The sequence below is a fragment of the Collimonas fungivorans genome (assembly GCF_001584145.1).
GTDB classification, from domain to species: domain Bacteria; phylum Pseudomonadota; class Gammaproteobacteria; order Burkholderiales; family Burkholderiaceae_D; genus Collimonas; species Collimonas fungivorans.
Genome location: NZ_CP013232.1, coordinates 2,689,584 through 2,746,251 on the forward strand (window position 1 = coordinate 2,689,584; position 56,668 = coordinate 2,746,251).

Annotated in this window: 51 protein-coding genes (2 of these 51 only partly in view); 26 read left to right on the forward strand and 25 right to left on the reverse strand. The window is 61.0% G+C overall.

The features are described from left to right. From CFter6_RS26425 to CFter6_RS11685, 8 genes are all read left to right on the forward strand, one after another. A protein-coding gene (locus CFter6_RS26425) for a hypothetical protein (protein ID WP_236904648.1) crosses the window boundary here: on the forward strand, positions 1 to 1,406 show its 3' portion. It extends 2,236 nt beyond the left edge of the window; the window shows 1,406 of its 3,642 coding nt (coding positions 2,237–3,642); the start codon falls outside the window, past its left edge; it ends in the stop codon at positions 1,404 to 1,406. Positions 1,407 to 1,493: 87 nt separating this feature from the next. Beyond that, positions 1,494 to 2,459, forward strand: a complete 966-nt coding sequence (locus CFter6_RS11655) for a hypothetical protein (protein ID WP_236904649.1) — start codon at positions 1,494 to 1,496, stop codon at positions 2,457 to 2,459. Further along, positions 2,428 to 3,153 (forward strand): hypothetical protein, encoded by a 726-nt coding sequence (locus CFter6_RS11660; protein WP_236904650.1) that lies wholly within the window; start codon positions 2,428 to 2,430, stop codon positions 3,151 to 3,153. The genes CFter6_RS11655 and CFter6_RS11660 overlap by 32 nt, the downstream gene beginning before the upstream one ends. Continuing rightward, positions 3,113 to 3,934, forward strand: coding sequence for a hypothetical protein (locus CFter6_RS11665; RefSeq protein WP_236904651.1), 822 nt, complete (start codon positions 3,113 to 3,115; stop codon positions 3,932 to 3,934). Before CFter6_RS11660 ends, CFter6_RS11665 begins: the two co-directional genes overlap by 41 nt. 25 nt (positions 3,935 to 3,959) lie before the next feature. Then, positions 3,960 to 4,469: an aspartyl/asparaginyl beta-hydroxylase domain-containing protein gene (locus CFter6_RS11670; protein WP_061540061.1), complete on the forward strand. Its 510-nt coding sequence runs from the start codon at positions 3,960 to 3,962 to the stop codon at positions 4,467 to 4,469. Further along, on the forward strand, positions 4,456 to 6,699 hold the full coding sequence (locus CFter6_RS11675) for an ATP-binding protein (protein ID WP_061540062.1): 2,244 nt from the start codon (positions 4,456 to 4,458) through the stop codon (positions 6,697 to 6,699). Before CFter6_RS11670 ends, CFter6_RS11675 begins: the two co-directional genes overlap by 14 nt. A gap of 33 nt (positions 6,700 to 6,732) precedes the next feature. Beyond that, positions 6,733 to 11,418 carry an eCIS core domain-containing protein gene (locus CFter6_RS26005; RefSeq protein WP_061540063.1) on the forward strand — a complete coding sequence of 1,562 codons (4,686 nt, stop codon included), beginning with the start codon at positions 6,733 to 6,735 and terminating at the stop codon, positions 11,416 to 11,418. 52 nt (positions 11,419 to 11,470) lie between these two features. Further along, entirely contained in the window at positions 11,471 to 14,056 is a 2,586-nt protein-coding gene (locus tag CFter6_RS11685) for an eCIS core domain-containing protein (RefSeq protein WP_061540064.1), read from the forward strand. 15 nt (positions 14,057 to 14,071) lie between these two features. On the opposite strand, the gene CFter6_RS11690 is transcribed toward CFter6_RS11685, so the two are convergent. After that, positions 14,072 to 14,968, reverse strand: coding sequence for a TauD/TfdA dioxygenase family protein (locus tag CFter6_RS11690; RefSeq protein WP_061540065.1), 897 nt, complete (start codon positions 14,966 to 14,968; stop codon positions 14,072 to 14,074). A gap of 168 nt (positions 14,969 to 15,136) precedes the next feature. After that, positions 15,137 to 15,910, reverse strand: a complete 774-nt coding sequence (locus tag CFter6_RS11695) for a VOC family protein (protein WP_061540066.1) — start codon at positions 15,908 to 15,910, stop codon at positions 15,137 to 15,139. A gap of 262 nt (positions 15,911 to 16,172) precedes the next feature. On the opposite strand from CFter6_RS11695, the gene CFter6_RS11700 reads away from it, so the two are divergent. After that, positions 16,173 to 16,625, forward strand: coding sequence for a transposase (locus tag CFter6_RS11700; RefSeq protein ID WP_061540067.1), 453 nt, complete (start codon positions 16,173 to 16,175; stop codon positions 16,623 to 16,625). A gap of 36 nt (positions 16,626 to 16,661) precedes the next feature. Further along, entirely contained in the window at positions 16,662 to 17,294 is a 633-nt protein-coding gene (locus tag CFter6_RS11705) for a class I SAM-dependent methyltransferase (protein WP_061540068.1), read from the forward strand. A gap of 184 nt (positions 17,295 to 17,478) precedes the next feature. On the opposite strand, the gene CFter6_RS11710 is transcribed toward CFter6_RS11705, so the two are convergent. The 4 genes from CFter6_RS11710 to CFter6_RS11725 form a co-directional block, all read right to left on the reverse strand. Further along, complete coding sequence (locus CFter6_RS11710; RefSeq protein ID WP_061540069.1) at positions 17,479 to 18,285, reverse strand: oxidoreductase; 807 nt, start codon at positions 18,283 to 18,285, stop codon at positions 17,479 to 17,481. Positions 18,286 to 18,326: 41 nt separating this feature from the next. After that, positions 18,327 to 21,395 carry an efflux RND transporter permease subunit gene (locus CFter6_RS11715; RefSeq protein ID WP_061540070.1) on the reverse strand — a complete coding sequence of 1,023 codons (3,069 nt, stop codon included), beginning with the start codon at positions 21,393 to 21,395 and terminating at the stop codon, positions 18,327 to 18,329. Continuing rightward, positions 21,392 to 22,501, reverse strand: a complete 1,110-nt coding sequence (locus tag CFter6_RS11720) for an efflux RND transporter periplasmic adaptor subunit (RefSeq protein WP_061540071.1) — start codon at positions 22,499 to 22,501, stop codon at positions 21,392 to 21,394. Before CFter6_RS11720 ends, CFter6_RS11715 begins: the two co-directional genes overlap by 4 nt. An 83-nt stretch (positions 22,502 to 22,584) precedes the next feature. After that, positions 22,585 to 23,202, reverse strand: a complete 618-nt coding sequence (locus CFter6_RS11725) for a TetR/AcrR family transcriptional regulator (RefSeq protein WP_061542328.1) — start codon at positions 23,200 to 23,202, stop codon at positions 22,585 to 22,587. A 100-nt stretch (positions 23,203 to 23,302) separates the two neighbouring features. Between CFter6_RS11725 and CFter6_RS11730 the strand changes: the two genes are divergently transcribed. After that, complete coding sequence (locus tag CFter6_RS11730; RefSeq protein ID WP_061542329.1) at positions 23,303 to 24,763, forward strand: efflux transporter outer membrane subunit; 1,461 nt, start codon at positions 23,303 to 23,305, stop codon at positions 24,761 to 24,763. Between the two features lie 336 nt (positions 24,764 to 25,099). Here CFter6_RS11730 and CFter6_RS11735 read toward each other — a convergent pair whose 3' ends face one another. Together CFter6_RS11735 and CFter6_RS11740 are read right to left on the reverse strand one after the other, a co-directional pair. Next, positions 25,100 to 25,708, reverse strand: coding sequence for a TetR/AcrR family transcriptional regulator (locus CFter6_RS11735; RefSeq protein WP_061540072.1), 609 nt, complete (start codon positions 25,706 to 25,708; stop codon positions 25,100 to 25,102). 140 nt (positions 25,709 to 25,848) lie between these two features. Next, on the reverse strand, positions 25,849 to 26,145 hold the full coding sequence (locus tag CFter6_RS11740) for a DUF4148 domain-containing protein (protein ID WP_061540073.1): 297 nt from the start codon (positions 26,143 to 26,145) through the stop codon (positions 25,849 to 25,851). 201 nt (positions 26,146 to 26,346) lie between these two features. Here CFter6_RS11740 and CFter6_RS11745 point away from each other — a divergent pair, with 201 nt between their 5' ends. Beyond that, complete coding sequence (locus tag CFter6_RS11745) at positions 26,347 to 26,772, forward strand: GNAT family N-acetyltransferase (protein WP_082814718.1); 426 nt, start codon at positions 26,347 to 26,349, stop codon at positions 26,770 to 26,772. A gap of 7 nt (positions 26,773 to 26,779) precedes the next feature. Here CFter6_RS11745 and CFter6_RS11750 read toward each other — a convergent pair whose 3' ends face one another. Next, positions 26,780 to 27,469: an HD domain-containing protein gene (locus CFter6_RS11750; RefSeq protein WP_061540075.1), complete on the reverse strand. Its 690-nt coding sequence runs from the start codon at positions 27,467 to 27,469 to the stop codon at positions 26,780 to 26,782. Positions 27,470 to 27,635: 166 nt separating this feature from the next. Here CFter6_RS11750 and CFter6_RS11760 point away from each other — a divergent pair, with 166 nt between their 5' ends. Then, positions 27,636 to 28,595, forward strand: coding sequence for a GlxA family transcriptional regulator (locus CFter6_RS11760; protein ID WP_061540077.1), 960 nt, complete (start codon positions 27,636 to 27,638; stop codon positions 28,593 to 28,595). A gap of 15 nt (positions 28,596 to 28,610) precedes the next feature. On the opposite strand, the gene CFter6_RS11765 is transcribed toward CFter6_RS11760, so the two are convergent. From CFter6_RS11765 to CFter6_RS11775, 3 genes are all read right to left on the reverse strand, one after another. After that, complete coding sequence (locus CFter6_RS11765) at positions 28,611 to 30,227, reverse strand: rhodanese-related sulfurtransferase (protein WP_061540078.1); 1,617 nt, start codon at positions 30,225 to 30,227, stop codon at positions 28,611 to 28,613. Then, on the reverse strand, positions 30,224 to 30,832 hold the full coding sequence (locus tag CFter6_RS11770; protein WP_061542330.1) for a cysteine dioxygenase family protein: 609 nt from the start codon (positions 30,830 to 30,832) through the stop codon (positions 30,224 to 30,226). Before CFter6_RS11770 ends, CFter6_RS11765 begins: the two co-directional genes overlap by 4 nt. A gap of 85 nt (positions 30,833 to 30,917) precedes the next feature. Continuing rightward, the gene (locus CFter6_RS11775; RefSeq protein WP_061540079.1) at positions 30,918 to 31,934 is read right to left on the reverse strand and encodes a 1-aminocyclopropane-1-carboxylate deaminase; all 1,017 of its coding nucleotides are present in this window, start codon (positions 31,932 to 31,934) and stop codon (positions 30,918 to 30,920) included. Between the two features lie 169 nt (positions 31,935 to 32,103). Between CFter6_RS11775 and CFter6_RS11780 the strand changes: the two genes are divergently transcribed. Next, a complete protein-coding gene (locus tag CFter6_RS11780) occupies positions 32,104 to 32,613 on the forward strand; it encodes an Lrp/AsnC family transcriptional regulator (RefSeq protein ID WP_061542331.1) in 510 nt (169 codons plus the stop codon). A gap of 30 nt (positions 32,614 to 32,643) precedes the next feature. Here CFter6_RS11780 and CFter6_RS11785 read toward each other — a convergent pair whose 3' ends face one another. Next, a complete protein-coding gene (locus tag CFter6_RS11785; RefSeq protein WP_061540080.1) occupies positions 32,644 to 33,054 on the reverse strand; it encodes a YXWGXW repeat-containing protein in 411 nt (136 codons plus the stop codon). A gap of 260 nt (positions 33,055 to 33,314) precedes the next feature. Between CFter6_RS11785 and CFter6_RS11790 the strand changes: the two genes are divergently transcribed. Beyond that, positions 33,315 to 34,412 carry a chitosanase gene (locus CFter6_RS11790; protein ID WP_236904652.1) on the forward strand — a complete coding sequence of 366 codons (1,098 nt, stop codon included), beginning with the start codon at positions 33,315 to 33,317 and terminating at the stop codon, positions 34,410 to 34,412. Between the two features lie 53 nt (positions 34,413 to 34,465). On the opposite strand, the gene CFter6_RS11795 is transcribed toward CFter6_RS11790, so the two are convergent. From CFter6_RS11795 to pcaH, 6 genes are all read right to left on the reverse strand, one after another. Beyond that, positions 34,466 to 35,224 carry a COG4705 family protein gene (locus CFter6_RS11795; protein WP_061540082.1) on the reverse strand — a complete coding sequence of 253 codons (759 nt, stop codon included), beginning with the start codon at positions 35,222 to 35,224 and terminating at the stop codon, positions 34,466 to 34,468. Between the two features lie 163 nt (positions 35,225 to 35,387). Further along, entirely contained in the window at positions 35,388 to 35,678 is a 291-nt protein-coding gene (locus CFter6_RS26640) for an alpha/beta fold hydrolase (protein WP_417924796.1), read from the reverse strand. Beyond that, positions 35,573 to 36,649: a bifunctional 4-carboxymuconolactone decarboxylase/3-oxoadipate enol-lactonase PcaCD gene (gene pcaCD / locus CFter6_RS11800; RefSeq protein ID WP_417924797.1), complete on the reverse strand. Its 1,077-nt coding sequence runs from the start codon at positions 36,647 to 36,649 to the stop codon at positions 35,573 to 35,575. The genes CFter6_RS26640 and pcaCD overlap by 106 nt, the downstream gene beginning before the upstream one ends. Positions 36,650 to 36,691: 42 nt before the next feature. Further along, positions 36,692 to 38,083: a 3-carboxy-cis,cis-muconate cycloisomerase gene (gene pcaB, locus CFter6_RS11805; RefSeq protein WP_061540083.1), complete on the reverse strand. Its 1,392-nt coding sequence runs from the start codon at positions 38,081 to 38,083 to the stop codon at positions 36,692 to 36,694. 18 nt (positions 38,084 to 38,101) lie between these two features. Beyond that, a complete protein-coding gene (locus CFter6_RS11810; protein WP_061540084.1) occupies positions 38,102 to 38,620 on the reverse strand; it encodes a peptidase associated/transthyretin-like domain-containing protein in 519 nt (172 codons plus the stop codon). 12 nt (positions 38,621 to 38,632) lie between these two features. Continuing rightward, on the reverse strand, positions 38,633 to 39,325 hold the full coding sequence (gene pcaH, locus CFter6_RS11815) for a protocatechuate 3,4-dioxygenase subunit beta (protein ID WP_061542332.1): 693 nt from the start codon (positions 39,323 to 39,325) through the stop codon (positions 38,633 to 38,635). Between the two features lie 218 nt (positions 39,326 to 39,543). Between pcaH and CFter6_RS11820 the strand changes: the two genes are divergently transcribed. Then, positions 39,544 to 40,359, forward strand: coding sequence for an IclR family transcriptional regulator domain-containing protein (locus tag CFter6_RS11820; protein ID WP_417924798.1), 816 nt, complete (start codon positions 39,544 to 39,546; stop codon positions 40,357 to 40,359). A gap of 6 nt (positions 40,360 to 40,365) precedes the next feature. On the opposite strand, the gene CFter6_RS11825 is transcribed toward CFter6_RS11820, so the two are convergent. Then, complete coding sequence (locus tag CFter6_RS11825) at positions 40,366 to 41,148, reverse strand: IclR family transcriptional regulator domain-containing protein (RefSeq protein ID WP_061540085.1); 783 nt, start codon at positions 41,146 to 41,148, stop codon at positions 40,366 to 40,368. 131 nt (positions 41,149 to 41,279) lie between these two features. Between CFter6_RS11825 and CFter6_RS11830 the strand changes: the two genes are divergently transcribed. From CFter6_RS11830 to shiA, 6 genes are all read left to right on the forward strand, one after another. Further along, the gene (locus CFter6_RS11830; RefSeq protein WP_061540086.1) at positions 41,280 to 42,179 is read left to right on the forward strand and encodes a 4-hydroxyphenylpyruvate dioxygenase; all 900 of its coding nucleotides are present in this window, start codon (positions 41,280 to 41,282) and stop codon (positions 42,177 to 42,179) included. Continuing rightward, positions 42,172 to 43,017 (forward strand): shikimate dehydrogenase family protein, encoded by an 846-nt coding sequence (locus CFter6_RS11835; RefSeq protein WP_061542334.1) that lies wholly within the window; start codon positions 42,172 to 42,174, stop codon positions 43,015 to 43,017. Before CFter6_RS11830 ends, CFter6_RS11835 begins: the two co-directional genes overlap by 8 nt. Beyond that, on the forward strand, positions 43,014 to 43,901 hold the full coding sequence (locus CFter6_RS11840; protein WP_061540087.1) for a sugar phosphate isomerase/epimerase family protein: 888 nt from the start codon (positions 43,014 to 43,016) through the stop codon (positions 43,899 to 43,901). Before CFter6_RS11835 ends, CFter6_RS11840 begins: the two co-directional genes overlap by 4 nt. Before the next feature lie 250 nt (positions 43,902 to 44,151). Beyond that, positions 44,152 to 45,273, forward strand: coding sequence for a porin (locus tag CFter6_RS11845; RefSeq protein WP_061540088.1), 1,122 nt, complete (start codon positions 44,152 to 44,154; stop codon positions 45,271 to 45,273). Between the two features lie 80 nt (positions 45,274 to 45,353). Next, positions 45,354 to 46,718 (forward strand): MFS transporter, encoded by a 1,365-nt coding sequence (locus CFter6_RS11850; protein WP_082814719.1) that lies wholly within the window; start codon positions 45,354 to 45,356, stop codon positions 46,716 to 46,718. A 30-nt stretch (positions 46,719 to 46,748) separates the two neighbouring features. After that, positions 46,749 to 48,104, forward strand: coding sequence for a shikimate transporter (gene shiA / locus CFter6_RS11855; RefSeq protein WP_061540090.1), 1,356 nt, complete (start codon positions 46,749 to 46,751; stop codon positions 48,102 to 48,104). 24 nt (positions 48,105 to 48,128) lie between these two features. Here shiA and CFter6_RS11860 read toward each other — a convergent pair whose 3' ends face one another. Continuing rightward, positions 48,129 to 49,235 (reverse strand): DNA alkylation repair protein, encoded by a 1,107-nt coding sequence (locus tag CFter6_RS11860; protein WP_061540091.1) that lies wholly within the window; start codon positions 49,233 to 49,235, stop codon positions 48,129 to 48,131. Between the two features lie 101 nt (positions 49,236 to 49,336). Beyond that, entirely contained in the window at positions 49,337 to 50,125 is a 789-nt protein-coding gene (locus CFter6_RS11865) for an SDR family NAD(P)-dependent oxidoreductase (protein ID WP_150118717.1), read from the reverse strand. A gap of 123 nt (positions 50,126 to 50,248) precedes the next feature. Between CFter6_RS11865 and CFter6_RS11870 the strand changes: the two genes are divergently transcribed. Next, on the forward strand, positions 50,249 to 50,800 hold the full coding sequence (locus tag CFter6_RS11870) for a TetR/AcrR family transcriptional regulator (RefSeq protein WP_061540092.1): 552 nt from the start codon (positions 50,249 to 50,251) through the stop codon (positions 50,798 to 50,800). 66 nt (positions 50,801 to 50,866) lie between these two features. Continuing rightward, on the forward strand, positions 50,867 to 52,270 hold the full coding sequence (locus CFter6_RS11875) for a glycerophosphodiester phosphodiesterase family protein (protein ID WP_417924799.1): 1,404 nt from the start codon (positions 50,867 to 50,869) through the stop codon (positions 52,268 to 52,270). Between the two features lie 31 nt (positions 52,271 to 52,301). Here CFter6_RS11875 and CFter6_RS11880 read toward each other — a convergent pair whose 3' ends face one another. Then, positions 52,302 to 53,027 (reverse strand): DUF899 family protein, encoded by a 726-nt coding sequence (locus CFter6_RS11880; RefSeq protein WP_061540094.1) that lies wholly within the window; start codon positions 53,025 to 53,027, stop codon positions 52,302 to 52,304. Positions 53,028 to 53,418: 391 nt separating this feature from the next. Here CFter6_RS11880 and CFter6_RS25595 point away from each other — a divergent pair, with 391 nt between their 5' ends. Further along, positions 53,419 to 54,663, forward strand: coding sequence for an HAF repeat-containing protein (locus tag CFter6_RS25595; RefSeq protein ID WP_150118718.1), 1,245 nt, complete (start codon positions 53,419 to 53,421; stop codon positions 54,661 to 54,663). A gap of 50 nt (positions 54,664 to 54,713) precedes the next feature. Next, positions 54,714 to 54,989 carry a hypothetical protein gene (locus tag CFter6_RS11895; protein WP_150118719.1) on the forward strand — a complete coding sequence of 92 codons (276 nt, stop codon included), beginning with the start codon at positions 54,714 to 54,716 and terminating at the stop codon, positions 54,987 to 54,989. Positions 54,990 to 55,198: 209 nt separating this feature from the next. Here the strand turns inward: CFter6_RS11895 and CFter6_RS11900 are convergent, their stop codons facing one another. Together CFter6_RS11900 and CFter6_RS11905 are read right to left on the reverse strand one after the other, a co-directional pair. After that, positions 55,199 to 55,978 (reverse strand): CPBP family intramembrane glutamic endopeptidase, encoded by a 780-nt coding sequence (locus CFter6_RS11900; protein ID WP_061540098.1) that lies wholly within the window; start codon positions 55,976 to 55,978, stop codon positions 55,199 to 55,201. A gap of 12 nt (positions 55,979 to 55,990) precedes the next feature. Continuing rightward, positions 55,991 to 56,668 carry the 3' portion of a helix-turn-helix domain-containing protein gene (locus CFter6_RS11905; RefSeq protein WP_150118720.1) on the reverse strand. 27 nt of this gene lie beyond the right edge of the window, so 678 of the gene's 705 nt are visible here — the last part of the coding sequence; its start codon lies off the right edge, out of view — the gene reads right to left on this strand; it ends in the stop codon at positions 55,991 to 55,993.

Below are 56,668 nucleotides of genomic sequence, written 5' to 3' on the forward strand. Positions count from 1 at the left end.
GCCTGGACATTCCGCCGGCGATGATCGTCGCTACCAACAACATGGTCGACACGCCCAACACGGTGGCCATCAATTGCCGCCCCGAGGAAATCCAGAGCCAGTACGCGCTGCAGGTCAACGGCAACGTCTATTTGGGCGGCAGCACCGTGGATATCAAGGACTTGCATGTGCAGACCCTGACCGCCAGCAAAAGCATCACGGTGGCGGGCGATGGCAGCGCCGACAAGCTGCTGGATGTGGGCGAAAGCGGTTCCTCGCTGCTGACAGTGAGCAAAACCAACGTCACGGTGGGTGCGAGCATTGCGCCGTACCAGCTCGAAACAGCCGGCAACATCCACGCCAGCGGTGACATCGTCAGCGCCAAGACGGTGCGCGGCGCCAGCCTGGAGGGAGCGGCGCTGAAGGCGGCCGGCACCAGGATCAACAGCGACGGCAGCGTGCAGATCATCGGCACCCGGGCAGCCTATGACCAGTCGGACCTGACCGAGGGCGGCACTTTCTTCCTGCAGGTGGCTGCCACCGACGGCTATGTTGTGGCTACGGTCGGCCAGCCGACCTGGGCAGTCAATTACTGCGGCTGCCTGTCCGGCGCTACCAGAGACAGCAGCGGTAACCAGACCAGCTTCATGTATGCGACGGGGCTTGCTTATCAATATGTCGTGCCGGAGGGGAAAAAGAAGGCAGCGGTATATTACATTCCGGTGCCGGGCTCTTTCAACATGCCGGTAAAACAGGGCGAGACCTGGACCCTTACCTTGACCTGGAATGTCGATTTTGGCGGTGCGCCGCAGGTCGAGTTCTACTGGGTGCCGCTAGGGCCGGCGCCCGGCACCCTGGAAGAAGCTGAGCGACCGGCGCCAGCTACGCTGGCCGGGGGCGGCATGGCGGCATCTTTGCAGCGCTTGCGTGACGACCTGGCTGCGGGCCGCATCGGCAGCAGCGTGCGCGCCACCGTGCAGGAAGCCATCCAGCACCGGGTCGACGACCTGACCCAGGTATTTGGCGATGCAACCCGCATGAGCAGCAAGCCGGAAGACAGGGGGCAATTCATCCGCGACCTGCAAAAGATCGTTTGCGGGCCGGGTGCTGCGGCGCAAGCATCGGCACAGCCCGGTTTTGAACAAGATGTGCAGGCCTTGATCGACACTTTCGGTAGCGTCACAGGGCATGTTTTCAACCCGTCGCAGCGCGGCTTGCTGGCTGCCGGGGTAAAAGCACTGGTGCAGATCAACGACAGCCCGGCCAACCGCCACGACCTGAACCTGATCAAGAACAACATCAACCTGTTCCTCGACAACGTACAGCAGGTGCTGCAGATCCAGTTCGTTGCCAACGAGCGGCGGCTGCTGACGCGGGCGCTGGTGCGCCTGGTCGGCGACGGTTCGGGAGACGCCGACGGGAGTTAGGTCAGGGCGGGCGGCCGCCCGCAATCCGCTTTTTTGCAGTCGCAAGCAGTCGCAATTCTTATCGATGTTCACCTATAAGGAATGATCATGAATACCATTGTAAACGGCAGTTTCGGCACACGCACCGCGTATAACCAGTCCGACCTGGTCGATGGCGGCACCAGCTTCACCCAGGTTGCAACCAGCGACGGTTTTGTCATGGCGACAGTCGGCCAGCCGACCTTCAGCGCCAATTACCTCGGCACCCTGGAAGGCTTTACCGTCGACAACGGCGGCAGCAACACCAGCTTTGTCTATGCCACCGGGCTGGCATACAGCTATACCATACCGAATGGAAAAAAGGGCGCGAGCACGATCCTGATTCCCATGCCCGGCTCGTTTACCATGCCGGTACGCAAGGGCGAAACCTGGAACCTGCGGCTGACCTGGAACCCTGAAATCGGCCAGGCGCCGCAAGTCGAGTTTTACTGGATCCCCGACCTGGACAGCGCGCAGGGGCAGGCGGGTGTGCCGGCCGGCCAGCAGGCCAGCATCATGAAGCAAGCCATGAACACGCTGCGCGACGAACTGCAATCAGGCAAGGTGCAAGGCAGCATGTTGCTGTCGGCACAACAGGCGATCGACAGCCGGGTGCACGACCTGGCGCATATCCTCGGCGACAGCGTCAGCCAAAGCAGCAGCGAGCAGGACCGCCAGCAGTTCCTCGGGCGCCTGCAAAAGATCGTCTGCTCGGCGGCGCCGCAGGGACAGAAGAGCGACAACACCGTCGATCCGCAAGTCCTGCAAGAATTGATCGCCAGCTTCGGCAAGCTCAGCGGCCATACATTCAGCGCTCAGCAAAACGGCCTGATCGAAGCCGGCGTGCGGGCGCTGGTGCAGATTAACGACAACGACGCCAACCGGCGCGACCTGTCGCTGATCAACCGCAACATCGGCTTGTTCATCGACAACATGCAGCAGGTGCTGGACAAGCAGTTCAGCAACAATGAACGGCGCCTGCTGACGCGGGCGCTGGTGCGCATTGTCGGCGACGGCACTCGCGGCGACCTATGAAGCGAGGCCGGCGATCTTCGGCGGACCGGCCGTGCTAGCGGCCGCCGACAGCACCCAGCTGGCAACCTTCGACTTGCTGGATGAAGCCGAATGCGAAGACTGGGTGCTGCGCACGCTGCTGCTGCGGCGCCACTGGCGCCGGCGGCACGCGGAGGCGCCATTCTTTACGCTGGGCCTGGCGGCGTACCTGGATTGCAGCGCAGGCAGCGCCTACCATGACGTGGCGCTGCGCAGCCGGAACAACCGCATGCTGGAAAGCCATTTCGGCCCGCTGCTGCAAGCACTGGCGACGCGGCTGGGCGATCATTTCGGGGCCCCGGCCAGCATGACGGACGGCGCAGCGTGGCCCGGTTTTCACATCTACCTGCCGCATCCGGCGTTCAGCCTGCCGGTCGCCAGCGTCCATCGCGACCTGCAGTACCGGGATGTCTTTCCCGGCCAGGCGATCGGCGAGGACGACATGTTCAGTTTCACCCTGCCGCTCAGCACGCCGGAGGGCAGCGGGTTGAATATCTGGAGCGCTGGCGCCGCAGCCGCCGCTCCCGATTTCCATCCCTACCGCAGCGGGCAGCTGGTGGTGCACAGCGGCCTGGCGACGCACCAGGCTGTACTCAGGTGCGACGGCGATCTTGAACGCATCACGCTGCAAGGCCATGGCGTACGGCTTGGCCAGCGAATCCTGCTGTATTGGTAAGACCGTGCCGACCGCCGCCCTCCATCCGGAATTTCATCTGCGCCTGTTCAGCCAGGCCGCAGCCGACGACATCGTCCAGCGCTTGCTCAATCTCGATGCCTTCTGGCTGCCGCGCCATCCGCATCTGCCGTTCCACACACTGGGCGCGACCAACTACTACGACATCACCGGCAATCCGGCCAAGCCATACCTGCGCCTGGCGCGGCAATACAATCCGTTCCTGCTTGAAAATTTCGGCGACGTATATCGAGCCTTGCTGGCCGGCCTGCAAGAACAACTGGGGCAGCCCGTCGATTTCCTGGCGGACGCTGCGCTGCCGGGCTTCCATATTTTCGGCGGCCATGCCGATTTCACCGCCCGCGACGAACACGATATCCTGCACGGCGCGTGGTTCCAGCGGCGCGACGGCCATGGTTTTCCCGGCAATCCGATCCATGTCGATACGGCGCACCTGGCGCTTGGGCTGCCAGCCGCAGTGGCTGGCGCGCCGCTGCCGACCTTGTCGTTTACCCTGGCGCTATCTTTGCCGAAGGAGGGCGCCGGCATGAAGATCTGGCCGCTGCGCCTGGCCGACATCGCCGATCTTGGCGGCCGGCAGCAGATGCAATTGCTGCAAGACTGCGCCAGCCGCCTGGTTGCCTACCAGGCCGGCGGTTTGTTCGTCCATTCCGGGGACTATTATCACCAGGCGCGCGGCCTGCCGGTACAGGACGGGCAATACCGCATCACGCTGCAAGGCCACGGCGCCTGGCTGGACGGCCAGTGGCGCCTGTTCTGGTAATCCCGCCAACCGGAGGAATGACATCATGTTTTTCGCCCCAAGCCAATTTGCCTTTACCCAGCTGCTGAGCCGCCACTGGCAAGCGATCCTGGCGGAATGCCTGGCTTTGCCAGGGCAGGAGTTCGACGCCTGGCCGGAAAAGCAGCTGTATAACCAAGGCTGGGAAGTCTATGGGCTATATGTGGAACAGCAGCCGCTGCTGGAAAATTGCATCTTCTGTCCGCACACCGCGACCTTGCTGCAACAGGTTCCGGGGCTGTCGCATGCGGGTTTTTCGCGGCTGGCCGCCGGTACCGAAATTTCGCCTCATGTCGGCTACAGCGGCCAGGTGTTGCGCCTGCATCTCGGTTTGCGCGCCGGCGAGGATTGCGGCATCCGCGTTGGCGCGCAGGTACGGCGCTGGATTCCGGGAGAATGCCTGATTTTCGACGACACAGTTGAACATGAAGCCTGGAACCGCGGCAGTTCGGAACGGCTGGTGCTGCTGCTGGATTTCGCCAAGCCGGAAGGAGCGCAGGCCGATGAACCAAGCTGACACCGCTGCTTACGCCGATAACCAGGAACTGCTGCAAGAGCTGCGCCAGATTGGCGACGGCATGATTGAGCGCGCCTTGCTGCTGCGCCAGCTCGCAGAGGGACCGTCATTCGATCAGACGGAAACGGACGACCGGCTGGCGGCGCTGTACCGCCAAGCCAGTCGCCGGCAAACTCCTTCCGGCCAGCTGCAGCAACAGCTGACGCAACAGCTAGCGCAGCTGGGATCAGCCCTGCAGCGCCGCTGGGACCGGCTGGTCCGGCGCAGCGCGGCAAGCATCCGTTCCCAGGTATTTTTGCCCTGGGTGCACCTGGCGCTGCTGTTCCAGCTCAGCCAGCGTGACCAGGAGTTATTGCTGTGCGCCTTCCTGGCTGAATTGGACCAGCGCTACCACGCCATCTTGCAGGCGGTCAGCAGCGATCCGGACGCCGCCGACGACGGCCAGGGTTTCACACCTCTGGCCAGCGCCGCAGTCATGCTGGGCGGCGCCCTTGCGGATCGCATCGACATGCAGCAGAGCCTGATGAGCAATGCCGCCTTGCGTCAGTGGGACCTGGTCGAACTGGCCGGCGGCAGCCGCCTTGGCGCGCTGAGCGGCGGTTATCGCTTGAACGCCGCCATCGCGTCCTACCTGCTCGCGCGCGCCGCGCCGCAGCTGCGCCTGGAACAGCCGCTGCACGATATCGATGGCCGGCTGGAGCTGGATCAACACCTGGTGGAAGAAGTGGTGAAGCAACAGCTGTCCAGCTTCATTGCCCGCGCCGCCACGGCGGACGACGGGCATTCCAGCTTCATGCTGCATCTGCAAGGTCCCGACCTGTCCCTGCAGGAAAGCCTGTGCGCCGCCAGCTTCAGGCAAATCGGCATGCGCTGCGTGCGGCTGGACGGCAAAGCTGTCTGGCAGGCTTATCTCAACGGCCAGAAAAACCGGGCCGCGCTGGCGACGCGCTTGCGCCTGCTGTGCCGCGATGCGCTGTTGTGCAACCGGGTGCTGGTGCTGGTCCATTGCCAGTGGCTGAGCGCGCAGGACAGCGCCGACGATCTGCTGGACGAGGTCTGCAGCACCTTGTTCGACAGCCAGCGCTACCTGGCCGCGCTGAACGGCCCGGCCCGGCGCCTGAGCGACCTGGCGCATCAATATGGCAACCATCCGGTGATCCCGGCGCTGATCAAGAGCAAAACCCCCGATACCCAGCTGCGGCGGCGCATCTGGCAGCGCCATCTGCCGGCCTCGGGGTTTCATCCTGCTGAGCCGGAGCTGGCGCAGCTGGTAAACAGTTATCTGTTTACCGAGCAGCAGATCCTGATGGCGCTGAAAGAGGCCGCCAGCCGCCGCCTGCTCAATCCCGATGCCGAGAGCGACCGGGAACTGCTGCTTGACGCCTGCCGCGAGCAAAGCCACCGCGAACAGCTAAGTGTCGCGCAAGAGGTGAAAAGCGCCTATCGCTTTGACGACATCATCTTGCCCGCCAAAACCAAGGGCTGGCTGCAGGAGGTTTTGCAGTATGCGCAAAACCGCCACCAGGTAATAGAGAACTGGGGTTTCGACGAAAAAAACCAGAACAGCAAGAATCTCTGTGTGCTGTTTTACGGTCCGTCCGGCACCGGCAAGACCATGGCCGCCTCGATCATCGCCAATGAACTCAACCTTGGCCTCTACAAGATAGACCTCGCCAACATCGTCAGCAAATACATAGGCGAAACCGAGAAGCACCTGGCGCAGCTGTTCGACCAGGCTGAAGCGATGAATATCGTATTGTTTTTCGATGAAGCGGAAAGCCTGTTTTCCAAGCGTACCGAAACCAAGGATGCGCACGACCGCTACGCCAACCTGCAGACCGGCTATCTGCTGCAGCGCATAGAGACCTATCCCGGCATCGTGATTCTTTCGACCAACCTGCTGAAAAACATGGACAAGGCGTTTACGCGGCGTTTCAAGTTCATGATCGAATACCCGTTCCCAGGCGCCGAACAACGCCTGCAGTTATGGCGCAACGCGTTTCCGGCGGCAACCCCTCTCGACGCCGGCCTGGACCTGCCTTTGCTGGCGGAAAAAGCCGCGCTCAGCGGCGGCAACATCAACAACATCGCGGTCAGCGCCGCGTTCCTGGCAGCCGCGCAGCAACAGGCGGTGACGCAGGCCCATCTGCTGCAAGCCACCGAGCGGGAATATCACAAGCTGGGCAAGGTATTCAGCTTGAACGATTTCAGCTGGGGCGATGATGACTAGTCGCCGTCATCCCGTCGCCATTGGCAGCGATCCATGCAGAAGCTGAGTGCGCAAGCGGTGCCGCAAGCCTCGCAAGCAGATCTGCAAGAAAATTTGCAACTTCGCCACGAAGCATCGCCGGAGGGCGAGGAACTGAGCGAGATGGGGGATTTCCACTATGCCGGCAGTCCATTCCGGCGGCGCGACAGAAGCGTGGTGCAACTGGCCACCGCGCCGCCCAACCCGCCCAACAAGAGCGGCTTGCCGGATAAGCTGAAAAGCGGCATCGAAGCCTTGTCCGGCATCAGCCTGGACCGGGTCAGGGTGCATTACAACTCGCCGCGGCCGGCGCAAATGCAAGCACTGGCCTATGCCCAAGGGAACGAGATTCATCTCGCTCCCGGGCAGGAGCGTCACCTGCCGCACGAAGCCTGGCACGTGGTGCAGCAGGCAAGCGGAAGAGTGCGGCCGATCGTGCAGCTGAAAAGCGGGATAGCGCTCAATGACGACGACGGCTTGGAGCACGAAGCGGACCTGATGGGGCAGGAAGCCATGCGGCATAGCGGCGCCGGCCTGGCTGGCGATGGCCGCGAGCACGGTGCCGGCCGGACGATGCCGGCCGTGGTGCAACGTCAGCCCGACGATGCTTTTGCTTACGTCGAGGAATTAACCTCGGGTGAAATGGAAGAAAGCAATGTCACGAAAAACGCTGCCGTGCTGGCGCAGACCCTGGCGAACGCCCGTAACATAGGCCGGACTTTTCCTTTGATTACGCAGAATACAGAGACCTTTAAGGCCATGAAAGCTGCGCTTTATCGCAAGATCGCGACCTTGGTGGCAAGCCTGGGCGTCGGGCAGAGAGCTGAATTTGTTCAAAGATGGAATGCCGGGCAAGAAAATAAGGTGTCTCTGGAATATTATGCCGCCAAAGGCGTTTTTGGGAAATACGTCCCGGTAGAGTCGAAGCCTTTTTTTGCCGGCAATGCGGCCACGCTCGACTATTTGGCAAAATGGTCAGAGAAAAAAAACAAAGACAAGACCATGAACCCGGATATCAAGCTGGCCAGGATGATTCCCCTGATCTTGTCGGAGCCGGCTTTGCCTGAGGATGTGATTGTCGCCCTGAAGCTGTTCTTCGGACACACGGCCAATTTTGTGCCGCAGAATAATCTGGGGCGCGATTTCCGTTCGGTCGAACACGGCGATTATTACCGCTCCAGCCTGGATCCTTTGCGGGAGGGAAATACGGCCCTGCTGCGCGAGCATGCCAAAAAACGCTATGAGGATCAGGGCAAGACACTGCCGGACCAGCAGACTTTCCAGGTCATCAACCGGCCTCTGCATGCGGCGGTCAAGGAACTCGGCAGCATGTATTCCAATATCGACGGCATGGAACTGTTCGCGCACGATACCGACGGCGACGCCAACTATGCCATGTATTCCAGCAGCATCGGCAGCCATACCGGGGCGCTGGGGCTGATCCAGAATGTCTACAAGACCGTACAAACCGGCACCAGGTTCAGCGGCGTCGCCGGCGAAAATTGGGACGAACAGGTGAGCGGCGGACAGTTTGCGCCGCTGATTGCGGAAGATATGCTGGCTCTCGCCGGCGAGCAGAATTATCACGACCTTCTGCTGGCCGACCGCAGCCGGCTGGTAGCGGAGGTGGCGGCGGAGATCCGCAGGAAATACGATGATAAAAAAACCGGCTTGCGGATTGTCCCGATACAGTCGGAGGCGCATGCCAGCCTGATTATGGAGTTGGTTTATCCGCCCAATACCAATGAGGCTGCCAAGCTGACGGAGATGGAATGGCGCGAACTGTTTATCGCTACCTTCAACCAGGTTGCTGCCGAACAGGAGCTGCAGACGCGTGTCACCCATCGCGGCAGTTTCGGCTTTCTCTATCCTAGTGCGTCTTCGGTCGGCGGTCCGGTACGGATATGGCCCGGATTGACCCCGCCCGAGCTGTTCAAGAACCTGGTTTTTTCTACGCTGGACAAGTTGCAGTCGCCGAAGGGCGTGTTTCAAAAGCCGGATCCGTCGGTCGTGCCGCCATCGTCGCCCGATAGCGTGGCGCTGCACGTGGAAGCATTAAAGACGGCCGTGCGTTATGCACAAGACGTCATGCACGAGACGATAAGCGTGAAGGGGCCGCCAGCCCTGGCCGAGTGGATTGCGGTTCGTTTGCAGCGCAACCTGGTCAAGGCGCATGTGCTATTGACCGCCGACAAGGATGGCAAACTGCAGCAGCAAGAAAATGATTTCCTGAAATCGGCGTCGACGATTGAAAACCTGATGGAATACAGCTATCTGCTTGAAGCCTTGCGTGCAGACGTGCTGCCGGCGCAGGATCCCTATCCCGGTTACCTGCGCAAGAAACTTGCGGTGTCATCCGACAAGAGCGATCCTGCATATAGGGACACTCATACTTTTTACCTGGACAGCGGCATGCAGGCGATTGCCAGTGCGCATCTCCTGGCGCGCAAATGGGCTGAAAAAAAGCATGGCATAGATCCTCAGGGGCAGCTCGACACCATCGATCTTTACAGCTATTTTGAGTACGGCATGATCGATAAGGTCAACCTGCTTCTGCTGGCGCGAAACCGTTCGAGCCAGGGATATCTGGACAAAGGCAATTTCGACAACATGCTGCGCGACATATTCAAGGATGGCGAGCCAGCCGTCATCGCCGCAGATCTGAATCCGGTGCTCACTACCCTGGCGGCGAAAACGGACCAGCTCCCTTATGCACCGGTATTCGAGCATTTCGCCAAGAACGGCGATGAAAAATCCGGCGTCATTCCCATCGTCGACGTCACCAATGCTTCGCTGGACAAGGCAGCCGAGCTGAACCTGGGCCAGGGCTACCAGAATTTCATCGTGGTCGAAAGCTTGTCCAAGCATCAGCAGCTGGGCGCCGACAAGTTCACCATGGGACGCCTGAGCGCGATAGGCAGCGAAGAGTTCGTCCAGGTGGCGAAAACGCTGCTGCAGCCGATAGAAAACGCGGCCTATCACCGCTTGCCTGCGGCGTATCGCTTGCGGATGGACAAAGTGTTTTACGGCGGCGCCGCACAAACCCTGCCGACGTTTGCGGCGTCGGTTCTGGACGCATCGGCGCAATACGACGATTTCATGGATCTGATCGGCATGGGCCAGGCATGGCGCACCCTGGACAAGGAGCCCAGCGACGAGGCGGACCAGGTGCGGCAACGCTACGTGGCCATGAAAGCTCTGCTGAATCAGGGGTTGGAACGGTACATGGCTGAACTGAAAGCGACCACCGGCAGCCAGTTCGATTTGCAAAAAGCGTTCAGCGCGCTGCCGCCTGCCGACCAGCGCAACCTGCAACGGCAACTGGCGGCGCAGCTGGGTTTTGCGGAAACAGATGAAGTGGTGACAGAAAACCCGTTCCTGCTGGGGCAAGCCAGCGATACCGGCATCGTCAATGCCGGCAATACCTGTTATCTTGCGGCGGCCTTGAATACCATGGCGTTTTCGCCGCAGGCGGCATTGTTCCAGCCACGCCCGAACGATCCCAAGGCCGGCCTGCGCGCTGACATCCTGGCCATCCTGGACAAGATCCGCAACGGCCAAAAGGTGCAGTATCTGGAAATCGCGGCGCTGCTGAGCGCACTGGATCATGCGCAGCTGCTGGAAGGGCCGAATGCGTTTGCGGTGGAAACCGCGCTCAACGCGCAGCGCGATCCGGCAGAAGTCATGGAATATGTACTGGGTTATTTCGGCATTGGAGAAGATCCCGGCTATCAGCTGGGACAGACGGTTCACAAGCGCATCGACCCGGGGAGCGCAGAGATATTCGATCAGCTTGATCCGGCAGGATACTCGGCCGTCAACGATGAGGGCTATTATCCGCCGAAAATATCTTCCGACTGGATGATCAAGTTACCGCTGGGAGAGGGCGATAACCTGGGACAGCTGATGGACAATTACCTTGCGATGGAAAACATCCAGCAATTGACCGCGGTGCATGCCGGACAAGTACGCAGCGGACCGGGCGTCAGCAAGACCTTCCTGGGGCCGGAAACGCCGGACGCAATTTCGTTTCAGCTGGTGCGCTGGAAGTTCCAGGAAGGGCAGGTGAAGAAAGACCGCAGGGAAATCGACATGCCGGAAAATTTCACCTTGAACGGTTCCGAGTACCGGCTGCAGGCCGTCATATACCACCGGGGTAATCGTGCAGACGGCGGCCATTACACCACCAGCACGCTGGACGATGAACAAGGCTGGCAATATCGCAACGACAACCTGGTATCTACCGATCTGCAATTCGCGCAAAGAAAAAACCTCGGCTATATATATACCTATGCCAAGACGAGGGAAATGCCTGATCAGGAACAACAAAACGAGCCGCCGAACGGCGGGGCCGATTTCGATGGGCTCGGCGCCTTTGATCATCACGGTGATTTTGAGGATTTTGGCGATCTTTTCCAGCCAGGCGAACTTGACAATCTTGATCTGCCGCAGTCCGGCGGCAAGCGTTCGCTTGAGGCGGCTTTTGGGCAGCGGCCGTCGGATGCTTCGCAAAATACGGGCGGGTGGCCGGAATCGGAGCAAGTACATAAGAAAAACAAGATTGCTGAGCGCGACGACTCTGCCGATCATCAATTCGGCCCCTCGGATCTCACGCCGCAACAGCCTGACGAGCAAATGCTGATGAACATGGGGGACGGTGACGGATTCTGGCTGGATGGCGAATTTTATCCGTTTTTTTGATCCATGACTTCCTGGCGCAGGTCAGTGTAAACCATAGGCGAATGTGAAAACAATGATGCCGCAAGCGCCCCCGCAACCGGCATCGTCCGCTGTGCGCCAGACCTTGCCGGAGCGAATCGATGTCACGCCATATGGCGCCAGCCATCTGGTCCCGATGGACGCATACCACTATGGCGGCAATCCGTTGCAACGGCGCGAAGCCGCTGCCGCCGGCCGGAGCGGGTTGCCGCACAATCTGAGGGCTGGAATCGAAGATTTGTCGGGGCTCGATTTCGATCAAGTCAAGGTGCACTACAACTCGGCCAGGCCGGCGCAGCTGCAGGCGCATGCCTATGCGCAAGGCAGCGAGATCCACCTGGGGCCCGGACAGGAACGACGCCTGCCGCACGAAGCCTGGCACCTGGTGCAGCAGGCGCAAGGCCGGGTAGCGGCCGGCGCGCAAGCCAGCGGAGTGGCGCTCAACGACGACCGCCGGCTGGAGCAGGAAGCCGATGTCATGGGCGCACGCGCCGTGCGCCATGGCCCGGCGGCGCCGGCCCCGGATGGATGCGGCGCCGCACCTGCTACAGCCCGCGCAGCGCCGGTAACCCAGCTTTATCGGATAGAGCGCGAACCTGTCACAACGCAGGTCTATTCGGTCTCCAACGATAACTCCATGGTGACCGGGATGGCAACGCCCAATCACGAATTCTATGTGAATAACGCAACCCGGATCGGCGCCATGAACAATGCCATCTCGGCCTCGCCGCTGATGTTTTACGCCGCCGGCACGGCCAGCCTGTTCGGGCGCGACTATTTCCGGGTTGGCTTGAGTTTTGACACCGCCAGGGTACGCGGCGACCATCGGGACGATTTGCAGGCGCAGTACCGGAACCAGGTGCTGCCCGAGATACGCTCGTTCCGCGAAGGGCGCCGCGCCGGAAAAACCGCCGAAATAGACGCCGCCACGGTGGTATCCGAGGGACGGATCAAACCGGCTTTGATCAATCCTGCACTGTCGGCCTCGGTACGCAAGCTTGAGCTGTTCAAGAAACTCATCCTCAGCCAGCTGGCGCTGGCCTCTTATCGCGACGATGAAACCGCGGCGATAGCCGATGCCGGCCGCATCGTCAGTACGCTGGAGAGCGCGCTGTATTCCGCCGACATTACCCGGGGCGCCATCGCAGCGCGGCTGGAAGAGCTGGCTCCTTATTTCAGGGAGGAAGACAATCCGGCGCGATTCCCCCTCGCGCCGATTTTGAGCGCCACCTTGCTCGAATTGCGGGCTGCCTTCGTGACGCTGGCGGCAGCATTACCGGAGGACCTGCCGGTCGACCTGATGTCGTTTCATAACGCCAGCTTCCAGGCGCGCCAGGTCGAAGCCGTCGACGGCCCGGACAACGTGCTCCTGTATCGCGCCTGCGACGTCACTACCTCCACCTTGCTCGGCAACAAGATCACAGAAGAGAATGCGCAGCGGCTCAAGACCTATGTCGCAGGTTCCGGCGGCGCTTTCCATTACGCTACCAAGATACTGCAATCGGGCGGCGACTGGGTCACCCTGGAAGGTTTCGCCGCCAGCGACCGCGAACGCGGCGTCATCGGCATCGAGGACGATGATTCGGCAAAAAACATCGACGATACCTGGCAGTACATCATGTACGGTGCGCTGGCCGGCGGCGGCTCGCCGCTGTCGGACGAGGACCGCTATTTTGCGCTGTACACAAAACTGCGCTACTACCTGAAAGGCATCACGGCGCCAGGCGTCTTCGGGCCGACGCAACGCGCCAAGCTGATACCCGAACCGATTGATATCGCACGGCTGAAGGCGCTGTTTCCGGCTCCGGTTGCAACGGGTATCGGCGGCTTTTTTTCGCGGCTGATTGCGGACACGCCCCAGGAAAAGGCGCAAGCGTTGTTTGCGCAGTTGCAGGCGACCGGTTTGCTGGACAGGAACGGTAGCGTAGCCGACCGCGAGACGCTGACGCTGCAACAGCTGCGCAAGCTGTTGCCGAACCTGCCTGAAGACACCGCGCTGAGGGTTTTCCGTATCCTGCGTGAGTCGCTCAAGTCGCCGCATATCCAGATCGGCTTGAGCAGCGATCTTGCCAACGCCATAGCCTGGCGCGCCTACCTTGGCGCAAACGACGACGCGCAACAGGCGCTGCTGGAGCAGCAATCCGACGCCATCATGGAGCAGGGCATTGATCCGCGGGCGCAGTCGGGAGCCATGTGGAGCGACCTGGCGCAGACCGTTGGCAGCCTGCCGCCAAGGCCGGTCCCTACCGTTGCCCTGGCGCCCATGCTCGCAACAGAGCCTGTGACGCCGCTGGTTGAGCCGGAGCCGCCGGTGCTGGGAGGGCAGGCCGAAACATCGCTGGCCGTCAGCACGCCGGTGAAAGATGAAGGCAAGCCAAAAGGCAAGAAGGCGTCCACACGGGATGAACTGATTACGATGGGCTTGAACGAACTGGACCGCCTGCGCGATCTGTGGCGCAGCCGGCAGCCACAGCCGGCATTGGGCAGTCCGCCGGGTTATGCTGACTGGAGCGGCGCGATCCGGTCGATTCAGCTAGCTCCGGAAGACATGCCTATCGGCGCTATCCACGAAGACATGATGCAGTGGCTGAGAAATGCCGAGGAAAGATGGGCTATATGAGCGATTGTGGCGGATTCAGGCCGGCACGTCGCCTTCGACGGTGGTACGGTACAAGGTGCGCCGCAAATGCTGCGGCGTAATGGGTGCGTAGTGCACGGTGCTGCGGTTGTCCCAGAACACCATGTCGTGCGCGCGCCATTGGTGGCGGTAGACGTTTTCGGCGCGTATGGTGTGCTCATGCAGGTAGCGCAGCAAGGCGTCGCTCTCATCCTTGGGCAGGCCGACGATGTGCGAGGTGAATCCTTCGCTGACGAATAGCGCCTTGCGGCCGCTTTCCGGATGTACGCGGATCACCGGATGTTCGACTTCGGGCACTTCGTCGATCTGCTTTTGCGTCAGGTCGGCGCGCCAAGGCGACAGCTTCTGCAGGCGCCGGTAGCGATACACATAGGAATGCACGGCGCGCCGGCCTTCCAGGGTCTGCCTGACATCGGCGGGCAGGGTTTCGTAGGCCAGGAACATGTTGGCGAAAGAGGTGTCGCCTTGTTCCGCCGGCAGCTCCTGCGCATGCAGCAGCGAACCCAGGCTGGGCTTGGGCATGTAGGACAGGTCGGAATGCCAGTCGGCGCCGGCGTCCACCAGGCCGATCGGCTTGCCGTCCTCGATGACATTGGAGACGATCAGGATTTCCGGATAGCCTTGCAGGTGGAAGCGGTTCAGCACGTGTACCTGCAGCGGGCCGAAGCGGCGGCTGAACGCCACGTGCTGCTGCGGCGTGATGCGCTGCTCGCGGAACACCAGCAAGCCATGCCTGACCAGGGCTGCGCGGATACGGACCAGCTCTTCGGCGGATAGCGGCAGCTGCAAGTCTAGGCCGGTGATTTCCGCGCCCAGCGGTCCTTCGAGCGGGCGGATGTCAAATAGCTGGGACGCAGCTGCGGGCGATGGCGATAAAGTGCTGGCGATGGACATAAGAGGGCTCGGATAGCGGAACGGTCCGGCCTGCCGGGATGCAACGGGCCGGCCGGACCCTCCTGAAAACAACATTACACCTGCTCATTACACCTTCTTAAGCATGGGCGCCGCAAATAATGGATTGTCATATCCTTATGCGGTTTGCGGCGTTTTGCCGCCGCAGCTTCAGCGGTGCGCCGAAACCAGGGCGAACATGGCGCCTTGCGGATCCAGTCCCTGCACGATCCAGCTGCCGCCGGGAACCTGGTGCGGCCCCATGAGGACCTTGCCGCCGCCGTGGCTGATGCGGGCAATGGCGGCGTCGACCGATTCCACATTGACGTAATACAGCCAGCAGGTCGCCGGCATGTCCGCGGTCTTGGTCATCATGCCTCCCACCGCCGCACCGCCGGTAGAAAATGTCTGGTAGATGCCGAGCGGGCCCATGTCGAGCGCTTCGTCCTTGGTCCAGCCGAACAGGTCGGCATAGAAGGTGAACGCCTGCTCGCCGTCGCCAGCATGCAATTCATGCCAGCCGACATGGCCCGGGGTGCCGGCCGCAACCGGCGCCGGCTGCTGGTCGCTATTACCCTTGAACAGGATGAAGGCCGCGCCATGCTGATCGGCGGCCACGGCGAAGCGGCCGACGCCGGGAATGTCGTCCGGCGGCCGGCGGATAGTACCGCCGGCCGCGGTGACCCGCGCTGCATAGGCGTCGACGTCGCTGACCCCGATATAGCCGTTCCAGCAAGGTTTCGCGCCCATGGCGCGTGCGTCTTCGGGGATCGGCATCAGGCCGCCGACCATGGTGGTCCCGGCTGACAATATGATGTAGGAACGGTCGCCCATGCCGGCGTCCTGCATGTTCCAGCCGACTACGCTTTGATAGAAAGACTCGGCGGCCTTGGCGTCGCTGGTCATGAGGTCGTACCACACGAATTTTGCTGGTTCGGCAGACATTTGGAATGGCTCCTTTGCTTGGGTTCGAGTCGGCCGCAGCTGTCCATAATCGTGGCAGGCGGCGCTTGGAAAGACATTATCCGCCCGATAACCGGGGAGTGGAAGCAGGGTCTTTGTGCTGCGGCGCAATAACTGATTGTAAAACCGGATTTTTCCTACATACGGGCGCACCCCATAGTTATTAAGATTGGACATACAGTGAAGCTGACCGGCGCTGCCGGGAAAACTGGCTTCCTTCAACTCTGACGAATGGCGGGAATACATGATGAAACTTCAAGACGAACAATGGCAAGAGCTGGAACCCTTGTTGCTGGGGAAACAGAGCGATCCTGGCGTCAACGCAAAGAACAATCGCCTGTTTATCGACGCCGTGCTGTGGATCGTGACGCGGAATTCGGCATGGCGCAATTTGCCGCGCGAGTTCGGCAACTGGACTGCCACTTACATGCGCTTCCGGCGCTGGAACGAAAGCGACTTCTGGCGCCAGCTGAAACAAAGCGACATCCAGGCGCCAGGCCTGGCTCAGCTACTGGAACAGATCGTCCATTACGGCGACCTGTACACGCGCCGCATCGAGCAGCGCCAGCAACGGAAAATCTCCCGTACCGCATACAAGGCGACGCTGGCTCCGGTCAAAGCGGCGGCCGCCAGGCAGCAAGCCTTGGCGCCAGGCGAGTCGACCTCGCACTGGGTTCATCTGGTGGCGCCGGGCTGACTTGGACATTTCCCCGCGCTGCGCTACAGTAGCGGCATGACAATACCGCTTTCAGACCTGGAAAAAATTGCCGCTCTTACCCTGGAGCATTACAATCAGCGCGCCGACGATTTCCGTGAGGGCACCCGCGATCACGATGTCAGCCAGAATATCGCGGCGCTGCTGCGCCATATCCAGGGCACGCCGCCATTCGCCATCCTCGACGTCGGCTGCGGCCCCGGGCGCGATCTGCGCACGTTCAGCAAGCTCGGCCACATCGCCACAGGCGTCGAAGGCGCCGCCCGTTTCGTCGAGATGGCGCGCGCAGACAGCGGTTGCGAGGTATGGCAGCAGGATTTCCTCCAGCTCGATTTTCCCGACAGCCGTTTCGACGGCGTCTTCGCCAATGCGGCGCTGTTTCACATTCCCAGCCAGGAACTGCCGCGCGTGCTGCGCCAGTTCCATGCCACGCTGAAGCCGGGCGGCGTGCTGTTCAGTTCCAATCCGCGCGGCGGCAATGAAGAAGGGTGGAACCGCGGACGCTACGGCGCCTACCATGACCTCGATGCCTGGCGCGGTTTCATGACCGACGCCGGTTTTGCCGAACTCGAACACTACTATCGTCCCGAAGGACTGCCGCGCGACCAGCAGCCATGGCTGGCCAGCGTCTGGCGCAAGCAGGACCGATAGGTTCGCCGCGCCATGGGCCGGAATGCTCAGCCGGTGCTGATATCCCACTTACGAATATTTGATTGTATGCGGAAGATATGGGCCCGCTTAAATTGATATTCCTACGCAATAAAAATCATTGTGCAACGTCTCTGAATAAAAGCCCGTTGAGTTCGGGCTTTGAGGTGAAAGCAAGGAGCCGATTTCAGGTGAGCCCAAACGTTTTCCTGATGCCTGCCCCAACCGGGCCTGCAGGCATGAAGCGGCGCAGTTTGGCCAAAAGAGAGGCCTCGCCTTTAGGCGTACGGCGCATCTTCCACACGTCCAAAGCGGCATCGACAATCGTGCTGGCGACGCCATCGGGTGCCGGTGCTTTTTGGACATTTTTTTGAATTGCCAGGGAAGCCACGCTGCGCTCATCGTCATAGGCTGAAAGTCGGGAAGCCGCATGGGGTGCATTGAGATCCAAATTGGTCTTGGTGAAGGAAGGCTCGACCAGCACCACGCGGATTCCGAACTTGCGCACCTCATGATCCAAGGTCTCAGACATCCCCTCAACGGCATGCTTGGATGCCGAATAGAGCCCCATGTACGGAGCCGGAAGGAAGCCCAGCACCGAACTGATGTTGACGATTCTTCCAGAACGTTGCGCGCGCATGTGCGGCAGTACCGCTTGTGTTGTACGCAGGATGCCAAAAACATTGGTATCGAACAGCGACTGAGCCTCGGCAATCGACGTTTCTTCCGTCGAGCCGAGCAGGGTCACGCCTGCACTATTGACAAGCACGTCAATGCGCTTGGCCTCAGCGATGATGGCCTGTATTCCATGTTGCACTGACGCTTCGTCGCGGATATCCATTTCGACCAGTACAACACCGGGTATTGCCTGTGCTTTTGTAATACTGCGTACGGTGCCGAATACTCGGCAACCACGCTTGGTAAACCTCTCTGCGGTTGCGCGCCCGATGCCTGATGACACGCCGGTAATAACGACTACTTTAGAATTCGACATAACAGTTCCTTTTGCATGGGTGAATTGGGATGGGCGGCAGTTCAGCTTTGCGAATGGACTGGCTTGATCTTGAACCATATGGAATACATCGCCGGCAAGAACACGAGGGTCAGAATCGTCCCTGCCAATGTGCCGCCGATCAGCGTGTAGGCGAGGGTACCCCAGAACACTGAATGGGTAAGCGGGATGAAGGCCAAGATCGCCGCCAGTGCGGTCAAGACCACCGGTCGGGAACGCTGCACAGTTGCCTCGACAACCGCATGGAAAGGACTCAGTCCCGCCTGTTCGTTGTGGCGGATTTGCCCGATCAGAATCAGCGTGTTGCGCATCAGGATGCCCGACAATGCAATCAGGCCGACCAGCGCATTGATGCCGAATGGCTGCTGGAACAGAATCAAGGTTGGCACCACACCGATCAGCCCCAACGGGCTGGTCAGGAAGACCATCACCATCGCGGAGATCGAGCGCACCTGGAAGATGATGATGAGCAGGGTTACTGCCAGCATGATGGGGAATAGCGGCAACATTGCTTTCGTCGCTTTTCCTGACTCTTCGATGGAGCCGGCCTGCTCAATGTGGTAGCCGCCAGGCAGCTTGTCCATGATAGGCTGGAGCTTCTGGGTGATGGCTGCCGACACGTCCGGCGGTTGCAAGCCATCGGCGATGTCGCCCCGTACGGTGATCGTCGGCATGCGGTCGCGGCGGCGCATGATCGGTTCCTCCATGCGCACGTCGACCTTACCCACCTGCGACAGCGGGATGCGTTGCCCATTGGCGCCAGCTAGCGTGAAGTCCGCGATCTTGGCCAGGTCGAGCCGGCTGTCGCCAGCCGAACGGGCCGTGACTTGCACCGTGCGAATGTCCTCACGTACGGCGGTGACAGGCACTCCACTCAGCAAGAATTGCAGTTGCTGCGCCACGGCGCTGGAGGTCAGCCCGACGGTCTGCAATCGGTCTTGCTGCAAGTTGAAGTGCAGCATAGGCGTGCGCGTGCCCCAGTCAGCGTTGACCGTACGCATCATCGGACTGGCATCCATGACCCGTTGCACTTCAGCCGCGATACTGCGTAGCTTGTCCTGGTCCGGGCCAGTGACCCGGTAGGCGACGGGAAACGGCGAGTACGGGCCGAATACGAGCTGTGTGACACGCACGCGCGCCTCAGAGGCGAGGCCCTCGGCGATTGCCTTGCGTAACCGGTTTTTCAATACCTCGCGCTCATCCTGGTTGTCTGTCCGGACCACGATCTTGGCAAACGACGGATCAGGCAATTCTGGTCCCATTGCCAAGTAGAAGCGTGGCGCGCCTTGTCCAACATAAGCCGTGACGATCTTCGCTTCCGGCTGTTTAGCCAACCATGCTTCCACCTTCTCTGTGGCGGCGCTGGTCTGGCCGATCGAGGTGCCGTAGGGCATCTGCACCTCGACCAGCACTTCGGGGCGGTCGGAGATCGGGAAGAATTGCTTCTTGACCACTGCCATTCCGAGCACGGCCACAATAAAAAGGCCCACTACAGTACCGGCGACCAGCCACTTGCTTGCGATAACCCGTTCCAACACTTGACGGAAGCGGTTATAGCGTGGCGTATCGTAGAGTGCGTCGTGGCCGCCCTCGACTTTTTTGAGATTGGGTAGTAGCTTGACGCCAAGGTAAGGTGTAAATACCACGGCGACCACCCAAGACGCGATCAGTGCGATGCCGACAATCCAGAACATGTTGCTGGTGTATTCACCGGCGGTGGAGCGGGCGAAGCCATTGGGCATGAAGCCGACTGCCGTCACCAGCGTGCCCGACAGCATTGGCGCGGCAGTGTGGCTCCACGCATAGGCAGACGCGGCGATACGGTCGTAGCCTTCCTCCATCTTTACCACCATCATTTCGATGGCGATGATGGCGTCGTCCACAAGCAGGCCCAGCCCCAGGATCAGCGAGCCCAGCGTGATGCGGTCGAAGTTCTTTCCGGTCGCGGCCATCACGATGAAAACTGCCGCCAGCGTCAGCGGCACAGCCGCAGCAACGACGATACCCACACGCCAACCCATGCTCACGAAGCACACCAGCATGACCACCAGCAGCGCGACAAAGAACTTGACCATGAACTCATCGACCGCCGAGCTGATATTGACGGCTTGATCTGTGACCTTGGTCAGGCCCATACCCTGCGGCATATCGGCGTTGATCGCACCGACCTCTTTATCCAGCGCTTTACCCAAGTCTAATCCGTTCCAGCCATCGCGCATGACGATGCCCATCAGCAGCGCGGGTTCGCCGCCGTTGCGGATCATGAAAGTCGCCGGATCCTCATAGCCACGCTTGATCGTGGCGATGTCCGACAGTTTCAATGTGCGACCTTGCGCCACGACCGGCGTATCGCGGATCTTTTGCAATTGATCGAAAGCGCCGTCCAGGCGAATAAACACCTGAGGCCCCTTGGTTTCCACGGAGCCAGCCGGCGTCAGCGCGTTCTGACTATTGAGTGCGGCGAATACTTCCTGCGGGCTGACGCCCAGCGTAGCCAGGCGCTCATGCGAAAACTCGACATAAATGCGCTCAGGCTGCTCGCCAACGATGTTGACCTTCTTTACACCGGGTACGTGCAGCAGCCGCTGGCGCAACGTCTCCGCATCGCGTACAAGCAGGCGTTGTGGTTCCCCCTTGGCCTTGAGTGCGAATAGGGCAAAGGTGACGTCCGCGTATTCGTCGTTGACCATCGGTCCGATCACGCCAGGCGGAAGGTTGCTTGCCTCATCGCTTACTTTCTTTCGGGCTTGGTAAAACTCTCCCTGGACCTCCGAAGGTGGCGTACTGTCGAGCAAGGTCAAGGTGGTGAAGGCCAAGCCAGGTCTTGTGTAGGTCTCGGTACGTTCATACCAGCGCAGCTCCTGCATGCGCTTTTCGATCTTCTCGGCGACCTGGTCCTGCATTTCCTGTGCGGTGGCGCCTGGCCAGGCAGTAACGATAGTCATCACTTTGACCGTGAACGCGGGGTCTTCCGCCCGCCCAAGTTTGAAGAAGGAGATGAACCCGGCCAACGAGATCAGGCAGATCAGAAACAGGGTGACGGAGCGCTCGCGCACGGCGAGCGCCGACAGGTTGAAGCGACCTTCGCTCATGGCCGCACTCCCACGGTTGCGGCGGCGACCTGGTCAGCCACCCGGACCTGCTCGCCTTCATGCAGCAGGTGAGTGCCGAGTGCGACTATTCGGTCACCTGGCTTGAGTTGACCTGCAATGTGCGCACCGTCGTCGTCCAGCCGCTGGACCGCGACCGCCCGCCAGGAAACCTTTGTCGGCTTGCCTTCGATGACCCAGACTCCCGCCCCCTTGCCGGCGTCGAACAGCGAGCCAATCGGTACCCACAAGCCGCCTTGCTCAGCGGGATGTGTGTCCGGGATCTGAACGGTGACCGTTGTGCCTAATGGGGCGCTGGACATCTCCCCATCCAGCACATACCGCGCCTCGAAGGTGCGGGTTAGTCGGTCTGCGGCATCCGAGAGCTGCCTGAGTTTGGTTGGAACGGTAACGCCCTCTTTGCCAAAAAGCGTGGCTTGGCCGACTGAACCGATGGCAGGGCGCAAGGTTTCCGGCAATTGGATGATGGCCTCGCGGTGTCCAGCATGGGCAACACGCACCACGACTTGGCCCGCGTTGACGACTTGACCGGGTTCGACCAGCGTTTCCATGACGACGCCATCGGAATCCGCCACCAGCTCCGTGTATCGGCTCGCGTTGCGAGCAACTTCGGCTTGGGCTTCGGTCGCATTGAGCTGGGCTTTGGCGGTATCTGCGGCAGCCTTGACTTGGTCGTAGGCTGAAGCCGATATCGCGCCGGTTCCGCGCAGGTCGCGGTAGCGAGCTTCATCATCCGCCGTTTGCTGCGCCCGTGCTCGGGCTGCGGCGACCGCTTCTTGCTGAGCATGCGCGGCAAGTTTCAGATCGACAGGGTCGATGCGCATCAGCGGTTGCCCACGCTTAACGGTTTGCCCCGCGTCCACAAGCCTCTCCAATATCTTGCCAGAGACCCGGAAACCAAGATCGCTTTGCACCCGAGCGGCTACGGTTCCGGTGAACGTACGTGATGCGGCGACCGCGCCCTGAATGGTAGCCGCACGTACCAACGGCGCTTCGGTACGTGGATCGGATTGCGGTTTTTCGCCACAAGCGACCAGTGCAAACGGCAATGTAGATAGGGCGGCAGAGAAAACGAGGCGGCGGAGCATAGAAATCCCATAAAGAGCTAAACAGGATTTCTATTTTGAGACTAGTGACTAATTGTGTCAGTAGTCACATAGATATTTGGCATTTATGGCGATAGACTGCGCAACACCAGATTAGATAGTTGTGCCGGGGCATCATCTGCAGAATCAAAGCTATGCTGCAAAAGCAAGGGATTGAGATAGGGGCGAATGACCAAGTAAATCGCCGTCGCCGTTTCATCGAGCGGCGTTTTGCGCTCAAACTCCTCTGTCTCGCGCCCCTGGCGCAGGATGTCCTGCAGCATTGCCTGAATGCGCTCCTCAAAGGCGCGCACCGCCTCCCAGCGCTCGGTGGCAGCCGAGGCGGCAATGTCATAGAGCTTGCGATCTTCAAAAAACAGGCGAAGGCATGACTCGACGCCCGTCTTGAACATGCGCCGGAGTTTCTCTGGCGGACGGTCGACTCCGTCAACGGCTGCTCTGACATCCGTTTCGATCTCGTGCAGACAATTTGCGCAAATCAGTTCGCCAATGGCCTGCTTGGACTCGAAGAACTTATAAATATAGGCTTTGGAAAAGCCAATAGCCTTGGCAAGATCAGAGACGGTGGTCTTTTCGTAGCCGTACAGGCGGAAGTGCTCGGTAGCTGCGACAACAATTTGATCTCGCACTTCGTGATCGACTGGGCCTCGGGCGGGGCCCGGATTAGTGGTTGCTTTGCTCATATTCAACAGCTTACCTCTTCTGCTCGATTTGTACAACGAGTGACTATTTCATGATATAGTCACAGAATAATTTCTCCCTTTCATGTCGCGGAAGATACCCATGCTACTTAAACGAACTCTCTTCACATTAGTCGTCGCCAGTCTTTCAGCGGGTTGCGCTGTCGGGCCAGATTATATTCGGCCCGACACGCCCATGCCAGATCGCTACCTGGGTCAAACGGCGGTTGAGCAACGGCATGCCAACGCCACTGCCGATTTCACTGTGTGGTGGGGAAGCTTTGGCGATCCACAATTGACCCACTTCGTAACGCTTGCGCAGGAGCAGAATTTGGATCTTGCGAAGGCATCCGCTCGCGTCGCTCAGGCGCGCTCAGGACTCGGGGCCGCGAATGCCGCGCTACTGCCTTCAGGTAACATCAATGCCCAGGGGGCACGAGCTTACCAGTCGGTTGAAACGCCATTAGGGCAAGTCTTGAATTCAAGACCCGATTTCGATCGTTACGGCAACGCCTATGAAGCCAACCTCGGCGTAGGCTGGGAACTGGACGTATTCGGCGGCGTGCGTCGCGGACGGGAAGCGGCACTGGCCGAGTATCAGGCTTCGGAGGCTGGCGCGGCGGCGACACGATTGGCGGTGGCGGCGCAGACCGCTGACATCTACATCAGCATCCGCGGACTGCAAACTCGCCTGGACGTTGCTCGCAGGCAGGTACAGACGCAACAGGAACTACTATCAACTATCAATCTGCTTTATGGCAAGGGATTGGCAGCCGAACTTCAAGTGCGGCAGGTCGAGGGTGCGCTCGCTCAGGTGCGGGCATCGGTACCGGTCCTCGAAACAGGGCTGGATACAGCCATGAATGCGCTGGACGTGATGCTGGGCACAGCGCCCGGTACGCACCGGGAGGAGCTGGCTAATGCAGCCGTTATTCCGATTGCCCCCCAGATCGCATCAACCGGATCACCGCGTGATTTGCTCAGGCGCCGGCCCGATCTGATCGTGGCCGAACGTCGTCTGGCTGCGTCGAACGCGCGCATCGGCATGGCAATCGCCGAGTATTACCCCAAGCTCTCCTTTAGCGGACTGATTGGCAGCGCGACATCTTTATCTAGCGGCAACCTGTTCACCGGCGGCGCAAGTCAAGCCGCCGGCGTGCTGGGTCTTCGCTGGCGTCTGTTCGACTTCGGCCGCATCAACGCGCAGATTGACTTGGCCAAAGGGCAGGAAGCCGAGGCGCTAGCCGGTTATCGGCTCGCGGTGCTGCGCGCTACCGAGGACGTGGAAAACGCGTTCTCGGCCTTGGTGAAACGCGAAGATCAGGCCGGCATGCTCACCCAGGGCGTGGCTTCGCTCAGTCGAGCGAGGGGGGCCTCGTTTGCGGCATACCAGAAAGGGGTCGTCAGCCTTATCGAAGTCTTGCAAGCCGATGAGAGCCTGTTACGTGCCTCCGATATGCGAGCGCAAGCGCAAACCGAATCGGCACGCGCGGCGGTCGCGGCATTCAAGGCGCTCGGCGGAGGTTGGCAACCCCAGGAATCCGAAGCTGTAGCAATTAGATAGCGGAGTACACACCAACGAAGACGGAGGACAGCCGCACCCACAAAGGGTCTCGACAGACTATGTTGTCCGTTTTGACTAAATTGAAGAATCGGGGGCGAACCCGGCAGACTTTATTGTTCGTTTTCATTTCTTGAGGTGCGTCGGCTGAGGCAGCTCAAAAAAAGATGAAATCGTCGTTGCAGGAGGGAAGCGCCTGTCCTGTCAGCCAGACCAGGCGCCATAGCGCAAGGGCAGCTGCGAGAATGAATCCGGCAATAATCAGCATGTTCTTTCCTTTTATCGCACACTCGTGCGAAATTGACGTAATAAAAACCGGCATCTAGTGCCGCCATGGGTTTATGCGTGGTAATTGAAGCTGCGGTAGGTAGAGGTCAGCCGTTCATAAGCGCTGCGCACCCTGTCAGGCGCCTTGGGATCGCGCAGGAAACGCGCATCGTGCATCAGGCCGACCATCAGGCTGTAGATCTCGAACGCCAGCTGCTCAGGGTCGGTGTCGGGCCGCAGGTGGCCGGCGTCCAGCGCCTGGATGATGGCGCGCCGCAAGACCCCGCGCCAGCGCAGCACGTTGTGCTGCAGCCGTTCGCGCATGGGCGTGTCGACATCGTCATACTCGAACGCGCCGGCGACATAGATGCAGCCGGTGACATTGCAGGTGCGCGCGATCCAGTTCATCACCAGCGCGTTAAGGCGCGGCAGGCCGCGCGCCTGCGCCATCGCCGGTACGAATACGTCGGCGGAAAAGCGGCGGTCGAATTCGTCCAGCACCGCTTCATGCAAGGCTTCGCGCGAACCGACGCGCGAGAATACGCCGCTTTTGCTGATGCCCAGCCGTTTCGCCACTTCTCCCAGCGACAAACTCTCCAAGCCCTGGGTGGCGACCATATCCAGTGCCGTATCGACGATGGCCGCCAGGGTGAGTTCGCTTTTTTCGGTATGGGTATCCATGCGCTGCAGTTTAGCACTATCGTGCGAAATGTCTAGATTATTTCCTTTGGCAGCGCAGGATTCTTCAAACCGCCGGCATCTTGTGGAAACCGGCGGTCAGGTGCTTCCGGCTGCCAACTGAGTTGCCAGTCTGGCAGCAATCATGCACCTGCGTAAATCGAATCGCCGGCGTCGTGTGTCGCGCTGTCCCGTAATTGCGCACGCAATTGCGCCATTACCCGCTTGTGTTCAGGCATGGCCGGAACGCTGACGGCCGGATAGCTGCTGTCGCTTTCCAGCAGCATGCCCTGGGCCGCAGCGACGGTTACTTCATGCTCGACCTGCGCCCGGGTCTGAGTGGAGACAAAGGGCTGTTCGGCAGGATAGGGGGCTTCGGCAAAAACCGAAGCCGTTGCGGTGAGGGCGAGGATTGCCACTATCGTTTGTATGGTGCGCATGTTCGTTTTCCTAAAGAATGAAGGGGGGCGATAACGTTGGCTGATCCCGCAACCCGGCGCTGCGCGCCTGGTGCGGAGCAGATGTTCGCCATCGCTGACAAGCAGTGTAGGCTTGCGCTTTAGACGATCTCATGACATAAGAATGACAATTTCGTCATGCCAGCCTGGGAACGTCAAACCGGCTGATCTGGAGGAGTGGCAATGGACTGGATTTTCGAGCAGGACAACATCGACTGGGCGGCGCTTTCCCATCTTTACAAGATAGCGCCGCTGGGCGACAAGCATCCGGACGACCTGAAAACGGCGTTTACCAACAGCATGTTCAAGTGCTTCGCATTTGATGGCGGCGTCCTGGCCGGCGCCGGCCGGGCGCTGGCGGACGGCATCGATTGCTCCTATATCTGCGACGTTGCGATACATCCGGATTTCCAGGGACAAGGCCTGGGCAAGGCCATCATCGCCAAATTGAGGGATCTGTCCGCCGGCCACAAGAAAATCATTCTCTACGCAGTGCCAGGCAAGGAAGGGTTCTACAAGAAACTGGGATTCAAGCGCATGAGCACGGCCATGGCGATTTTCAAGAACCAGCAACGAGCGCTTGCCGCCGGCCTGGTCAACGATACTTGAGCCGCGCTTATCCGTGCCGGTGGTCCGGATGCTGGCAGCTGGCGGCATGCTGCTTGCCGTCGTTCCAGGAGGAGCCCAGGATCAAGCTGCAAAAATCGATGCGCTTGTAGCCGGGATCTTTCAGCGCCAGCACATCGGCCTTGACGTTGCCGAAGGTGGTCTGCGGCTTGTGCATTGTGCCTTGGGCGAAGGCGTCGATGATGCCTTGCTTGAAACCGGCCCCGCGCGGATGGGCTCGCACCACCTGGCTGCGCTGCTCTTCGCTGAATTCGTCGTAAGCCATGCCCAGCACATCCATTTCAACGCCGGCAGTCACCAGCGCTACCACCGGTTTCTTGTATTGCGGAATGCCAGGCGTGGTGTGCAGCGCGATCGCATCCCATACCTGTTCTATGTCGTATTCGGCGATGCCGTAGCCGCGCAGGAAATCGCGTGCGGCGTTTGCCCCATCCACTTCAAAACGGTCGTGCTTGCTGCTGTAGCCGTCAACCAGTCCCATGTCATGGAACATGGCGCCGATGTACAGCAGTTCGGGATTGTAGTGCAGCCCTTTGCGGGCGCCGGCCAGCGCGCCAAACAGGAACACGCGGGTGGAATGGTGGAACAGCAGGTCTGACTCGGTGTCGCGCACCAGCTGGGTGGCGGCGCGCGCCATGGCGCTGTCGGGGATGGTGATGCCGGCGATGGTGTTGCTCATTATGTTGCTCATCATGTGCTCCTGGAAGAGGGTTATCTGTCAAGCGACGATGCAGTCCACTGTAAATCCAGGCCGGCTCCGCTACAATGCCAGCCATGCGCTGAACGCGGCCAAGCGTACGGTTTTTCCTGCCAGTGCCCGTCACGACTTGTCAGAGGCGTTTTGAATGCGTACTGTTGCGATTGCGATTTTCCAGGGTGTGCAGGCGCTCGACGTGGCGGGGCCGCTGGACGTCTTCGCCGAAGCCAACGGTTTTCTTGCCGCCGGCGAGGCCTATGCACTGACCCTGGTGAGCGCCAGCCCCGAGCCTGTGCGCGCTTCGAACGGCATGCGCCTGCTGCCGGACAGCACATTCACGGAATCCGGCGGCGACTACGATACCGCCTTGGTCGCCGGCGGCCCGTCCTTGCCGCAGGACGCGCCGGACCAAGACATGACTGCATGGCTGCGCAAGGCGGCCATGCGCAGCCATCGCTACGGCGCCATATGCACCGGCGCTTTTGCCTTGGGCCATGCGGGATTGCTGGATGAGCGCCACGTCACCACTCACTGGCAGAATGCATCGCATCTGGCGCAGCGGTTTCCGCGCGCCCGGGTGGAACTCGATCGCATCTACATCCGCGATGGCAGCCTGGTGACTTCGGCAGGGGTGACTGCCGGCATCGACGTTTCCTTGGCGCTGGTGGCGGAAGATCATGGGCCGCGCCTGGCGCTTGCGGTCGCCAAGCGGCTGGTGGTGGTGGCGCAGCGGCGCGGCGGCCAGTCGCAGTTCAGCCCTTTTCTCAGCGCGCCGGCGGATGAAAGTTCGCCGGTAGCCAAGGTCCAGGCTTATGTCATGGAACATCTCGGAGAAAATTTCACGGTCGCAAAACTGGCGGCAGTGGCCGGCATGAGCGCCCGCAATTTTGCCCGCGTGTTTGTCGAAGTGACGCAGCTTACGCCGCATGAATTTGTCGAGCGCGCACGGGTTGATGCGGCCCGCAATCTGCTGGAGAGCAGCGGCGCGGCGCTGAAGGCGATCGCCTACGATTGCGGTTTCGGCAGCGCCGACCGCATGCGCATCGTGTTCACCAAGCGGCTGGGTGTATCGCCCAGCGAATACCGCACCAGTTTCCGGAAAATATAATGTTTTACCGGCGCCTCAGACCACAAAAAAACCATGGCTGCCGTCGGCCGCCAGCTGCGCCACCAGGCCGTATTCCCAGTCCAGATAGGCCTGCATCGCTGCAACCGGGTTATCGGTGCCTTCATACGGCCGCCGGTAGCGGTCGATGCGCGGCGAGGCCAGTGCAGTCTCGCCCGATTCCAGCGGCAGTCCCGCAGCAATCCAGGCTGCCGTGCCGCCCTTGAGCACAAACACCGGCTTGTCGCTAAGCAGTTGCACATCGCCGGCGGCGTAGCCTGCCAGCAGGCTGCTGCCGCAGGTCAGTACGTAACGTTCGGCGCCGGCTGCCTGCTGCAGTACTTGCGCCAGCTGCGAACGCAAGGCGAAGCGTGCACCGGGGATGTGCTGTTTGACGTAGTTGGCGCTGCTGGTGAAATCGAGCAGCACGGTATCCGCGCCGTCTTGCAGCCATTGCGACAGCTGCTGCGGGGTGACCGGCTCATGCGGTGGCGCCGGCGGCAAAAGCTGCGCGGGATGACCGCTTTCGCCGAAATGCTGCGGCTGCAGGCCGTCCAGCACGTGGACTTCCCAGCCCATCTGCGCCAGCCAGGAAGCCGTCATGTTGGCGCGCACGCCGTCATCGTCCGCCAGCACGATGCGGGCGCCGCGCACCGGCGCCACGTGGTCGGTTTCCTGCACCAGCTGGCCGCCGGGAGCGGAGCTGAAGCCGGGCAGGTGGCCGGCGGCATATTCTTCCGGCGTGCGGACGTCGAAGCGGTAGGTGGTGCGGCCGGTTTCATTGTTCCATTGCGCCAGCGCCGCCAAGTCTGCACGGCCGACCTTGGCCTGATCTGCCACCTGCCGGCTCGATTTGACTGCTTGCAGGTGGTGGCCGCTGCCTTGGGGATCTGTGGAGCGCTCGGAAAAACGTTGCGTCTTGCCGTGTTCCAGCTGCTGTCCTGCCAGGGTCCAGCCTATGGTGCCGTTACGCAAGGCGCTGACCGGATTCGGAATGCCGGCATTGATCAGCGACTGGCTGCCGATGATGCTGCGGGTGCGCCCGGCGCAATTGACGATGACCCGGGTTTCCGGGCGCGGCGCCAGCGCGCGCACGCGCAGCACCAGTTCGGCGCCGGGCACGCTGACGCTGCCGGGGATGCTCATGGTGTTGTATTCATCGTAACGGCGCGCATCAAGCACCACCACATCGGCGTCTGCATCCAGCAAGGCCTTGACTTCCGGCGCCGACAACGACGGCGTGTGGCGTTGCGATTCCACCAGCTCGCCGAAGGCCTTGCTCGGCGCATTGACGTCGCGGAAGATTTCACCGCCGGCGTCGCGCCAGCCTTGCAAGCCGCCGGCCAGCAGGTGTACGGCGCTGTAACCGAGCTGCAGCAAGCGTTGCGCAGCCGGCTGGGCCAGTCCTTCGCCGTCGTCATACACCACAATGACGGTGTCGCGGCGCGGGATGCGAGCGTAGGCTTCCAGTTCGATACGCCCCAGCGGCAGGTTGGCGGCGAACAGCGGATGCGCTTCGGCGAACGGCGCTTCTTCGCGCACGTCGAGCAAGGCCAGTTCCTTGCGCTCCAGCAGTGCGGCATGGATTTGCTGGAAAGAGAGAGTGGCGAAAGTGGTGTATTGGTTGGTGGTCATGTTTTTTTCAATTCGCTGGAACGGTCCCAGATATTCGGTAAATGGGTGTTGGAGTAACCGGAGATGAAGGCCTTGCTGCTGCCGTCCTCGGCGTATACCGAGCGTTGCACTGCGCCGATGTTGGCGCCGTATACATGGATGCTGATCGAGACGCTGTCGGCAAAGGCGTTGCGCACCTGGTGGATATCGCCGGCCTCGGGCGACAGTGTTTCCACCGTGCCCGGCGTCAGCTTGAGCGCCGCGCCTTCTGCCTGCAAGCCGCCGCCGGCGCAGCGCCGGTAGGACTGCGCATACTCGGCGCCGCGCAGCATGCCGATCAGGCCCCATACCGTATGGTCGTGGATCGGCGTTGTCTGTCCAGGGCCCCAGACGAAGCTGACTATCGAAAAGCGCTCGGCCGAATCGGCATGCAGCAGATATTGCTGGTAACGCTCGGGCTGCGGCTGGGCATAGGCATCCGGCAGCCAGTCGTCGACCGCGATCAATTGCTGCAGCAGGGCGCCGCCGTCGTGCAGGACTTGCGCTTGCGGCGGCTTGTTCTCGAGCAGAGCGGCGAATGCGGTGACAAAGTCGCGCAGCCGGCCGGGGTTGTGTGAGCGAAGCATGCTTTTCTTTTCCTGTTTCGGTACCGACAAGGATAAAGCATGCAGGATAACGCCGCTCAACTGCCAGGCAGCAGTGCCGCTGCTATCAGCCGTTGCGGAACAGGAAGCTGTAGGCGTTCAGCGCCGGCACGCCGCCCAGGTGGGCGTACAGCACCCTGGAGCCGGGCGGGAATTCGCCCAGCCTGGTTTTTTCTATCATGCCGTGCATCGACTTGCCCTCGTAGACCGGGTCGGTCAGCATGCCTTCCATGCGCGCGCAAAGGCGGATCGCTTCCAGCGTGCCGTCGTTCGGCAAGCCATACTCGGGGCCGCCGAAGCGCGTGTCCAGCACCACATCCCGGGCCGTGATGTCGCGCTCCAGTTCGACCAGCGCGGCGGTGTTTTTTGCGATGCGCAGGATCTGCTCGAAGGTTTGCTGCGGTTTGGCCGAAGCGTCGATGCCGATCACCCGGTCGGCGCGGCCGTCCGCGGCGAACCCGACCAGCATGCCGGCTTGCGTGCTGCCGGTTACCGAACAGGTGACGATGTAGTCGAACTTGAAGCCCAGCTCAGCTTCTTGCTGCCGCACTTCTTCCGCAAAACCGACGAAGCCGAGGCCGCCGCGAGGATGTTCCGAGCAGCCGGCTGGAATCGGGAACGGCTTGCCGCCGGCCTTGCGCACGTCTTCCATGGCTTGCTCCCAGCTCTGGCGGATGCCGATGTCGAAGCCGGCGCTGTCGAGCCGTACCTCGGCGCCGAGGATGCGCGACATCTCGATATTGCCGACCCGGTCGTACACCGCATCCGAATAATTCACCCAGTTCTCCTGCACCAGCACGCACTTCAGGCCGAGGTGGGCGGCGACCGCCGCGACCTGGCGCGTCTGGTTCGACTGGATGCCGCCTATCGACACCAGCGTGTCATAGCCGCCCGCCAGCGCTTCCGGGATCAGGTACTCCAGCTTGCGGGTCTTGTTGCCGCCGAACGCCAGGCCGCTGTTGCAGTCCTCGCGTTTTGCATAGAGCTCGACCTTGCCGCCGAGGTGGGCGCTGAGACGCGGCATCGGCTGGATCGGTGTTGGCCCGAAGGTGAGTGGATAGCGGGGGAATTTCTGCAGGTTCATGGAGGTCGCTCCTGGGATTGAAGGGGATCCGTACGCCGCAGCGGCGCTGCCGGGACGAAAACCATATTAAAATCAATCACTTGAATCAGGGTTGCAAGTTTTTAAGAGAATTTGGATCTAAAATATGAAATTCTCTTTAATAGATGATTTTTATTCTGAGAAAAACAATATGAAAGCAACAAAATTGCGCACCAAGGCGTCTCCCATGGAGGCCCCCGGCGCGGTTATGGATCGTACCGACCGCGCCATTCTCAGGGCCTTGCAGCGCGATGCTTCCATCTCTAACGTGGCGCTGGCGGCCAAGGTTAACCTGAGCGCGCCGGCTTGCCTGCGGCGCGTCGAGAGGCTCAAGGAGTCGGGACTGATCAAGGGCATCGTCGCCTTGCTCAATCCGCGTGCGCTGGATGCCGGAACCATGGTGATGATCGGTGTTGTGCTGGATCGCTCGACGCCGGAATCGTTTGCCGATTTCGAGCGGGCGGCGCAGAAAGTTTCGGGTTGCCTTGAATGCCATGTAGTCACGGGAGAATTCGACTACTTCATGCTGCTGCGGACCAAGGACAACGACAGTTACAACCGGCTCCATGCGGAACAGCTGCTGTACCTGCCGGGAGTGAGGCAAATCCGCACATTCATGGTGCTCAAGCAGGTACTTTCAACTACCCAGCTGCCGCTTTAGGAAGACAGGCGGCAGCGGGTTCAAGGCTGCTTAGCAATTGCCTTTTTTTGCCTGTCCCGGAGGGCAATGGTAACGGCCGTTGCCATCGTCACGCCGGTCGTCGCCGCGGCGGTCGTCATGGCGATCGTCGCCACGGCGCCAGCCGCCGCGGTTCAGTTCCCAGCCATTGTTCCCTTGGCGCCATTCCGGACGGCTGTACTGATAGCCGCTGCGGGCTCGTTCCCAATGGCCGCCGGCCCATACATGGCGGTTGCCGTTCCAGTTCCAGTAGCCAGGCGCCCAGACATAGCCGACCTGCGGCGGCGGCACGCGCTCATAGCGCGGCGCCGGAGGAGGAGTGCCGATGGTGATGTTGACGCCGATTTGCGCCATTGCCTGGCTTGGCATAAAGGCGGTAACGCTGAGTGCTGCCAGCGCTGCCGCGCAGAGGATGCGTTTCATGTCTTCTCCCACAGTTATTGGTTGAGAAACTATATCTCTTATTTTTTCCAGGCCAAACAATGATGCATAAAATTACACTTCAACGCATCGCATTACATCCGTTACATATTGTCGAGCAAGACGATTAGCGGTGGTGCCACCCAGATGGTCTCTGGTATTTCTTCATTAATAAAATTCCATCATGCAATATTTAGATTATTATAATATTGCAATATGGAAATATATCCGAGTACTTCTCACCACTCATTCTGGAGAATATTTTGAGAAATGTAAGAAAATTATTGGGAGTACTGCCGATTTGTTGCGGAATGCTGGCGTTTTCCACCAGTGCAGCGGCGTCTGGCTCAGCTGCCGGCAGCCAGGCCCGGCTGGCGGTCAGGATCGCGCCCTGCGATAGCGCCTGGAATGGGGCAACTCCCTATGTTAGCGGTAATAAGGTCAGTTATCGCGGCATCAACTACACGGCGGCGTATTGGACCCAGGGCAACTATCCGGCAAGCAGCAGCGGTAGCGCCGACAGCGCTCAGCCATGGGTAGCCGGACCGGCTTGCCGCGTTGCCAAGGTGGCGGCGGCCGCCAGCGACCACGATGCGAATTTTTCTCCGGCCACGCTGCAGTTCCTGAAGACCAATACCGGTCTCGACGGCGAGCAGTGGGACAACATCATGAAACTGGTTAACAAGCCGGAGCAGGATTCGCTCGACTGGACCAAGTTCTACGGTTATTGCGAGCCGCTGGGCGACAGGCGCGGCTACACTATCGGCATCTTCGGCGCCACCACAGGCGGCCCGAACGACACCGGCCCCGACGGCCCGGCGCTGTTCAAGGAATACGATGCGGCCAGCGGCGCCTCCAGCCCCTCGATCGCAGGCGGCCTGACGCGCGCCGGCGTGCATGGCAGCATGCAGGGTTCGATCCTGAACATCACCGACAGCAAGACAGTCTTTTGCGGCAAGATCGGCGGACTGCAGAACAATGCGGCATGGCGCGAGGCGATGTGGCATACCTTCTATAACGTCTACATCAAATACAGCCTGCAGCAGGCGCGCCAGCGCGGCTTCAGTTCGGCGCTGACCATCGGTTCATTCGTCGATACCGCGTTGAACCAGGGCGCCGACGGCGATTCCGGTTCGCTGGAGGGCGTGCTGGCCAAATCCGGCAGCAGCACCAATGAAAAAACCTTCATGACCAGTTTCTACGCGCAGCGCACCAAGGTGGTCGACACCAACGAATACAACCAGCCGCCGAACGGCAAGAATCGCGTGAAGCAGTGGAGTTCGCTGCTGGGCATGGGTGAAACGGATCTCAAGGATGCCGATGCGGCAGTGGCCAAAGTGACTAACTGGACCCTGAAGTAAACGCAGGCAGCGGCCGGAAGATGCTTGCCGGCCGCCGCGGTCCCTGGTGGAGATCAGTGGGCTTTGCTTGCAGGTCTTTGCCGGAAGAACAGGATGCAGCCGAGGATGAAGGCAAACAGCGCCAGCGAGGCGGAATAACGGCTCAGCGCCAGGCCGCCGGCATTCAACGGCTTGTCGAGGAAATCGCCGACCACGGCGCCCAGCGGCCGGGTCAGGATGAATGCGGCCCAGAACAGCAGGGTGCGCGATATGCGCGTCCGATAGTAGGCCAGCACCAGCAGCGCCAGCAGCGCGCCGAACACCAGCGCGGCCCCGGTATAACCGAGGCCGGCGCTATCCGCGGTCCAGTCGCCCAGCGCCGTACCCAGGGTCTGGGAAAACATGATTGTCAGCCAGTAAAACATCTCGGCCTTGGGCGTGTTGACGGTATCCACCGATATCGAGCCAAGCGCGCGGTGCCAGACTGCCAGCGATGCCATCAGCAGGATAAACAGCAAGGAGCTGCCGCCCGCATAGCCGATGCCGAGCGAACGGTCGGCAAAATCCGCCAGCGTGGTTCCCACGGTGGTGGTGGCGATGATGGTGGCCCAGTAGAGCAACGGATGAAAACCCTTGGCCTTGATCTGGGCAAACACGGCAACCAGGAAGGTCGCAGCAAAAATCGCGGTGGCCACCAGGTAGCCAAGGTTCATCGACATGGAGACGGCATCGCCACCGGTTTCACCTAACGTAGTGGCGGCTATCTTGATGATCCAGAACAGCAGGGTGACCTCAGGGACTTTGCTCAAGCCGCGTTCGACGGACTGGTTCATGCGGATTTCCTTTCGATATCAGGTCTGTTGCGGGTTCTGGCGTTTCGGGACAACTGAGAGAGGCTGTGTCTATGACAGCCTCCGTAGTGACCGTTGCAGACAGTCTGGAGATCCAGACTTAGCTCAGCCATAGTGAGTGCCATCCGCCACGGATCTGCCGCCGTCACAACTCCTGCATGAATTGCGCAACGGCCTGGGCAAACGCCTGCGGCTGTTCCGTTGCGCTCAGGTGCGAAGCGTCCTTCAATACGACCAGGCTGGCTTGCGGGATTTTCTCGGCCAGTGTCTGCGCCATGGCCAGCGGCGTGCCCTGGTCCAGTTCGCCGGCAATCACCAGCGTCGGCACGGTTATCTGCGGCAGGCGCGCGGTGGTGTCCACGGTGCCGACCGCATGGCAGCAGCCGATATAGCCGGCTGGCCCGGTATTGACCAGGCGCTGGCGGAAACGCGCCACGGTGGCGTTGTGCTCGGCGCGGAAACGGTCATGGAAATAGCGCCCATGACGGCGTCGGCAATCACCTCGATGCCTTGGGCGCGTACGGTGTCGATCCGCTGCTGCCACACTTCGCGCGCCGGCGGCGGGTAGTGCGAGGTGCAGTTGGCGATGACCAGCGCGGCCACCAGCGACGGATGGCGCAGCGCCAGTTCCTGGCCGGTCATGCCGCCCATCGACAGGCCGATCCATACCACCGGGCCGGAATCGAGCTCACGCAGCAGGCGCGCCGCATCATCGGCCAGATCGGCGATGGCATACAGTCCGTCGGGGGCATCGGAGCTGCCATGGCCGCGATGGTCATAAGCAATGACGCGGCAATCGGCGGCCAGCAGATTGGCCAGGCTGTCCCACATGGTGAGGTCGCAGCCGAGGGCATGGCTGAGCACCACGGTGTGGCGCGGCGCCTTGCCGCTGCGCGGCGCGCGTACGCTGTAATGCAAGGCCGGTTTGCTCTCGGTAGCGGCTTCGCGGCCGATGCCGGGATGGATCGCTGCCGCCGGTGCTGACGGCGCCGGCGTGTAGCCGATTTGCGCGCCGATTTCGCGCAGGATCTTTTGCGCATGTGTGAAGGCGGTATTGGCGGCGGGTACGCCGGCATAGATGGCGCCCTGCATCAGCACTTCCTTCATTTCATCCGGCGTCAGGCGCGTCTCGGCATCGCCCAGCAGCGCGGCCCGCGCATGCAGCTCGAATTCTTCCCAGCGGCCCAGCGCCATGGTGATGGCCAGCACGATCACGCGCCGGGTTTTCTGTTCCAGTCCGGGACGGCCCCAGATTTCATTCCAGGCAAAGCGCGTGATCAGGTTCTGGAATTCGGCGTTGAAACCGGTGGCGTTGGCCAGCGAGCGGTCGACCCAGTCGTCGCCGAGTATCTGGCGGCGGTTCTGCATGCCGCGTTCGAAGTCATGATCGATGGGATCGTAGCTCATGGTTGGTTTACCTGTTTATTCACGGTTGGGTTTCAGGCGAATTCAAACGAAAACGGCCTGTGCCTGCAATGTGTCCATCGTAGCTTGCAATACCTGCAATTGCCGGCGCGCCAATGCTTCTGCCGGCGCCGTTGCAGCGGCCGGATCGAACAATGCGGTTAGGGCTTCGAGGTCAAGCTTGTCGTGCAAGCGCTGATCTGCCTTGACGGCATCCAGCAACACTTCGGACAGTTGCCTGCCATCGGCGAGCGCGCGCTGCGTCAACTGTTCCATCAGGCCATGCGCCTGTGGCCGGCCGATGGCGCCGGCCAGGTAAATCGATGCGGCTTCTGCGAACACCAGTCCTTGCAGCGCATCGATATTGCGCAGCATGCGTTTGGCATCGACCTGCAACCCGGCGATGGCTTCGTTCAATGCGCTGAGTGCGCCGTGGGCGCTGAGGAACAAGCCGGGCCACTCCGCCAGTTCGGCCTGCCAGTTGCCGAGGCCGCGCTCATGCTGCTGGCCCATGCTCGCCAGCAGCGCGGCCGCGCTTTGCGGAGTACGGGTGGCCGCCGCCAGGGCGATCATGGCCGATACCGGATTGCGCTTGTGCGGCATGGCCGACGAACCGCCGCGGCCATTGCCGGACGGTTCCGCCAGCTCGGCGATTTCACCTTGCGCCAGCAGGCTGAGGTCGGTGCCGATCTTGCCCAGGCTGCCGGCCAGCACCGCGACTTCCAGTCCCAGCCGTACCCATTCGTCGCGCTGGGTATGCCAGGCGGCGTCGGCCACCGACAGCCCCAGGTCGTCTGCCATGCGCTGCGCTACCAGCGGGCCTTTTGCGCCCATCACCGCCAGCGTGCCGACCGCACCGCCCAATTGCAGCTGCAGCGCGCGCTGCGCAGCCTGGCGCAGCTGCAGGCGCGCGCGCAGCAAAGGCGCGGCCCAGCCAGCCAGCTTGAAACCGAAGCTGGTGACCTGGGCCGGCTGCATCAGAGTGCGCGCCAGTATCGGCGTCGCCAGATGCTGGCCGGCCAGGCGCAGCAAGTTGTCGACCAGCGTTTGCAGGCCCTGGTCGAGCAGGCTCAGCGCTTCGCGGGTGACCAGCGCCATGGCGGTATCGATCACGTCCTGGCTGGTGCTGCCCCAGTGCACGTGGCTTGCGGATTCCTGGTTGAACAAGGCGACCGTCTTGGTCAGCTCCTTGACCAGCGGAATCGCCAGGCTGCCGGCGCGGCGGCTGGCGTGCACCAGCGCCGGGATGTCGTACAGCTGCGCATTGCAGACGCCGGCGATGGCGCGTGCCGCGCTTTCCGGGATCACGCCCTCGGCCGCCTGCGCGCGCGCCAGGGCTTCTTCAAAACGAAACATGGCCTGCACCACGGCGGTATCGTCGAATATGGCGATCATTTCCGGAGTGGTCAGGAAACTGTCAAAGATTGAAACGCTCATGGCGACTCCGTCTGATGCTCAAACATAGTCGAAGAACACGGTTTCCTGCTCGCCCTGCATCCAGATATCCCAATGATATCGGGCATCTCCTTGTTTGCGCGCAATCAAGGTGGGGCGCCTGTCCGCGGGAACCTGGCTGAGTATCTCGGATTGCGCCAGGCCGCTGTCGTCTTCCAGGAAAACCGCGCTGAACTGGTGCTTCACCAGGCCGCGTGCAAAGACGGTGGCGAACAGCACGGGTTTTCCGGAACAGGCAGGGCTGGGCAGCGATACCTCGATGCGGAAAGCGCCGTTGTCGTTGGTGGCGACGCGGCGGAAACCCGGTATCTGCTGTGCCGTTTCGGCGGCTGCCGCGTCGGGCATCCAGGCTTCGATCCAGCCGTCGCTGATTGGCACGCCGTCGCCATCGCGCAGGATGCCGCTGATGGTGATGGTTGGCGCACTGCTGTGCAGTGTGGCGCTGGCGCTTACCGCCCAGGCCCATGCTTCGTGCGGGAAAGGGCCTACGGTTTGTGAGGTGGTGATATTGGAAGCCATTTGTATTTGCTTTCAGAGACCCATGGGGGTGGCGTCGCGGCCACGCAGGACGATGTCGAATTCATAGCCCAGCATCTGGTCGTCGACGGTCTGCTCCAGGCTGAAGCGCGCAATCAGCCGCTGGCGTGCGGCCAGGTCGGGGATGCTTTGGAATATCGGGTCGTAATCGAACAGGGGATCGCTGGGGAAATACATCTGCGTCACCAGCCGCTGCGCATAGACGCTGCCGAACAGGGAGAAATGGATATGCGCCGGGCGCCAGGCCTTGTGGTGGTTGCCCCAGGGATAAGGGCCGGGCTTGATGGTGACAAAGCGGTAGCGGCCGTCGTCGTCGGTCAGCATCTTGCCGAAGCCGAAAAAATTCGGATCGAGCGGCGCATCGTGCTGGTCGCGTTTGTGCCAGTAGCGGCCGGCGGAATTGCACTGCCAGACTTCCAGCAGCGAATTGCGCACCGGCTTGCCGTCTTCATCCAGTACGCGGCCGGTGACCACGATTTTTTCGCCGAGCGGCTCGCCTTGCCCATGCCTGGTCAGGTCGGTATCGTGCGGCAGGATCAGGCTGGGCGAAGCGCTGATGTTGGCCTGGACCGGTTCGGCGGCGCGGATGCGCAGCGGCTCCCGGGTCGGGCCGCGTTTCACGGTAGAGATATAGGGCGGATAAATCAGGCTGGGGTAGACCCCGGGTTCTGCGGACTCGAATCTCACGTAGTTTTCCTTTTGTTTGGAGGGAGCGCTGCGGCCATCGTCTTGGGCAGCCAGAAAATCGGTTCTCCGCATGATTGTGCGTATATCGCGCAAAAACATGATTTTCTGTCTAAGTAATTTAAATCATAGGGGATCGGCAAGTTGGCATCAAGGTGATACGATGCTGTCGTAACCGCATAACGCCCACATTGTGCGATATGCGCCCAAATGGAGATTTCATGACTATCAAATCCTTGCCTGATGCGCGTTCGGATACAGCGCCAATTCCTTCTTCGGAAGAACCGCTCAAGCGCGACTTGATCGCCGGGCTGGAAAAAGGCTTGCTGGTGATTGAGGCTTTTGACCAGGAGCGCTCGCGCCTGACGATCAGCGAGGTGGCGCAGCGCGCCGGCCTGACGCGGGCCGCAGCCAGGCGCTACCTGATTACCTTGACGCACCTGGGTTATGTACGGCATGAACAGAAGGTGTTTTCGCTGACGCCCAAGGTGCTGCGGTTGGGACAGTCCTACCTGCATTCGGCGCGCCTGCCGCGCATCGTCCAGCCCTTGCTGTATCGCCTGGCTTATTCGCTGGAGGAGGCAGCTTCAGCCGGGGTGCTGGACCACGACGAGCTGGTGTGCGTGGCCGCCGTCAGCGCCGGCCGGCTGGTATCGGCGACGCTGCAGCCGGGCACGCGGGTGCCGGCGTTTTGCACCGCCAACGGCCGCGTCCTGCTGGCCAGCCTGCCGCAAGCGCAGATCGAATCGTTCCTGGAACGGCTGCAGCTTGAGCCGATCACCGCCCACACCATCATCAACAAGGAAAGGCTGCTGCTGGAAATTACCCGCACCCGGGCGCAGGGTTACGCGGTGGTCGACCAGGAGCTGGAACTGGGCTTGCGCACCATCGCGGTTCCGCTCAAGAATTTCCGGGGGGAGACGGTTGCGGCGGTGAATGTCAGCGTGCATGCGGCGCGCATGGCGGTGGAGGATATTGTCGAGCGCTGCTTGCCGGCGCTGCTGAAAGCGCAGGTGGAGTTGACGGCATTGCTGTAACCGCGGTCAGACCCACATCATCAAGGTATTCGCCGTAGCCTGCAATGCCGGCAGGCAGCGCGCCGTGGCTTCGGCCTTGGAAGAACTTGAGATCATCATCGACACGCTCAGGGCGCCGATCAGGGCGCCGCGGCGGCTCTTGATCGGCACCGAGATGCCGCGCAGTCCGATTTCATACTGGTTTTCGGTGACGCCGAAACCGTCTTCGCGGATCGCGATCAGTTCCTGGAACAGCTGTTCCTTGTCGACTACGGTCAGGTGGGTGTAGGCGATCAGTTCGATCCGCTCCAGGTAGGCGCGCAAGTCGGCATCCGGCATGGCCGACAGCAGGACCCGGCCGGCGGTGGAGGTGTAGGCCGGCAGCCGCGTACCGGGTTCGAAACCGGTGGTCAGCAGCCGTGGCGCATTGACGCGGCTGACGTAGACCACGTCGTCGCCTTCCAGCACCGAATAATTGGTCGACTCCTGCAGCTGCAAAGTCAGCCGCTGCAGGAAAGGCACGATAGCGCGCGGCAGCCGCGCCGAATCGAGATAGGAGCGCCCCAGGTTGAGCACCTTGGGCGTGAGCCAGAAGCTGCGGCCGTCGGTTGCCGCCAGGCCGATATGCACCAGCGTCAGCAGGTAACGGCGCGCCGCGCTGCGGCTCAGCGCGACTTTTTCTGCCAGCTCGCTTGCGGTCAGGCGCACAGTATCGTCGTTGAAGGCGGTAATCACGTCGATACCCTTGATCAGGCTGTCGATCAGGTCGCGCTTGGCGATTTCCATTTCCATCAGTTCCGGTTTCTTCATCCCAAATAACTCCAAAAATGCGCGCTAATCGCTCCATCTGGGCGATTAGCGCAGTATTGCACGTTTTTGAGGCTGTTTTTCTCGAAATGCTTTTCCTATACTTGGCCTGACTACTTCAGCCAAGGATCAGCATGACTGCGCAAGAACACAATCCGGAACCGAATAATCCGCTCGGCATAGACGGCATCGAATTCATCGAATATGCCAGCGCCCAGCCACTGGCGCTGGGCGCCTTGCTGGAGCAGATGGGATTCGTGCCGACCGCCCGCCATCGCTCGCGTGAAGTGACCCTGTACCGCCAGGGCACGATGAACGTAATCGTCAATGCCGATCCATCCTCGCTGCCGCAGGCCGACGGTGAACCGCAAGCGACAGTCATCAGCGCGATGGCATTGCGCGTGCGCGATGCCGACGCCGCCTACCGCCACGCCATCGAAATGGGCGCCTGGGCGATCCAGACCCGGGCCGGCGTGATGGAGTTGAATATTCCAGGCGTGCATGGCGTCGGCGATTCGATCCTGTATTTCGTCGACCGTTTCCGCGATTTTTCGATCTACGACGTCGACTTCAAGCCGATCCTCAATGCGCCTGCCAATCCGCCGGCGCTGGCGGGCATGCATTTCTTTGGCGTGGTGCAGACCATAGGCCGCGACCGCTCGCCGGAATGGATTGATTTTTACCAGCAGCTGATGGATTTCCGGCCGCTGCCGCAAGGCCGTTATTTTGGCGTCTTGCCGAAAGGCGTCTTGCTGGAAAGCCCTTGCCACAGCTTTTACCTGCAGTTGGTGGAGCCGCCCGAGGGCGCCGCCGGCCTGCAATGGGATGAGCAGCTGGTGCGGGTCGGCCTCGGTGCGCCGGACGTGCTGGAGGCGGTGCGGCAGCTCAAGCAGAGAGGCATCGTGTTCATCGACCGCGAACCGGCGCAGGCAAGTGAAAAGGGCGCATTGACGCAACTCTATAAAAGCGGGATCAGCTTCGAGCTGGTGGTCAGCCACCGGGATGCCAGCCGCCGGGAGCCGCAACATGCTTGAGATTTCCGGCAGCACCCGCATTTTCCCGGTGATCGGCTGGCCGGTCGAGCAAGTCAAGGCGCCGGCCCTGTTTAACGCCTACTTCAAGCGCCACGGCATCGATGCCCGCGTCATCCCGCTCAAGATCGCGCCGTCCGGCTACATCTCGGCGGTACGCATGCTGATGGCGGCAGAGAACGTCGGCGGCATCCTGGTGTCGATCCCGCACAAGCCGATGAGCGTCGATGCGGTAGACCAGCCGACGCCGCGTGCGCTGCTGGCCGGCGCCTGCAACGCCATCTATAAAAGCGCGGATGGACAACTGGTCGGCGACCTGATCGACGGAGAAGGTTTCATCCGCGCCTTCGACCGCACCTGCGGCGACACGCGCTTCGACTGGCCGCGGGCCAAGGCGCTGGTGGTCGGCAGCGGCGGCGTCGGCTGTGCGGTGGCGGCAGCGCTGGCGGCGCGCGGCGTCGGCTATATCGCGATTTACGATACGCGGCGCGAGCAGGCTGAAGCGCTGCGGCTGCGTCTGCAGAACATGTTTCCGGAAACCGAAGTGGTGATCGGCGCGCCGTCTGCCGCGGGATATGACCTGGTAGTCAATTCGACGCCGCTTGGCATGAGCCTGGACGATGCGTTGCCGCTCGACCTGGACGGCATCGCGCCGTCCAGCATCGTCGCCGACTGCGGCATGAAGATAGAAATGACCCGGCTGCTGCTGGAGGCGCAGCGCCATGGCTGCCGCATCCAGAAGGGGCGCGAGATGATGATCGAGCAGGCGCCGCTGTACCTGGAACTGTTCGGCTGGCCGGGCGTGTCGTCGGATGCGTTCCGGGTTCTGGAGGCGATATGAACCTGAGCAATTTCGGCATGGACAGCATCACCCTGGCCGGCCCGCTGGAATCGAAACTGAGCGCTTCCAAGGCTGCCGGATTTTCACAGATCATGTTGTGGGCCAAGGACCTGGCCGGCCATCCCGGCGGTCTGGAACAGGCGGTGCGGCTGGTCAAGGCCAGCGGAATCCGCGTCACCGGGATCCAGGTCATGCGCGATTTCGAAGGTTTGTCCGGCCCCTTGCATGAATACAAGCTGGATATCGCCAAGAACATGCTGCAGGTGTGCCAGGCAGTCGGCGCGCCGCTGCTGATGGTGTGCTCCAGCACTTCCAGCCATGCCAGCGGCGAACTGCCGCTGATCGCGCGCCACCTGGCCAAGCTGGCGACGCTGGCGGTGCCGCTCGGCGTGCGTGTCGGCTATGAAGCGTTGTCCTGGGGCCGCCACGTCAATCAGTATGCGCAGTCGTGGGAAGCGGTGGAACTGGCCGATCACGCCAACCTGGGCGTGGTGCTCGATTCTTTCCACATGCTCGCCAACCAGGCCGACCTCGACGGCTTGCAAGACATCCCCAGCGAAAAGATCGCACTGGTGCAGTTGTCCGATTTCATGTGGCGCGACATCCGCAGCGCGGAAGAACGGCTGGATACGGCACGCCACTTGCGCGTGTTTCCAGGCGAGGGCGCGCATTCGAAGGAATTGTCCGAACTGCTGCGACGGCTGGACCGGGGCGGTTATCGGGGCGACTACAGTTTCGAAGTGTTCAACGACGATTACCTGCAGCTGTCGCCGGATATCGTAGCCCGCCGCGCCCACCGCGCCGCCAAGTGGGTAACCGACCAGGTCCTGCGGCGCAGCCTTCAGGTGCGCCAGCCGACAGCGGGACACCCGACCATGGCTTAACCGCCGCCACATATACAAAATTAACCGCGACAACATTCGCTGCGAACAAAAAAAACAACGCAGCGTCACCAAGGAGACAGCATGACCCATCACCCGAAATCCGTCCTGGCGCCGAACCGCGCGAACCCGTACTTTCTGCATATCTCGAAAATCCATGCGCTGGCGTCCATCGCCATGCCATAGGAAACAGTTGTCCACCGGGCTCTCAGAGCCATGCAATTCATCATAAAAAAAACCAAACGGAGATGTCATGAAGAAGAAATTCGTCGCGGCCTGCAGCCTCGCCGGCTGTTCGGCGCTGGCGCACGCTGAACCAAACGTCACCCTGTACGGCGACCTCGACCAGTACCTCGGCTACATCCATAGCAGCAGCGGCAAAAGCGTCACCGGCCTGAACGACGGCGCGATCCTGCGCAGCCGGCTCGGCTTGCGCGGCGTGGAAGAGCTGGGCGGCGGCTACCAGACCCGGTTCACGCTGGAACAAGGCCTGAACGCCAACACCGGCGGCGCGGCCGACTCTAGCCGCCTGTTCGACCGCCAGGCATGGGTCGGAATGACTACGCCGGCGGGGGAGTTCCGCATCGGCCGCCAGAACACTATCGTGTTCTTCATCGGCGGCGCCATCGACTACACCGAACGCACTACCTACGGTTCGGTCATCAATACCTTCGGCGTGCCGTCACGCTACGACAACGATATCTCGTACAAATCGCCGCGCGTGGCCGGTTTTCAGTTCGATGCCCATTACGCGCTGACCGAAAGCGCGGGCGAAAGCATAGGCGCGCGCGGCGTATACCAGTTCGGGCTGGACTATAGCCAGGGGCCATACCGCGCAGGCTACGCCGGACTGTGGGCCAAGCCGGCGGCGAACGCACAGTTTTCGAAGAAAGTGGTTTATCACAACCTGTACGCCAATTACGACTATGGCAAGGGCAAGCTGTATTTCGCCTATGTACGCAGCAACAACGTCACAAGCAATGCCAGCGGCAACACCGCCGCCGCCATCCTGAATAACGTCAGCATTCCCGGCAACGCCTTTACCGGCGCCAATGCGGACGTGCAACGCATGTACAACATCTACCAGGTTTCGGCCGATTATCGCCTCAGCCCGCAATGGCGGATCGGCGCCTTGTATGGCGTGATGCAGGATACCTCGCACCGGGATTCGGGGGCGCAAGGCGGCAACTTTGGCACTTACTACGATTTATCGAAACGGACCACGCTGTACGGTTTCGCCAGCTACATGAAGAACGATGCCAACGCCGGCTTCCGTTTCAGCGGTTCAGCCGGCCCCACCGCCAACCTGGCCGGAGCCGACATCAACGGCAAGAGCCTGGCCGGTTTGCAGGCCGGCATCTTGCACCGGTTTTAAACGCATCGTTTCCACATTATCATGGAGGGAATCGTTCTCTTCGTGCAAAAAAAATACACCTATAGATCACCGAGGACGTCATGTCTACATCTACAGCAACGCAACAAATCACGGCGCCGGCCGCCGCCGCAGAACAGCAAACAGCACAGCAAACGGCAATGGCGGCAGCCACCCGTTCGCCGCGCAAGGCCGCGCTCGCCAGCTGGATCGGCAGCGCCGTCGAATACTACGATTTTTTCATCTACGGCACCGCCGCGGCGCTGGTGTTCGGCAAGATATTTTTTCCCTCGTTCGACCCGATAGCCGGCACCGTGGCGGCGTTCGCCACCTTCGGCGTCGGCTACGTGACACGGCCGATAGGGGCGGTGCTGCTGGGCCATATCGGCGACCGGCACGGGCGCAAGAAAGTACTCACGTTCACCTTGCTGCTGATGGGCATCTCTACCTTCATGGTCGGCTTGCTGCCGACCTATGGACAAGTCGGCATCAGCGCGCCGGTCATGCTGGTGGTGTTGCGCATGCTGCAAGGCGTGTCGGCGGCAGGCGAGCAAGCCGGCGCCAATTCGATGACGCTGGAGCATGCGCCGCCGCATCGGCGCGCCTTTTTCACCAGCTTTACCCTGAGCGGAACCCAGGCCGGCCTGATCCTGGCGACCCTGGTGTTCCTGCCGATCTCGGCGCTGCCGGAAGAACAGCTGTTGTCCTGGGGCTGGCGCATCCCGTTTTTCCTGAGTGCGATCGTCGTACTGGTGGGTATCTGGGTACGCCGCACCTTGCCCGAGACGCCGGCCTTCGAACAAGAGAAATCGCACAAGCAAACCAGGCTGCCGCTGGCGGTGCTGCTGCGCGAACACAAGAAAAGCCTGGCGCGCGTCATCTTTGCGGCCCAGATCTCGGTGGTGAGCACCATCTTCAGCGTGTTCACGCTGTCATATGCGGTCAACACCATGCACATCGCCCGCGCTACCATGCTGACTGTGCTGATCCTGGCGAACGTCGTCGCATTGGCCGCGATCCCGGCGTTCGCTGCCTTGTCGGACCGCATCGGCCGCAAACCGGTGTTCATCTTCGGTGCACTGGGTTCCGCCTGCCTGATCTGGCCCTACTTGTGGTGCATCAGCCAGGCCAATATCCCGTTGATTTTTGTGTTCGGCCTGTTGTTGTCCGGTGTTGTGTATAGTGCGGCGAACGGCGTCTGGCCATCCCTGTACGGCGAAATGTTCGATACCCGGGTGCGCCTGTCCGGCATGGCGATCGGCACCCAGATCGGCTTTGCCCTGGGCGGTTTTGCTCCGACCATCAGCGCGGCGATCCTGAAGCCGGGCGCTGACGGCTGGATGCCGGTGGCGGTATTCGTCAGCGCTACCGCGGTGATCGCCGCCATCTCGGCGGCTACCGCGCGCGAGACTTATCGCACGCCCATGCAAGAGCTGGGCAAAGCGTAAGCAGCACGAACCGATCATCCGGAGACGATAATGAAGATAAAAACTCATGCAACTGGAAACATCTCGGCAAGCCGCAGGGCGCGCAAAGCGGCGCTCGGCAGTTTTGTCGGTGCGGTGGTCGACTGGTATGACTTCCTGTTGTACGGCATCACAGCGGCCCTGGTGTTCAACAGCCAGTTCTTTCCCAATGCCAGTCCGACCATAGGTACGCTGGCGGCTTTCGCCACGTTCGGCGTGGGTTTCCTGTTCCGGCCGCTGGGCGGCATCGTGTTCGGACATTTCGGCGACCGGCTTGGCAGGAAACGCATGCTGGTGATTACCGTGATGATGATGGGCGTGTCGACGGCGCTGATCGGCCTGTTGCCGACATACGCCAGCATTGGCTGGTACGCGCCGCTGGCGCTGGTCGTGCTGCGCGCCTTGCAAGGTTTTGCAGTCGGCGGCGAGTGGGGCGGGGCAGCGCTGATGGCGGTCGAAAGCGCGCCGGAAGGGAAAAAGGCTTTCTACAGCAGCGGCGTGCAAGTCGGTTACGGCGTCGGCCTGGTGCTGGCAACCGGCATCGTGTCGATCCTCACCCATACGCTGAGCAACGATGCCTTCATGTCCTGGGGCTGGCGCGTCCCTTTCCTGGTCAGCATCGTGCTGGTGCTGGTGGCGGCGTGGATACGCTCGACCATGGAGGAATCCCAGGAATTCGTCGAGAAAGTCGGCGGTGAACACAAGGTGAAAGTACCGTTGCTGGCCGCCTTGCGCAACCATCCCGAGAGTTTCCTGCTGATCATTGCCTTGCGCATGGCGGAAATGTTCACGATGTACATCGTCACTGCATTTGCCCTGGCTTATTCAACCAAAAACCTTGGCATGTCGCGCGACCTGTTCCTGAACATCAGCCTGCTGGTCGGCGCCGTGAGTTGTGTGACGATCCCGGCTTTCGCGATGCTGGCCGACCGGATCGGGCTTAAGCGCGTGTATGTAACCGGCGCGGTGATCGGACTGCTGTCCGCAGTGCCGTTTTTCCTCGCCATGGAAGCCCGTTCGGTCGCCTGGATCGTGATCTTCTCCGTGCTGCTGGCCAATATTGCGCACGACATGGTGGTCAGCGTGCAGCAACCGCTGTTCACCGAATTTTTCGGCGCCGAATACCGCTACAGCGGCGCTGGCGTTGGTTACCAGTTCGCCAGCGTGGTCTGCGGCGGGTTTACGCCGTTCATCGCAACCGCCTTGCTGGGCGTTGACGGCAGCTGGCATGCCGTGGCGGCCTATCTCGCAGGCGGCTGCCTGCTGTCGGTGATAGTCTCGGCGCGCATGGAAATGGGGAGCCGCTCGGCCAGGCCGAACGCAACGACACCTTATCCACGGTCCGTGGATTCGAGACCGGCGGCCTGAAGCATGCCGGCCTCGGCAGACGGTTCATTTTCCGCCACAGTCCAATTCAAAAAAGCCGTGCGCCATTGGCAGGCCATTGACCAGGATTTCGATTTCATGCCGCCCCGGGTAATGCACGCGCGTGGTGAAATCCCGGATGCTCTGGCTGCGCTCGATGGATACGCGCTGCGCGCCCTCCAGCGTCAGCTCCTTGAGCTTGAAAACCTTGGCCGCGGTCGCGCCCGATTTTTTCACGTAATGCATCTTGTAGTCGATCACCAGGCGCTGGCTTGCCGCCGATTTTGATGCAAGATCAAACGACAGGGTCACGCGCTCGCCCAATGCAAGCTGGCGCGGCGTCACCGCGAACTTGCTGATTTTTACTTCCGGGATGCCGCCGGCGCCGATGACTGCCAGCGCCCGCACGTTGCCGGCCTTGATCAGCGAGCGCAGCGCGTGCCTGGCGATCCAGGCGCTATGGGGATGGTCGAGCGGCCAGGCGGCGAGGCGGTCCAGCACCCAGTCCGGATGCGATTTGGTGACGTCGTTCAGGTGGTTGGCGACCGATTTGCGGACATACAGGCTGGGATCCGCGCGCAGGTTTTCCAGGATGGGCGCCGCCAGTGCCGGATCGGCAAGGATGGCGTCGAGCCGGAACGACCACGGCAGGCGCGGGCGGCTACCTTCGCTGGCGAGGCGGCGCACGGCCTCGCTGTCGTCGCGTGACCAGGTTTCCATGATGGCCAGCGCTCGTTGCAGGTCGGCGCGCAGGAATTCGCGCACGGCGAATTCGGAGGAACCGAAGCCGGTGAAATACTTGAGCGCATCCATTGACCAGTCAAAATCGTCCAGGCCATGCTGGCCCACGTAATCAGGCAGGACCAGGGTGGCGAAACCGTGATCCATGCGCGGCGCCAGCGCGCGCAGGATCTTGAGCGCCTTGCGGTAATCCGCCGGCAGGGTCGCGTGCAAGGCTTCCGTCATGCGGCGCAGGCGCTGCATCAGGCTCAGGTCGTCGAGCCCGGCGAAGGCTATCTTGAGAAAACGCTTGGCGTCGAACGCCGGGCAGATCGCCGCCAGCTCAAGCGCCACGCTGCGGAAGCGGGCCTTGTCAAAGATTTCTTTTAACGCGGTGTTTTCAGTGGCTGTCATGTTCTGTTCCCAGGCCGGATCGGTTTATTGCCTCCGAAAACGACAGCATAACCGCAGCTCCTGACAGATGCTGTCAGGAGCTGCGGGCGAGCTTCGGTTTTTTAACGCCGATACCGCTCTGCCGCATGCTCTTGGGCGAAGTTGGGCAACATGGCCTGGCGCGCCGTGTTGAAGCTTTCCCATTGGCCGGCGTCGGGCAAGGACGGGATGGTTATCTGCTCGCGGCGGTCGAAACCAAGCAACGCCGCATCGACCAGTTCGCCCACCTCCATGACTCCCTGCAGCGCATTGACATCGCGTCCGGAGCGCTCCCAGATCTCGGTACGGGTCGCTGCCGGCAGCACGGCTTGCACGTACAATCCGCGCGCGCCGAGTTCGGCGTTCAGGGCTTGCGAGTAAGTCAAGACATAGGCCTTGGTCGCACCATACACACCGAGCGGGAATTCCGGCGCCAGCGCCACCACCGAAGCAATGTTCACGATTGCTCCTTCGCCCTGGGCCACGAAGCGCGGAATGACTGCGGCCGCAAGCCGCGTCACGGCGGTGATGTTGAGGCGGATCAGGCGATCCTGCAGCTCGACGTCCGCATCCAGAAACCCGCCCGGCGCCGCAGCCCCGGCGTTATTGACCAGCAGCCCGATCCGCGCATCCTCGCGCAGGCGGGCCTCGACCAGCTTCAGGTCGGAGGCATCTGTCAGGTCGGCCTTGATGATGTCGATGCTGACGCCGGTTTCCGCGCGCAGGCGCGAGGCCAGCGCCTCCATGCGCACCTGGTCGCGCGCCACCAGCACGAGGTCGTGTCCGCGGCCGGCCAGGCGCTCAGCATAAGTGGCGCCGATGCCGCCGGATGCGCCGGTGATGAGTACGGTAGTTTTAGTTTGCTTGGTCATGATGAATCCTGGTTTTGATTGTTGAAAAGAAATGTAAATGATGAAATCACTATTCATTATGTACATCATGAATACAATCATGACGGTCATCATATATAATGTCAAGCATCAAAAGGAGAAACCATGAAGATCAGCCGCGAACAGGTTGCCGAAAACCGCACGCGCATTCTTGATGCTGCTGCTCGCATGTTTCGCGAACGCGGCTTCGAAGGCGTCACCGTGGCGCAAATCATGAATGCCGCGAACCTTACACACGGCGCGTTTTACGGGCATTTCACATCCAAGGACGATTTGATCGCCCAGGCCTGCGCACATGTCTTGACGCCGCCTGCGGGCGTTCCCCATCCGGAGCGGATGGCCGATTTTGCCGCGCAATACCTGAGCGCCGCCCATCGCGACGATCCGGGATGCGCCTGCCTGTTCTCGACGCTGGGTACGGAAGCTGTACGCGCCGGCGATGAGGTACGCCAAACCATGACCGAGAGCGTCCGGCGCCAGGTTGAGAAATTCAGCCGGAGTGCGCCAGGAAAAACCGCGGAGGAGCGGCGGCGTGCTGCGGTCGGCGGCTGGTCAGCCATGATCGGGGCGCTGATGCTGGCGCGCCTGGTCGACGATACCGAGTTGTCCGATCAATTGCTGGCGGATACACTGGCGTGGCTAGAGGCAGGGAAATAAATGTTGTCATCAGGCAGTCATTGAAAGAAGCCATAATCGCCGAATTCAATTTCATCCCAAATGGCCATGCATCTCTCAGATACCCGTCGCACCTCCCGTCCAGTCCTGATCCTGACCCAGCTCGCCGCTGCCGCTGCATTGACCGCCTGCGGCGGAAGCGGCGACAGCAGCAACCTGGCCTCGGCCAAATTCCAGACCCTGGATGGCGCCGCGCCGCTGGTGATCGGGCATCGCGGGCTACCGGGGCTGTATCCGGAAGAGACGCAGCCGTCTTATGAAGCCGCGGCCGACGTCGGCGCCGATTCGCTGGAAGAAGACCTGCACCTGAGCAAGGATTGCGTGCTGGTTGCCCGCCACAATCCGTGGCTGAGCGATAACACCAACATCACCACCGTGGCCCAGACCAATGCCACCGTGGCAGCGCGCAAACGCACCGTGCCGGGCGTGCTGGTGAATGTCAGCTACTCGCTCGCCACCTACGGCGGCCCGGCGCAATACCTGAGCGACCTGACCGATCCCAACGATCCGAAATCGGTGTTGAAATCGCTGGTGGTGGACGGCGAGGACCATACCGGCGACTGGTCGATTACCGACTTCACCGTCGCCGAGCTGAAACAATGGATAGGCGGCACCACCTACGATGCGCGCGACCAGCGGCCGACAGCGCTGAACGGCAAATACCCGATCCTGACAATGCAGGAGATCATCGATATCGCCAAGGCCAAGGGCGCCGCCAGCGGCCGCACGATTTCGATCTATCCGGAATCCAAGAACCCCTACTGGAACAATGCGCAAGCCATCGCCAACGGCTGCGGCAGCGGCAAGCACCCGTTCGAAGATGCGATCATCAAGCTCATCAAGGACAACAACCTGAACAGCAAGACTGCGCCGATCTATGTGCAGAGCTTCGATCCGGCCAGCCTGAAGTACATGCGCTCCGCCGGCCTGAATACGAAGATGGTGCAGCTGGTCGACGGCAACGATGTCAACTACAAGACCGGCGAAATGATTTACCAGACCAACGATGTCTATAATTTCGTCGACGGCCGGCCATATAGCTGGACGCTGGCCGGCGACGGCCGTTATTTCGGCGCCATGCTGACGCCGGCCGGGCTGGCCGAAATCAAGACCTATGCCGACGGCATCGGGCCCTGGAAACCGCAGGTGATGGCGCATACCATCGTGCCATTCAAAGCCACCAACGCCGACGGCACGCCGTACACCGGCTCGCTGGCCGACGTCAACACGGTCACGCCCACCAGCCTGATCGCCGATGCGCACAAGGCTGGCCTGTTCGTGCACTCCTATACTTTCCGCAACGAGCAGAAATACCTGGCCGGCATCTACAAGGGCGATCCGAGCGCGGAGTTCCTGACTTACTTCCGCGCCGGGATCGATGGCGTGTTCACCGATTTCGCCAACACCGGGGTGGCTGCGCGCACTGCCTTTATCAAGGAATCCAGGCAATAAGGCGGCAGCAGCGGCGGCAGCAGCGGCGGCTTCAGGCGTAGCTCAGCCTGGGCTGGAAATCGCCGCGGCCTTCCGGCATGACGTCGAACAGGTTCCACATCGGATCCAGCATGTCGTTGTGGCGGTAGTCCTGGCCGGGCTCGGACGGTACGTAAAGCATCTCCGAGCCCCAGGTATGGCGGATCAGACCGTCGCTGCGGTGGAATACGTTGAGCATCGGCATGTCCCATTCTTCACCATCCTTGAAGTCCTGCTGCCTGCGCATCTGCGGGCTGAGGGCGCTGGAATCGCCGAAGTAGTCGCTGTCGTAGCCGTTGCCGTCGGTGGACAGCAGGTGCAGCCCGCGCCAGCCGCGTTCCTTGGCGAAAGCGAGGAGATCCGCCAACGGCCGCTTGGCGACCACCACGAAGTTGAGACGCTGGTCGATGTGCCGTACCTGGCCATCGATGCCGTCGAGGAAATGGGTGCAGCCGGGGCAGGGCCGCTTGCGCTCCGGGCCGTACATGAAACTGTAGATCGCCAGCGTATCCTTGCCGGACGCGAACAGTTCCGAAACATGCACCGGACCGTCGACGCCGACAAAACGATAATCCTGTTTCAATTCGCCGCCTGGAGGCAGGGCACGGCGCCGGGCGGCGACGCTCTCGATCTGGCGCCGCAGCGCCATCTCCTCGGCTAGCAGGGCGGCGCGGGCGCTACGGTAATCGGCGCTCTCGCCGGGAAAACGAAGTTGCTGCAGTTCAGGTCTGGTCGACATGACAAGCTCCTTTGTCTGGCGTTCAAGCGATCAGTATATGTCCAGGCCGGATGCCGTTACAAGCCGGATACATATGGCACTTGTCACCTGATTGCAAGTTTGCTGTTTATCCATTTGTGCCTATCTTTTAAGAGTGGATCGCCACTAGCAACTTGGACACTTTCCAACCTATAACTTAGGTCGGCAGGAGAGCGATGAGGCACAATGTTGATCTAAGTAAATATTTCTTGAAATCATCATTCTGATGGTCTAGCTTGGTATTGCCTCTTCGCATTTCAAGCGCGTAATTCACGCGTCGTCATCGTTCTGATTCAACCAGGTCCCGTCGTCCCTTGATATGTCGCTTGGGAGGGAGAATCTTTTTCGTTAATTAAATTAGAGGAGCACGAACATGCTTCATCAAGCAAAGAAATGTTTCTATTCCGCGTTGCTTGCTGTATCGGCTTGTTATGGCATGTCGTCAACAGCCCATGCGGCGCTGGTCGACGAGGGTACAGGAGCGGGCTTGCAATGTTCTGGAAACAGTGTGGACGATAGCGGCCGGGAAGTAGGTTCCTGCACTAACGCCGTGGGAGTTAGCGTAGCTTTTTTCGCCGCCACGCCAGGAGTAGAACTGGCGCTGTCGCCATTGGTGGCCGGGCGCAACTGTTCTGCCGATAAAATTACAAACAACGGCACGATTATTGGCTCCTGCCAAAATGCCAATGCAGCATCTCAAGCTGTCATATGGTCGGCCTCGAGCCCGGGTAGTTCAGCCCTTGTATTGCCGCCAGCATTAGGAGGGGTCACGACGACTGCAACCGCCATCAACCAGCAGGGAATTCCCGTCGGTCTGAGTGCAGACGCCACTAGTACCGCCGTGCCGGTGATCTGGCTGACCAATACTTCTGCGACGGTTTTGTCGGTAGGGTTGCTCGGCTTGGCTACAACCAACTGCAGTCCAGCCGATGTGAGCGATACGGGTGGCAGCGGTAATCCTGTTGTAGTCGGCAACTGTCCGAATAACCAAGGCACTATCACGCCGGTGAAGTGGACCTCAGGACTGCTTGGGTACTCAGCCTCGGCGTTATCTTTGCCGTCTGGCGCGATCGCCTGTGGCGTCAGTGAAGTCAACATGGCGGGGCAAGCAATGGGCAATTGCAATTTCGCCGCTGCCTCTGATCCTAAGGTGGTTCGCTGGTCGGCATCAGGCGTTCCGCAGGTATTGACCAGCGTAGCAGGAACCGTTGCGCGCAGCGCTGGCATAAGCATGAATGCAAGCGGTCAAATTACAGGGAATTACCTGACCACAGGAGCGTTCGCGTTGCCCTTTTTCTGGGATCCTGCGACTGGCAACAATGCGATTGCCATTGCGCCTCTGTCTGGCGGCGCCCGAGCCAGCGCTTCCGGCCTTGGCGACAACAGCACTGTGGCTGGCACCAGTGAAATCGCTAATGGCAATAGTCATCCATTCGTTTGGACCGCGGCCGGCGGGACCTTGGACCAAGGTACTTTGGGCGGAGCCAATGCCGGCATCGGCAGCATCTCGAAAAGCGGCTGTTATGTCGCCGGCAGTAGTGAAATAACCGGGGAAGCAATGCATGCGTTCGAGGAACAGCTATGCGTCCCTGTCTCGATAGCTGCAAAGCTCAGATAGCCCGTACATTTTGTGAAATGAAAATCTTTATCCTAAAACCAGGAGAAATCATGTTTTTCGACAAACGAAATTTTATGGCTGTCTTATTGCTGGCGTGCTCCTTATTGGCTCAAGCCAGTCCTCTTTTGGAAACATATAAGCAAGGAAATTGGCAAGAAGATTTTAAATTAGCCATGGAGAAGCTAAAGGGTAAAACCGGCACACATAAAATCGGGAGTACTGCGAGTCCGACGGTCGATATGGCGAAACTGAAACCCGATGACTACTATAATAAGAATCTTCAAAACATGGTTCTTTTTCAAAGCGACTGGGAATTGAGGAAGTGATGATGCTATTTTCCCGGAATGCGTGACATGGTGTCTGTATTCGAATGCTAGGGATTCTCGATGTGCGGGAGTACTGGGGTAAATCGAGAGCAATTCCCGGTTTATTTTATGAAAATCGCCAGTGGTAAATTAGTGGCGGCCATAAATAATATTTGCATTTGCACGCCTTGATAGGTGGCTGACAGCGGCGGTAGAGTCATTGGATTGGATCAAGCCCAGGCAACCGACAGCAGCATCACCGCGCCCACTTCCAGCAGGTCGCCGAGGCCGTGCGCGATCATCGGCGCCAGCAGGCTGCGCGAACGTTCCATCAGCCAGACGTAGGTGAGGCCGAAGAGGAAGGCGTAGAGCTGCTGGGCGATCGCCTGGTACAGCGGGTCCTGGAAAAAACTGCCGTAATGGGCTGCGCCGAACAGCAGGCTCACGATCACGCCTGACACCGGGATCTCGAACTGGGCCAGGCGCACTCGTCCAGGCACCAGCACGGTCAGCATGCCGACCAGCACGCCGCGGAAGATGATCTCTTCGTTGGGGCCGGCGACGAACATCACCGCCAGCCAGCCGGGGATGCCGAGCGCGGTCATCTCGTAGCCGCCTTGGGGCGCAGTGCGGCTGAGCAGCTGCGGCCAATAGTCGGCCACCAGCATCAGCAGCGCCATGCCGATGCCTATCAGCACCGCCAGCCCGGCATAACTGCGCTGCGGCGGCCAGCGCAGATAGGGATCGGCCTGAGGCAGGCAGCGGCGCATGACCAGGACCGCCATCAGTCCGACCGCAATCTGGAACAGCTCGGCCAGGCCGACAAAAGCCCAGACCTGATGGTGGAACCAGCCGGCCTGGTGCTTGAACAGCCAGCGCGCGGCTTCGCGCGCTGGCCACAGCATGAGTTGCATCAGGATCGCGGCGAGCAGGATCGGCCACAGGCGGAACTTGAATCCGGTAATTTCAAAAAGCGGGCGGCTGGGGGCGAGGGCGGTGGTATCGGTCATGGATTGACGATATCAGGGAGCGGCCGCGGCGGTCTTGAACGAATGTTTCAGTGTGCTGCGCCAGGCGCCGGGCGAGCGGCCGGTGAAGGCCTTGACGTCGCGGTTCATGTGCGCCTGGTCGGCGTAGCCGGCGGCAGCGGCAATTTCGGCCAGGCTGGCGTCGCCATCCATGAACATGCGCCAGGCCAGGCGGGCGCGGGCTTCGATGCGGTAGCGTGTCGGACTGACGCCGTAGACGGAGCGGAACCAGCGGAACGCCGTCACCCGCGACACGCCGTTTTCCAGCGACCACAGCTGTACGCCCGCAGGATCGGAAGCGGTCAGCGCTTCCGCCAGCAGGTCCGGCGCTTCGCTCAGTTTGCCCTGGCTCTGGCGCCAGCCGTGCGTGAGCGCTGCCGCGGCCTCCAGCGAATCGCGCCCGGCCAGGCGGATTACCAGGTCGGGATCGGCGACCTGGCCGCATGCCGACTCAGCCACGGCCATGGTTACCGGCAAGTTCAGGACCCTCGCGCCGCGCGGGATGGCGCGGTTCCAATGGGCCGAAAAGGGCGCGTGCAGCAGCACGTCGCCGGCCCGCACATGCCAGCGCCCGCGTTCGCCGGCTTCCTGGTAGTCGCCGTCGAGCACGATGGTGGCGTAAGCTTGCGCATGGATGTGGCGCGGAATAACCGTTCCGGGTTCGAGGATGCA

What these genes read in the sequence shown, in the direction of transcription:
- CFter6_RS11740 (WP_061540073.1), bottom strand. Translation starts at nt 26,145, where the DNA reads ATGCGCACCATACAAACGATAGTGGCAATCCTCGCCCTCACCGCAACG.
- CFter6_RS11670 (WP_061540061.1), top strand. Translation starts at nt 3,960, where the DNA reads ATGTTTTTCGCCCCAAGCCAATTTGCCTTTACCCAGCTGCTGAGCCGC.
- shiA (WP_061540090.1), top strand. Translation starts at nt 46,749, where the DNA reads ATGAAGATAAAAACTCATGCAACTGGAAACATCTCGGCAAGCCGCAGG.
- CFter6_RS11730 (WP_061542329.1), top strand. Translation starts at nt 23,303, where the DNA reads ATGCTACTTAAACGAACTCTCTTCACATTAGTCGTCGCCAGTCTTTCA.
- CFter6_RS11840 (WP_061540087.1), top strand. Translation starts at nt 43,014, where the DNA reads ATGAACCTGAGCAATTTCGGCATGGACAGCATCACCCTGGCCGGCCCG.
- CFter6_RS11795 (WP_061540082.1), bottom strand. Translation starts at nt 35,224, where the DNA reads ATGAACCAGTCCGTCGAACGCGGCTTGAGCAAAGTCCCTGAGGTCACC.
- CFter6_RS11820 (WP_417924798.1), top strand. Translation starts at nt 39,544, where the DNA reads ATGACTATCAAATCCTTGCCTGATGCGCGTTCGGATACAGCGCCAATT.
- CFter6_RS11765 (WP_061540078.1), bottom strand. Translation starts at nt 30,227, where the DNA reads ATGACCACCAACCAATACACCACTTTCGCCACTCTCTCTTTCCAGCAA.
- CFter6_RS11665 (WP_236904651.1), top strand. Translation starts at nt 3,113, where the DNA reads ATGGCGTACGGCTTGGCCAGCGAATCCTGCTGTATTGGTAAGACCGTG.
- CFter6_RS11695 (WP_061540066.1), bottom strand. Translation starts at nt 15,910, where the DNA reads ATGTCTGCCGAACCAGCAAAATTCGTGTGGTACGACCTCATGACCAGC.
- CFter6_RS25595 (WP_150118718.1), top strand. Translation starts at nt 53,419, where the DNA reads ATGCTTCATCAAGCAAAGAAATGTTTCTATTCCGCGTTGCTTGCTGTA.
- CFter6_RS11655 (WP_236904649.1), top strand. Translation starts at nt 1,494, where the DNA reads ATGAATACCATTGTAAACGGCAGTTTCGGCACACGCACCGCGTATAAC.
- CFter6_RS11770 (WP_061542330.1), bottom strand. Translation starts at nt 30,832, where the DNA reads ATGCTTCGCTCACACAACCCCGGCCGGCTGCGCGACTTTGTCACCGCA.
- CFter6_RS11785 (WP_061540080.1), bottom strand. Translation starts at nt 33,054, where the DNA reads ATGAAACGCATCCTCTGCGCGGCAGCGCTGGCAGCACTCAGCGTTACC.
- pcaB (WP_061540083.1), bottom strand. Translation starts at nt 38,083, where the DNA reads ATGAGCGTTTCAATCTTTGACAGTTTCCTGACCACTCCGGAAATGATC.
- CFter6_RS11830 (WP_061540086.1), top strand. Translation starts at nt 41,280, where the DNA reads ATGACTGCGCAAGAACACAATCCGGAACCGAATAATCCGCTCGGCATA.
- CFter6_RS11685 (WP_061540064.1), top strand. Translation starts at nt 11,471, where the DNA reads ATGATGCCGCAAGCGCCCCCGCAACCGGCATCGTCCGCTGTGCGCCAG.
- CFter6_RS11870 (WP_061540092.1), top strand. Translation starts at nt 50,249, where the DNA reads ATGAAGATCAGCCGCGAACAGGTTGCCGAAAACCGCACGCGCATTCTT.
- CFter6_RS11865 (WP_150118717.1), bottom strand. Translation starts at nt 50,125, where the DNA reads ATGACCAAGCAAACTAAAACTACCGTACTCATCACCGGCGCATCCGGC.
- CFter6_RS11720 (WP_061540071.1), bottom strand. Translation starts at nt 22,501, where the DNA reads ATGCTCCGCCGCCTCGTTTTCTCTGCCGCCCTATCTACATTGCCGTTT.
- CFter6_RS11850 (WP_082814719.1), top strand. Translation starts at nt 45,354, where the DNA reads ATGTCTACATCTACAGCAACGCAACAAATCACGGCGCCGGCCGCCGCC.
- CFter6_RS11725 (WP_061542328.1), bottom strand. Translation starts at nt 23,202, where the DNA reads ATGAGCAAAGCAACCACTAATCCGGGCCCCGCCCGAGGCCCAGTCGAT.
- CFter6_RS11690 (WP_061540065.1), bottom strand. Translation starts at nt 14,968, where the DNA reads ATGTCCATCGCCAGCACTTTATCGCCATCGCCCGCAGCTGCGTCCCAG.
- CFter6_RS11745 (WP_082814718.1), top strand. Translation starts at nt 26,347, where the DNA reads ATGGACTGGATTTTCGAGCAGGACAACATCGACTGGGCGGCGCTTTCC.
- CFter6_RS11880 (WP_061540094.1), bottom strand. Translation starts at nt 53,027, where the DNA reads ATGTCGACCAGACCTGAACTGCAGCAACTTCGTTTTCCCGGCGAGAGC.
- CFter6_RS11895 (WP_150118719.1), top strand. Translation starts at nt 54,714, where the DNA reads ATGTTTTTCGACAAACGAAATTTTATGGCTGTCTTATTGCTGGCGTGC.
- CFter6_RS11700 (WP_061540067.1), top strand. Translation starts at nt 16,173, where the DNA reads ATGATGAAACTTCAAGACGAACAATGGCAAGAGCTGGAACCCTTGTTG.
- CFter6_RS11845 (WP_061540088.1), top strand. Translation starts at nt 44,152, where the DNA reads ATGAAGAAGAAATTCGTCGCGGCCTGCAGCCTCGCCGGCTGTTCGGCG.
- CFter6_RS11810 (WP_061540084.1), bottom strand. Translation starts at nt 38,620, where the DNA reads ATGGCTTCCAATATCACCACCTCACAAACCGTAGGCCCTTTCCCGCAC.
- CFter6_RS11675 (WP_061540062.1), top strand. Translation starts at nt 4,456, where the DNA reads ATGAACCAAGCTGACACCGCTGCTTACGCCGATAACCAGGAACTGCTG.
- CFter6_RS11825 (WP_061540085.1), bottom strand. Translation starts at nt 41,148, where the DNA reads ATGAAGAAACCGGAACTGATGGAAATGGAAATCGCCAAGCGCGACCTG.
- pcaCD (WP_417924797.1), bottom strand. Translation starts at nt 36,649, where the DNA reads ATGAGCTACGATCCCATCGATCATGACTTCGAACGCGGCATGCAGAAC.
- CFter6_RS11875 (WP_417924799.1), top strand. Translation starts at nt 50,867, where the DNA reads ATGCATCTCTCAGATACCCGTCGCACCTCCCGTCCAGTCCTGATCCTG.
- CFter6_RS11750 (WP_061540075.1), bottom strand. Translation starts at nt 27,469, where the DNA reads ATGAGCAACACCATCGCCGGCATCACCATCCCCGACAGCGCCATGGCG.
- CFter6_RS11705 (WP_061540068.1), top strand. Translation starts at nt 16,662, where the DNA reads ATGACAATACCGCTTTCAGACCTGGAAAAAATTGCCGCTCTTACCCTG.
- CFter6_RS11780 (WP_061542331.1), top strand. Translation starts at nt 32,104, where the DNA reads ATGAAAGCAACAAAATTGCGCACCAAGGCGTCTCCCATGGAGGCCCCC.
- CFter6_RS26005 (WP_061540063.1), top strand. Translation starts at nt 6,733, where the DNA reads ATGCAGAAGCTGAGTGCGCAAGCGGTGCCGCAAGCCTCGCAAGCAGAT.
- CFter6_RS11715 (WP_061540070.1), bottom strand. Translation starts at nt 21,395, where the DNA reads ATGAGCGAAGGTCGCTTCAACCTGTCGGCGCTCGCCGTGCGCGAGCGC.
- CFter6_RS11735 (WP_061540072.1), bottom strand. Translation starts at nt 25,708, where the DNA reads ATGGATACCCATACCGAAAAAAGCGAACTCACCCTGGCGGCCATCGTC.
- CFter6_RS11835 (WP_061542334.1), top strand. Translation starts at nt 42,172, where the DNA reads ATGCTTGAGATTTCCGGCAGCACCCGCATTTTCCCGGTGATCGGCTGG.
- CFter6_RS11860 (WP_061540091.1), bottom strand. Translation starts at nt 49,235, where the DNA reads ATGACAGCCACTGAAAACACCGCGTTAAAAGAAATCTTTGACAAGGCC.
- CFter6_RS11900 (WP_061540098.1), bottom strand. Translation starts at nt 55,978, where the DNA reads ATGACCGATACCACCGCCCTCGCCCCCAGCCGCCCGCTTTTTGAAATT.
- CFter6_RS11710 (WP_061540069.1), bottom strand. Translation starts at nt 18,285, where the DNA reads ATGTCGAATTCTAAAGTAGTCGTTATTACCGGCGTGTCATCAGGCATC.
- CFter6_RS11760 (WP_061540077.1), top strand. Translation starts at nt 27,636, where the DNA reads ATGCGTACTGTTGCGATTGCGATTTTCCAGGGTGTGCAGGCGCTCGAC.
- CFter6_RS11775 (WP_061540079.1), bottom strand. Translation starts at nt 31,934, where the DNA reads ATGAACCTGCAGAAATTCCCCCGCTATCCACTCACCTTCGGGCCAACA.